The 57,106-nt window shown below is 69.1% G+C and carries 48 protein-coding genes (2 of these 48 running past the window's edge); 30 read left to right on the forward strand and 18 right to left on the reverse strand.

Annotated elements, in window-relative coordinates; translation table 11 throughout:
- Both ade and AC1DVI_RS06610 read right to left on the reverse strand, forming a co-directional pair.
- Positions 1–691 carry the 5' end (the start) of an adenine deaminase gene (gene ade / locus AC1DVI_RS06605; protein ID WP_476957247.1) on the reverse strand. It extends 1,019 nt beyond the left edge of the window, so the window shows 691 of its 1,710 coding nt (coding positions 1–691); its start codon is at positions 689–691; its stop codon lies off the left edge, out of view.
- Positions 692–785: 94 nt separating this feature from the next.
- Complete coding sequence (locus tag AC1DVI_RS06610) at positions 786–1,046, reverse strand: hypothetical protein (protein WP_476957248.1); 261 nt, start codon at positions 1,044–1,046, stop codon at positions 786–788.
- Positions 1,047–1,281: 235 nt separating this feature from the next.
- Between AC1DVI_RS06610 and AC1DVI_RS06615 the strand changes: the two genes are divergently transcribed.
- From AC1DVI_RS06615 to AC1DVI_RS06640, 6 genes are all read left to right on the forward strand, one after another.
- Entirely contained in the window at positions 1,282–2,973 is a 1,692-nt protein-coding gene (locus AC1DVI_RS06615; RefSeq protein ID WP_476957249.1) for a methyl-accepting chemotaxis protein, read from the forward strand.
- A gap of 319 nt (positions 2,974–3,292) precedes the next feature.
- Positions 3,293–4,456 carry a hydrogenase small subunit gene (locus tag AC1DVI_RS06620; RefSeq protein WP_476957250.1) on the forward strand — a complete coding sequence of 388 codons (1,164 nt, stop codon included), beginning with the start codon at positions 3,293–3,295 and terminating at the stop codon, positions 4,454–4,456.
- Between the two features lie 9 nt (positions 4,457–4,465).
- On the forward strand, positions 4,466–5,551 hold the full coding sequence (gene hybA, locus AC1DVI_RS06625) for a hydrogenase 2 operon protein HybA (protein ID WP_476957251.1): 1,086 nt from the start codon (positions 4,466–4,468) through the stop codon (positions 5,549–5,551).
- Between the two features lie 12 nt (positions 5,552–5,563).
- The gene (gene hybB, locus AC1DVI_RS06630; RefSeq protein ID WP_476957252.1) at positions 5,564–6,733 is read left to right on the forward strand and encodes a Ni/Fe-hydrogenase cytochrome b subunit; all 1,170 of its coding nucleotides are present in this window, start codon (positions 5,564–5,566) and stop codon (positions 6,731–6,733) included.
- Between the two features lie 18 nt (positions 6,734–6,751).
- Entirely contained in the window at positions 6,752–8,455 is a 1,704-nt protein-coding gene (locus tag AC1DVI_RS06635) for a nickel-dependent hydrogenase large subunit (protein WP_174442980.1), read from the forward strand.
- A 166-nt stretch (positions 8,456–8,621) separates the two neighbouring features.
- Entirely contained in the window at positions 8,622–9,113 is a 492-nt protein-coding gene (locus AC1DVI_RS06640) for a HyaD/HybD family hydrogenase maturation endopeptidase (protein WP_476957253.1), read from the forward strand.
- Between the two features lie 22 nt (positions 9,114–9,135).
- Here the strand turns inward: AC1DVI_RS06640 and AC1DVI_RS06645 are convergent, their stop codons facing one another.
- Positions 9,136–10,140: an MBL fold metallo-hydrolase gene (locus tag AC1DVI_RS06645; protein WP_476957254.1), complete on the reverse strand. Its 1,005-nt coding sequence runs from the start codon at positions 10,138–10,140 to the stop codon at positions 9,136–9,138.
- A 196-nt stretch (positions 10,141–10,336) separates the two neighbouring features.
- Entirely contained in the window at positions 10,337–10,939 is a 603-nt protein-coding gene (locus AC1DVI_RS06650) for a HupE/UreJ family protein (RefSeq protein ID WP_476957255.1), read from the reverse strand.
- A gap of 236 nt (positions 10,940–11,175) precedes the next feature.
- On the opposite strand from AC1DVI_RS06650, the gene AC1DVI_RS06655 reads away from it, so the two are divergent.
- From AC1DVI_RS06655 to AC1DVI_RS06705, 11 genes are all read left to right on the forward strand, one after another.
- A complete protein-coding gene (locus AC1DVI_RS06655) occupies positions 11,176–11,448 on the forward strand; it encodes a HypC/HybG/HupF family hydrogenase formation chaperone (protein ID WP_237905169.1) in 273 nt (90 codons plus the stop codon).
- Positions 11,445–12,149, forward strand: coding sequence for a [NiFe]-hydrogenase assembly chaperone HybE (hybE, locus tag AC1DVI_RS06660; protein WP_476957256.1), 705 nt, complete (start codon positions 11,445–11,447; stop codon positions 12,147–12,149). Before AC1DVI_RS06655 ends, hybE begins: the two co-directional genes overlap by 4 nt.
- Positions 12,146–13,315, forward strand: coding sequence for a nickel-dependent hydrogenase large subunit (locus AC1DVI_RS06665; RefSeq protein WP_476957257.1), 1,170 nt, complete (start codon positions 12,146–12,148; stop codon positions 13,313–13,315). Before hybE ends, AC1DVI_RS06665 begins: the two co-directional genes overlap by 4 nt.
- A gap of 3 nt (positions 13,316–13,318) precedes the next feature.
- Positions 13,319–13,660 (forward strand): hydrogenase maturation nickel metallochaperone HypA, encoded by a 342-nt coding sequence (gene hypA, locus AC1DVI_RS06670; protein WP_476957258.1) that lies wholly within the window; start codon positions 13,319–13,321, stop codon positions 13,658–13,660.
- A complete protein-coding gene (gene hypB / locus AC1DVI_RS06675; protein WP_476957259.1) occupies positions 13,660–14,607 on the forward strand; it encodes a hydrogenase nickel incorporation protein HypB in 948 nt (315 codons plus the stop codon). The genes hypA and hypB overlap by 1 nt, the downstream gene beginning before the upstream one ends.
- The gene (locus AC1DVI_RS06680) at positions 14,604–15,215 is read left to right on the forward strand and encodes a LysE family translocator (protein WP_476957260.1); all 612 of its coding nucleotides are present in this window, start codon (positions 14,604–14,606) and stop codon (positions 15,213–15,215) included. Before hypB ends, AC1DVI_RS06680 begins: the two co-directional genes overlap by 4 nt.
- A complete protein-coding gene (locus AC1DVI_RS06685; RefSeq protein WP_476957261.1) occupies positions 15,212–17,641 on the forward strand; it encodes a carbamoyltransferase HypF in 2,430 nt (809 codons plus the stop codon). The genes AC1DVI_RS06680 and AC1DVI_RS06685 overlap by 4 nt, the downstream gene beginning before the upstream one ends.
- On the forward strand, positions 17,614–17,865 hold the full coding sequence (locus AC1DVI_RS06690) for a HypC/HybG/HupF family hydrogenase formation chaperone (protein WP_476957262.1): 252 nt from the start codon (positions 17,614–17,616) through the stop codon (positions 17,863–17,865). Before AC1DVI_RS06685 ends, AC1DVI_RS06690 begins: the two co-directional genes overlap by 28 nt.
- 16 nt (positions 17,866–17,881) lie before the next feature.
- Complete coding sequence (hypE, locus tag AC1DVI_RS06695; RefSeq protein WP_476957263.1) at positions 17,882–18,928, forward strand: hydrogenase expression/formation protein HypE; 1,047 nt, start codon at positions 17,882–17,884, stop codon at positions 18,926–18,928.
- A 174-nt stretch (positions 18,929–19,102) separates the two neighbouring features.
- Positions 19,103–19,825: a sugar transferase gene (locus AC1DVI_RS06700; protein WP_476957264.1), complete on the forward strand. Its 723-nt coding sequence runs from the start codon at positions 19,103–19,105 to the stop codon at positions 19,823–19,825.
- Between the two features lie 317 nt (positions 19,826–20,142).
- Positions 20,143–21,591 (forward strand): S41 family peptidase, encoded by a 1,449-nt coding sequence (locus AC1DVI_RS06705; protein WP_476957265.1) that lies wholly within the window; start codon positions 20,143–20,145, stop codon positions 21,589–21,591.
- Between the two features lie 192 nt (positions 21,592–21,783).
- Here AC1DVI_RS06705 and AC1DVI_RS06710 read toward each other — a convergent pair whose 3' ends face one another.
- Positions 21,784–22,380, reverse strand: a complete 597-nt coding sequence (locus tag AC1DVI_RS06710) for a cold-shock protein (RefSeq protein WP_149165203.1) — start codon at positions 22,378–22,380, stop codon at positions 21,784–21,786.
- Positions 22,381–22,622: 242 nt separating this feature from the next.
- Positions 22,623–23,120, reverse strand: a complete 498-nt coding sequence (locus AC1DVI_RS06715; protein WP_149165202.1) for a YchJ family protein — start codon at positions 23,118–23,120, stop codon at positions 22,623–22,625.
- 148 nt (positions 23,121–23,268) lie between these two features.
- Between AC1DVI_RS06715 and AC1DVI_RS06720 the strand changes: the two genes are divergently transcribed.
- The 4 genes from AC1DVI_RS06720 (at position 23,269) to AC1DVI_RS06735 (ending at position 26,409) form a co-directional block, all read left to right on the forward strand.
- Positions 23,269–24,045 (forward strand): cyclic nucleotide-binding domain-containing protein, encoded by a 777-nt coding sequence (locus tag AC1DVI_RS06720; protein ID WP_476957266.1) that lies wholly within the window; start codon positions 23,269–23,271, stop codon positions 24,043–24,045.
- Positions 24,042–24,716, forward strand: coding sequence for a ribonuclease HII (locus tag AC1DVI_RS06725; RefSeq protein WP_476957267.1), 675 nt, complete (start codon positions 24,042–24,044; stop codon positions 24,714–24,716). The genes AC1DVI_RS06720 and AC1DVI_RS06725 overlap by 4 nt, the downstream gene beginning before the upstream one ends.
- A 90-nt stretch (positions 24,717–24,806) precedes the next feature.
- The gene (locus AC1DVI_RS06730) at positions 24,807–25,892 is read left to right on the forward strand and encodes a site-specific DNA-methyltransferase (RefSeq protein ID WP_041812428.1); all 1,086 of its coding nucleotides are present in this window, start codon (positions 24,807–24,809) and stop codon (positions 25,890–25,892) included.
- Between the two features lie 133 nt (positions 25,893–26,025).
- Positions 26,026–26,409, forward strand: coding sequence for a dihydroneopterin aldolase (locus AC1DVI_RS06735; RefSeq protein WP_476957268.1), 384 nt, complete (start codon positions 26,026–26,028; stop codon positions 26,407–26,409).
- Between the two features lie 4 nt (positions 26,410–26,413).
- On the opposite strand, the gene AC1DVI_RS06740 is transcribed toward AC1DVI_RS06735, so the two are convergent.
- The 3 genes from AC1DVI_RS06740 to mutY all read right to left on the reverse strand — a co-directional run bounded on the left by AC1DVI_RS06740 (position 26,414) and on the right by mutY (position 30,944).
- Entirely contained in the window at positions 26,414–28,909 is a 2,496-nt protein-coding gene (locus tag AC1DVI_RS06740) for a sensor histidine kinase (RefSeq protein WP_476957269.1), read from the reverse strand.
- 158 nt (positions 28,910–29,067) lie between these two features.
- Entirely contained in the window at positions 29,068–29,823 is a 756-nt protein-coding gene (locus AC1DVI_RS06745) for a DUF1194 domain-containing protein (RefSeq protein WP_476957270.1), read from the reverse strand.
- A 38-nt stretch (positions 29,824–29,861) separates the two neighbouring features.
- Complete coding sequence (mutY, locus tag AC1DVI_RS06750) at positions 29,862–30,944, reverse strand: A/G-specific adenine glycosylase (RefSeq protein WP_476957271.1); 1,083 nt, start codon at positions 30,942–30,944, stop codon at positions 29,862–29,864.
- Positions 30,945–31,072: 128 nt separating this feature from the next.
- On the opposite strand from mutY, the gene AC1DVI_RS06755 reads away from it, so the two are divergent.
- The 7 genes from AC1DVI_RS06755 to AC1DVI_RS06785 all read left to right on the forward strand — a co-directional run bounded on the left by AC1DVI_RS06755 (position 31,073) and on the right by AC1DVI_RS06785 (position 39,045).
- Complete coding sequence (locus tag AC1DVI_RS06755; protein ID WP_014198352.1) at positions 31,073–31,552, forward strand: DUF721 domain-containing protein; 480 nt, start codon at positions 31,073–31,075, stop codon at positions 31,550–31,552.
- A gap of 110 nt (positions 31,553–31,662) precedes the next feature.
- Complete coding sequence (locus AC1DVI_RS06760; protein ID WP_476957272.1) at positions 31,663–32,343, forward strand: DsbA family protein; 681 nt, start codon at positions 31,663–31,665, stop codon at positions 32,341–32,343.
- A 25-nt stretch (positions 32,344–32,368) separates the two neighbouring features.
- Positions 32,369–35,830 (forward strand): chromosome segregation SMC family protein, encoded by a 3,462-nt coding sequence (locus AC1DVI_RS06765; protein ID WP_476957273.1) that lies wholly within the window; start codon positions 32,369–32,371, stop codon positions 35,828–35,830.
- 110 nt (positions 35,831–35,940) lie between these two features.
- The gene (locus AC1DVI_RS06770) at positions 35,941–37,086 is read left to right on the forward strand and encodes an NAD(P)/FAD-dependent oxidoreductase (protein WP_476957274.1); all 1,146 of its coding nucleotides are present in this window, start codon (positions 35,941–35,943) and stop codon (positions 37,084–37,086) included.
- 14 nt (positions 37,087–37,100) lie between these two features.
- Positions 37,101–37,589, forward strand: coding sequence for a hypothetical protein (locus AC1DVI_RS06775; protein WP_476957275.1), 489 nt, complete (start codon positions 37,101–37,103; stop codon positions 37,587–37,589).
- Positions 37,590–37,749: 160 nt separating this feature from the next.
- A complete protein-coding gene (locus AC1DVI_RS06780; protein ID WP_145627166.1) occupies positions 37,750–38,448 on the forward strand; it encodes an OmpW/AlkL family protein in 699 nt (232 codons plus the stop codon).
- A gap of 162 nt (positions 38,449–38,610) precedes the next feature.
- Complete coding sequence (locus AC1DVI_RS06785; RefSeq protein WP_476957276.1) at positions 38,611–39,045, forward strand: CBS domain-containing protein; 435 nt, start codon at positions 38,611–38,613, stop codon at positions 39,043–39,045.
- Positions 39,046–39,136: 91 nt separating this feature from the next.
- Here AC1DVI_RS06785 and AC1DVI_RS06790 read toward each other — a convergent pair whose 3' ends face one another.
- From AC1DVI_RS06790 to AC1DVI_RS06810, 5 genes are all read right to left on the reverse strand, one after another.
- Positions 39,137–39,781 carry a response regulator gene (locus AC1DVI_RS06790; RefSeq protein ID WP_094304847.1) on the reverse strand — a complete coding sequence of 215 codons (645 nt, stop codon included), beginning with the start codon at positions 39,779–39,781 and terminating at the stop codon, positions 39,137–39,139.
- A 448-nt stretch (positions 39,782–40,229) separates the two neighbouring features.
- Complete coding sequence (locus AC1DVI_RS06795; RefSeq protein WP_476957277.1) at positions 40,230–42,020, reverse strand: acyl-CoA dehydrogenase C-terminal domain-containing protein; 1,791 nt, start codon at positions 42,018–42,020, stop codon at positions 40,230–40,232.
- A 17-nt stretch (positions 42,021–42,037) separates the two neighbouring features.
- A complete protein-coding gene (locus tag AC1DVI_RS06800) occupies positions 42,038–44,371 on the reverse strand; it encodes a 3-hydroxyacyl-CoA dehydrogenase/enoyl-CoA hydratase family protein (RefSeq protein ID WP_476957278.1) in 2,334 nt (777 codons plus the stop codon).
- A gap of 27 nt (positions 44,372–44,398) precedes the next feature.
- Positions 44,399–45,562 (reverse strand): thiolase family protein, encoded by a 1,164-nt coding sequence (locus AC1DVI_RS06805; protein ID WP_476957279.1) that lies wholly within the window; start codon positions 45,560–45,562, stop codon positions 44,399–44,401.
- Complete coding sequence (locus AC1DVI_RS06810; RefSeq protein WP_476957280.1) at positions 45,559–46,044, reverse strand: MerR family transcriptional regulator; 486 nt, start codon at positions 46,042–46,044, stop codon at positions 45,559–45,561. Before AC1DVI_RS06810 ends, AC1DVI_RS06805 begins: the two co-directional genes overlap by 4 nt.
- A gap of 282 nt (positions 46,045–46,326) precedes the next feature.
- On the opposite strand from AC1DVI_RS06810, the gene AC1DVI_RS06815 reads away from it, so the two are divergent.
- Positions 46,327–46,521 carry a hypothetical protein gene (locus AC1DVI_RS06815; RefSeq protein WP_476957281.1) on the forward strand — a complete coding sequence of 65 codons (195 nt, stop codon included), beginning with the start codon at positions 46,327–46,329 and terminating at the stop codon, positions 46,519–46,521.
- Positions 46,522–46,596: 75 nt separating this feature from the next.
- On the opposite strand, the gene AC1DVI_RS06820 is transcribed toward AC1DVI_RS06815, so the two are convergent.
- The 4 genes from AC1DVI_RS06820 to AC1DVI_RS06835 all read right to left on the reverse strand — a co-directional run bounded on the left by AC1DVI_RS06820 (position 46,597) and on the right by AC1DVI_RS06835 (position 55,630).
- Complete coding sequence (locus AC1DVI_RS06820) at positions 46,597–51,447, reverse strand: alpha-2-macroglobulin family protein (RefSeq protein WP_476957282.1); 4,851 nt, start codon at positions 51,445–51,447, stop codon at positions 46,597–46,599.
- Between the two features lie 198 nt (positions 51,448–51,645).
- Positions 51,646–53,274, reverse strand: a complete 1,629-nt coding sequence (locus AC1DVI_RS06825) for a sensor histidine kinase (protein WP_476957283.1) — start codon at positions 53,272–53,274, stop codon at positions 51,646–51,648.
- Positions 53,275–53,421: 147 nt separating this feature from the next.
- On the reverse strand, positions 53,422–54,609 hold the full coding sequence (locus AC1DVI_RS06830; RefSeq protein ID WP_476957284.1) for an aminotransferase: 1,188 nt from the start codon (positions 54,607–54,609) through the stop codon (positions 53,422–53,424).
- A gap of 496 nt (positions 54,610–55,105) precedes the next feature.
- Positions 55,106–55,630 carry a helix-turn-helix domain-containing protein gene (locus AC1DVI_RS06835; RefSeq protein WP_476957285.1) on the reverse strand — a complete coding sequence of 175 codons (525 nt, stop codon included), beginning with the start codon at positions 55,628–55,630 and terminating at the stop codon, positions 55,106–55,108.
- Positions 55,631–56,169: 539 nt separating this feature from the next.
- Here AC1DVI_RS06835 and fliF point away from each other — a divergent pair.
- On the forward strand, positions 56,170–57,106 hold the 5' portion of the coding sequence (fliF, locus tag AC1DVI_RS06840) for a flagellar basal-body MS-ring/collar protein FliF (RefSeq protein WP_476957286.1). 728 nt of this gene lie beyond the right edge of the window; only the first 937 of its 1,665 coding nucleotides appear in the window; it begins with the start codon at positions 56,170–56,172; the stop codon falls past the right edge of the window.

Here is a 57,106-nt window from a genome sequence, read left to right on the forward strand (position 1 = left end):
TCGCCTCCGGGGCGCTGGTCGTCTCGTGGCAGTTGCGGATGCCGCAGGACAGGTAGGCGTTCAGCTCCCGCCCGCTGAGCAGCGGGGCATGGCCGTCGATGTGGCGCCCGTCGAAGGCGGCCAGCTTGTCCAGCACCCCGTCCACCTTGTGGAAGACGCCGGGGAAGTTCATGAATTCCGCCAGCCCCAGCACCTTCGGGTGGTCCTTGTGGCGCAGCAGGTCCGCCGCCTCCAGCCGCGCGCCCGAGGTCTCCAGCTCCGTCGCCGGAACGCAGGAGGAGAGCTGCACCCGCAGATCCAGCACCGTTCCCTCGGCGCAGTCCAGGAAGTAGCGCAAGCCCTTCTCGCCCAGCACGTTGCAGATCTCGTGCGGGTCGCAGATGGCCGTGGTGGTGCCCCGTGGCAGGACGCAGCGGTCGAACTCCATCGGCGTGACGCAGGTGGATTCGCAGTGGACGTGGGTGTCGATGAAGCCCGGCACGACGGTCAGTCCGCGCCCGTCGATCTCCTCCACCCCGTCGTAGGACTCATAGGTGCCGACGATCCGGTCGCCGCAGAGGGCGATGTCGCCCGTGGCGGTCTCGCCGGTGACGACATTGAGGAAACGGGTGTTCTTGATGACCAGATCGGCCTTGGTCTCGCCCAGGGCTTGGCCAATGCGCGTCTTCAGATCGTCCCGGGTGACCGCCATGACTCCGCCTCGTCCTGACCATTCCAAGTCTTCTTTAGGTAAAAGGCCGGGCGAGGCCCTTCAATCGGATTTTCCGTAACAGCGTATCGCGCGGTCAACTCCCTGGTCGACTCGCCAGTTCGATCACCGGTCCAGGGCCACGGTAGTCCGGGTAGTTCCAATAGCTGCGCGGCTCCAGCCGGTAGGCCGGAAGGCCGAGGCCCAGCGTGTAGACCGGCTCGCCGGTTCCGCCATAGCCGACGCCGTAACGCGCCCAACGGGTCCCGCCGTCGTCTCCGCAAGCCGTCATCGCCAGCAGCAGAACGGCAACGAAGGATTGAGCGATCTTTCCGATGATGGAGGCGATGGGTTTCATGATCCACCAGCCCGGTCCAATGCGTTGCCCCCACATGAAGACAAACACGCCGGGACCTTCGCTATTCCCCAAAAAATTAGTTCGCTTCAAAAACAATATGCGTTTCGCCCAGTTCCCGCCCAATGATGACGCGGCAACGTGTCATAGAACGATTTAACGCTTCGGAAACCTATGGGCACCTCATTATCGTCATGCACAGAGGCGGCCCAAGACCGCCGCAATGGGGACGTCCAGCATGTTGAAAGCGCTTAAGAATCTAAAGATTGGACCGAAGGTCTATCTTCTCGTGGGGCTGCAGGCGGCGGTGGCCGCGGTGACCGGCCTGATGGGGCTGGCCGCCATGCAGGATCTGGCCGGCAAGTCCGAGGCGATCGAACGCGCGTCGGACCGGCAAGTGCTGGGCGAGCAGCTCAACGGCCTCGTCCTGGCTGTCGTCATGGATTCGCGCGGGGTCTACATGGCCCGCGACCGGGCCGAGGTGGACAAGTTCGGCAAGCCCCTGCTGGACAGCCTGAACACCCTCGGCGAGCGGCTCGGCACCCTGAAGCGCCTCACCCCGGCGGAAGGACAGGCCGCGCTGGCCCCGGTGGCGGCCAAGGCCGAGGAGTTCATCCGCTTCCGCACGGAGCTGGTGCGCCTCGCCCGTGAGAAGGGGGCTGTGGAAGCCCGGACCTACGGCGACAACGACGCCAACCGCAGCAACCGTCAGGCGCTCAACGCCGCGATCCAGACGCTCAGCGCCAGTCAGGACGGCATGATCGACCGCCTGCACGACGAGCTGGAGTCGGCACGCCGGCATTGGACCACCCTGATGCTCGCCATCGGCGTCGGCGGCGTGCTCTTCGGCATCCTGCTGGCCGTGCTGGTCGCCCGCGACATGATCGCGCGCCCCATCGCCCGCATGACCGCGGCGATGAAGACCATCGCCGCCGGCAACACCACGGCCGAGGTGCCCGGCACCGGCCAGGGCGACGAGGTCGGCGACATGGCCGAGGCCGTGCTGGTCTTCCGCGACGGGCTGCGGCGCGCCACCGATCTGGCCGAGCAGGAGCGCCGCGAGATCGAGGTGCGCCGCCAGCGTCAGGAACGGCTGGAAGCCCTCACCCAGGGCTTCGCCCAGAAGATCGAGGGGCTGTGCCGCACCCTGAACGGGGAGGCCGACAACATCCGCAGCAGCGCCGAATCGCTGACCCACTCCGCCGCCGACGCCTCGCGCCGCAGCTCGACCGTCGCCGCGGCGGCGGAACAGGCCACCGGCAACGTCCAGACCGTGGCGGCGGCCACCGAGGAGCTGTCCACCTCCATCGGCTCGATCAGCCAACGCCTCGGCGAGGCCGCCCGCATCGCCAGCGAGGCGGAGCGGGAGGCCCAGCGCACCAACAGCACCATCCAGGGCCTCGCCCAGGCGGCGGAGAAGATCGGCGCGGTGGTCAACCTCATCACCGAGATCGCCAGCCAGACCAACCTGCTGGCGCTGAACGCGACCATCGAGGCGGCGCGCGCCGGCGAGGCCGGCAAGGGCTTCGCCGTGGTGGCGCAGGAGGTGAAGAGCCTCGCCAACCAGACCGCCCGCGCCACCGAGGAGATCTCGGCGCAGATCGTCGCCATCCAGAGCGAGACCCAGCAGGCGGTCGGCGCGATCAGCGGCATCGTCGGCACCATCGAGCGGATCAGCGACATCAGCACCAACGTCGCCGCCGCGGTGGAGCAGCAGGGCTCCGCCACCCAGGAAATCGCCCGCAACGTTCAGGAGGCCGCGATCGGCACGCAGGAGGTTTCCTCGACCATCTCCGGCGTGTCGCAGTCCGCCGACCACACCGGGGAGGCCGCCGGTGGCCTGCTGAGCGCCGCCAAGGGCCTGTCGGTCCACGCGCGCACCCTGCAGAGCGACGTGGACGACTTCACCCGCCAGATGAAGGCGGTCTGACCCCCTCTCCCCTCCTCTCCGGCTTCCATGCCGGAGAGGAGCATTTCCCGACGCATCCTTTCCGCTGATGCGCCCCCGGCGTTCGAAGCTTACCCGCCTCATACCCCATTTGATGCAGATCAATGCCGCGCCGGCGTCGAAACTGGTGCAATGCCGGCGAGCGTTTCGCGCCAAAATACCCCTATAAATTATAGGGATTAAGCCGCGCCGTGGGTTTCCCGCCTCGGGTTTCCCACGACGCGTCGTGGCGTGCTGCGCATCCGGCGTCCGGCAACCGGGCGGCCAGCAGATCAATGCAAAAGGGTCTTTGGGGGAAATCATGCCCGACGGACATGTGGATCTCGACGCCGAGCACATCGGCGATCTCGACGAGTATGAGGGAGCGCTGGCCGGCCTGTCCCGCCGGGAATTCCTGGCCTACTGCACGGGCGTGGCCGCCACGCTGGGCCTGTCCCCCGCCTTCGGCGTGAAGATCGCCAACGCCGCCGTGGCAGCACCGCGCCCGACGGTGATCTGGCTGTCGGGCCAGGCCTGCACCGGCTGCACCGAATCGCTGCTGCGCACCCACCACCCGTCGCTCGAGACGCTGATCCTCGACACCATCTCGCTCGACTACAACGAGACGCTGATGACTGGCTCCGGCCACCAGGCCGAGAACTGGAAGCAGCAGGCGATGAAGGACAATTGGGGCAAGTACCTGATGGTCACCGACGGCTCCATCCCGACGAAGGACGGGGGCGTCTACTGCAAGGTCGCCGGCAAGACCTACAAGGACGCCGTGCTGGAATGCGCCAAGGGTGCGGCCGCGGTCATTTCCATGGGCTCCTGCTCCTCCTGGGGCGGCTGGCCGTCGACCGGAGTCAACCCGACGGGCGCCGTCGGGCTGAACGAGATCATCAAGGACAAGCCGGTCGTCTCGGTCCCCSGCTGCCCGCCCAACCCCTACAATTTCCTGTCGCTGGTCCTGCATTTCGTCGCCTTCGGCAAGCTGCCGGAGCTGGACGACAAGATGCGCCCGAAGTTCGCCTTCGGCCGGCTGATCCACGAGAACTGCGAGCGCCGTCCGCATTTCGACGCCGGGCGCTTCGCCATGGAGTTCGGCGACTACGGCCACCGCCAGGGCTACTGTCTCTACAAGCTCGGCTGCAAGGGGCCGGAGACCTACGCGAACTGTCCGTCCATCGGCTTCAACGACGTCGGCCAGGGCACCTGGCCGGTGGGCACCGGGCATCCCTGCTTCGGCTGCACCGAGAAGGGCGTCGGCTTCACCAAGAGCATCCATGAGCTGGCCTCGCTGAAGTCGGTGGCTCCGCCCAACACCTATCCGGCGGTCGCCGTCGAGAAGGGCGAGGGCATCTCCGCCGGGGCCGCGGCGGTGGTCGCCGGCATCGCCGGCGCGGCGGTCGGCGCCGGTGCCGTCATCTCCAGCCGGCTCGGCAAGCAGGACGCGAAGACCGAATCCTCCTCCACCGCCGCCGAGTGAGGTGACGCCATGTCCAAAAACATGATGTCGACGAACAAGATGTCGAAAAGCAGGACATCGGTCTCACGGCGCGGCTTCCTGCGGAACGCGGTCAAGGGCAGCGCCGCGGCCGCCGCGGCGGCCTGCACCACCGTGGTCGCGGCCCCGCCGGAGGCCAACGCGCTGGTCCGCCCGCCCAAGCCGCTGCCGCCCGACGCGGTCGGTCTGCTCTACGACAGCACGCTGTGCATCGGCTGCAAGGCCTGCGTGACCGCCTGCAAGGAGGTCAACCACATGCCGCCCGACGTCGGCCCGGCCCAGCAGGGCTGGAACGCCGGCGGCGGCGACAAGCCGATCTACGACAGCCCGGTGGAGCTGTCGGCCAGGACGCTGAACGTCATCAAGGCCTACAGCCACGGCACCGGCGCCACCAAGGACGCGGCGGAGAACGGCTTCGCCTTCATCAAGCGGCAGTGCCTGCACTGCGCCGATCCGTCCTGCGTGTCGGTCTGCCCGGTGTCGGCGATGACCAAGGACGCCAAGACCGGCATCGTCAACCACGACCCGAGCGCCTGCATCGGCTGCCGCTACTGCGTGCTGTCCTGCCCGTTCGGCGTGCCGAAGTACGACTACAACAACGCCTTCGGCGAGATCAAAAAGTGCCAGCTCTGCAAGCAGCAGCTCGCCAAGAACGAGCTTCCGGGCTGCGCCGACGTCTGCCCCACCGGGGCGACGCTGTTCGGCCGCACGGAGGACCTCAAGGCGGAGGCCAAGCGCCGCACCGCGCTGAAGGTCGGCGAGCACACCCACTACCCGCGCGGCGACATCGCCGGCAAGGTCGGCGGCCCGCGCTCCGGCCATGAGAAGTTGGTCGAGGCGGCCTACCAGACGCACATCTACGGCGAGAAGGAACTGGGCGGCACCCAGTGCCTCGCGGTGTCCGCAGTGCCGTTCGACAAGCTGAACCTGCCCACCAACGTGCCGGAGAACGGCTATCCGACCCTGTCGGAAGGCATCCAGCACACGCTCTACGCGGGCATGATCGCCCCCGCCACGGTGTTCGCCGGTCTCGCCTATCTGGCGCACCGCAACACCAAGAACCACACCGACGAGTGAGGGGGCCACGCCATGTCTTCGCAAGCTCATGAGCATCATGGACACGAGCACCAGCCGCTCGGCGGCCGGGTTCTCACCCTTCCCTTCCTGATCTGCGCCACCCTGGTCGCCATCGCCGGCGTCATCCTGTTCCAGCGCTACACCCAGGGGCTGGCCGCCGCGTCGAACCTGAACGACGGCTATCCCTGGGGCATCTGGGTCGCCATCGACGTGGTGATCGGCTCGGCCTTCGGCTGCGCCGGCTACGTCATCGCGCTGCTCTGCTACATCCTGAACCGCGGCGAGTACCACCCGCTGGTCCGGCCGGCGGTGCTGGCCAGCCTGTTCGGCTACGGCCTCGCCGGTCTGGCGGTGCTGGTCGATCTCGGCCGCTACTGGAACTTCTACCACATGATGCTGCCGTGGTACGCGCAGCCCAACTCCGTGATGCTGGAGGTCGGGCTGTGCGTGGCGACCTACACGCTGGTGCTGGTGGTGGAGTTCGCCCCGGCCTTCCTGGAGCGGTTCGGCATCGAGGGGCTGCGCGCCAAGCTGAACAAGGTGCTGTGGGTCTTCATTGCGCTGGGCGTGCTGCTGCCGACGATGCACCAGTCGTCGCTCGGCACCATGATGGTCATCGTCGGGCACAAGCTGTCGCCGCTGTGGCAGTCGCAGATGCTGCCGGTCTTCTTCCTGCTGACCGCCATCCTGATGGGCTTCGCCATCGTGGTCTGGGAATCGGTGATGGCCTCGCTGAACTTCCGCCGCCCGATGGAAACGCCGGTGCTGTCGAAGCTGTCGGGCCTGATGCTGGTCGTCGCCTCGCTGTTCGTCGTGCTGCGCTTCGTCGACCTGATCGTGCGCGGCCAGATCGGCCAGATCTTCGGCGGCCCGCAGTCCGGCTGGTTCGTCGCGGAAATGGCGCTGATGATCTCCGGCCTCGCGCTGCTGATCCCGAAGGCCAACCGCAACCGGTCGCGGGCGCTGTTCCTGTCGGCCTCGCTCCTGCTGGCGGCGGGCATCCTCTACCGCCTGAACGTCTATCTCATCGGCTTCACGCCGGCGGTCGGTCCTTGGCACTACTTCCCCTCGGTCAAGGAAATCATGGTCACCGTCGGCGTCTTCGCGCTGGAGATCGCGCTGTATCTCCTCTTCGTGAAGAAGCTGCCCGTCATGCACGCCGTCCATCCCGAGCACGGCTGAGTTTAGGAGACTTTCGTTATGGCTCAGCGAGTTGTTGTAGATCCGGTCACCCGCATTGAGGGTCACCTGCGGGTCGATTGTGAAGTGGACGGCGGCAAGGTCACCAACGCCTGGGCGTCGGGCCAGATGTGGCGCGGCATCGAGCTGATCCTTCAGGGCAAGGACCCGCGCGACGCCTGGGTCTTCGCCCAGCGCATCTGCGGCGTCTGCACCACGGTGCACGCCATCACCTCCGTCCGCGCGGTGGAGAACGCGCTGAAGCTGGAGGTGCCGCTCAACGCCCAGTACATCCGCAACATGATCCAGGGCGCCCACAACGTCCACGATCACATCGTCCATTTCTATCACCTGTCCGCCCTCGACTTCGTGGACATCGTCTCGGCGCTGAAGGCCGACCCGGCGGCGACCGCCAAGCTGGCCCAGTCGATCTCCGGCTGGCCGAAGAACAGCACGCAGGAGTTCGCCACCGCCCAGAAGAAGCTGCAGGCCTTCATCAATTCCGGCCAGCTCGGCATCTTCGGCTCGGGCTACTGGGGCCATCCGGCGATGAAGCTGACGCCGGAAGCCAACCTGATGGCGGCGTCCCACTACCTCCAGGCGCTCGACTACCAGCGGCGCATGAACAAGGTGGTGGCGATCCTCGGTTCCAAGACCCCGCACATCCAGAACATGGCGGTCGGCGGCGTCACCAACCCGATCAACATGGACAGCCAGTCCACCCTGACTCTCGAAAAGCTGATGTACATCAAGCAGCTGATCGACGAGGTCGGCGACTTCATCACCCAGGTCTACATCCCCGACGTGGCGGCCATCGGCGCCTTCTACGCCGACTGGACGCAGTATGGCCGCGGCGTGGTGAACTACCTGTCCATCCCGGACATGCCGCTGGACACCAAGGGCACCACGTTCGCCCTGCCCGCCGGCTACATCGACGGCGGCGACCTCGCGAAGTTCACTCCGATCAAGGACTTCCACGACCCCTACTTCGAGAAGGGCGTGAAGGAGAGCGTGAAGCATTCCTGGTACCAGGGCGGCAAGGGTCCCCTGCACCCCTACGACGGCGAGACGATCCCGAACTTCACCGACTGGCAGGACGACGGCAAGTACAGCTGGATCAAGTCGCCGACCTTCTACGACAAGCGCGCCCAGGTCGGCCCGCTGGCCAACGTGCTGGGCATGTACGCGTCCGGCCACCAGCGCACGCAGTTCTGGGTCAACGCGGTGCTCGACGCGGTGTCGGGCCATCTCGGCAGCAAGGTGGGCGTCGACGCGCTGCACTCCACCATCGGCCGCCACGCCGCCCGCGCGGTGCGCTGCGTGGTCCTGCACGAGGAGTTGCAGAACCAGTGGAAGCTGCTGATGGAGAACATCGCGAAGGGCGACACCAAGACCTTCAACAAGCCGGTGTTCCCGAAGGGCGAGATCCGCGGCTTCGGCTTCCACGAGGCGCCGCGCGGCATGCTCTCGCACTGGGTCGTCATCGAGAACGGCAAGATCAAGAACTATCAGGCGGTGGTGCCGACCACCTGGAACGCCGGCCCGCGCGACGAGGACGGGAACATCTCGGCCTACGAGGCGGCGCTGATCGACAACCCGGTGGCGGTCGCCGACCAGCCGCTGGAGATCATCCGCACCCTGCACAGCTTCGACCCGTGCCTGGCCTGCGCCGTGCACCTGACCGACACGGAAACGAAGTCGCACTATCAGGTGAAGGTCGTCTGACCACCATCGCCTGACTGGCGCCGCCTGACCGGCCGAAAGCCCCTCTTCCCCAGGGAGGAGGGGCTTTTCGCGTCACCACACCGACCGATTGATCCAGTTCACGGCGCCCGGCGCCGGACCCGTTTCATCCTTCTGTTTCAAAATCCACGAACGGAGCGCGCGTCCCATGCCCATGCCCATGTCCATCCTCGTCCTCGGCCTCGGCAACATCCTCCTGATGGACGAAGGGGTGGGCGTGCGCGCCATGGAGGCCTTCGACGCCGCCTGGAGCGTGCCCGACCATGTCTGCGTGGTGGATGGCGGCACCTGCGGCATGGACATGCTGGACCTGATCGCCAGCCACAAGCACCTGATCGCGGTGGACGCGGTTAAGACCGGCGCCCCGCCGGCCACCCTGACGGTGCTGCGCGGCGACGAGGTTCCGGCCTATTTCAAGGGCAAGCTGTCGCCCCACCAACTCGGCCTCAGCGACCTGCTGGCCTCGCTGCGCCTGCAAGACGAGGCGCCGGAGAGCGTGACGGTGGTCGGCTGCGTGCCGATGGCGCTCGGCACCGGCCTGATGATGTCACCGGAGATCGAGGCGGTGATCCCGCGGATGGTGACGATGATCGTCGAGGAGTTGGCCCGCCTCGGCGTGACCGCCACGCCCCGAAACTGAGCGTGGCGGTCACGATCAATCCTCAGCGGTCGGCGCGGATCGGGCCGAATTCCACCGGGACCCAGGCGTAGCCCTTGCCTTCGGTGCGGACATGGCCGATGCCGGGGAAGGGCAGATGGGCGCCGGCCACCCACAGCTTCTGCGCCGCGGCGTCGGCGAAGATCTTCTTGCGGGAGGCGACGGCCTGCGCCTTGTCGGCGTCGAACTCAATGACGACCTCCGGGCGGGCGAACTGCACGGAGTGGCTGTGCACGATGTCGCCCCACATCAGAATGCTGCGCTCCCCCGACGTGAACAGGTAGCCGCTGTGACCCGGTGTGTGGCCGTAGGCCGCCACCGATTCAACGCCGGGAACCAGGCTGTCGCCGGGCTGGTAGGGCTTCAGCTTGCCCGCCGCCGCGTAGGGCGCCACCGCCGCGCGGGCCATGGCGAAGAAGGGCTGGCTGTCGGCCGGGGCCTTGGCCGCCACCTCCTCGTTCAGCCAGAAGTCGGCGTCGGCCTTGGCGACCTGGACCGTGGCGTTGGGAAACAGCATGGCGCCGTCCGGACGCAGCAGACCGTTGGCATGGTCCGGGTGCAGGTGGGTCAGCAGAACCGTATCGACCTGTTCCGGGTTGTAGCCGGCGGCGCGGATGTTGTCGGCGATGAAGCCCAGCGCCGGGCCGAAGGCCTTGGCCGTCCCGGTGTCCACCAGGACGAGATTTGTGCCGGTGTGCACCAGATAGGCGTTCACCGCCGTCTGGACGCCCGGAGTGTCGGCCAGGAACATCCGGGCGAGCAGGCCCTGGATGTCGTCGGCGCTGGCGCCGCTGAGGATCTTGCGGTCGAGGTCGATGAAGCCGTCATACAGCGCGGTGACCTCGAAGTCGCCGATGGCCATGCGGTAGAAGCCCGGCGCCTGGGTCCGCTGCTGGCCCGGAACCTCCGCGAGGGCCGGCACGGCAGGAGCCAGCACGGCACCGGCAGGAAGTGCGACGGCCAGGGCGAGCAGGGCGTTGCGCAGGGAGGCGAAGGTCGGCGGTGTCATCGGCGTGGTTCCCCTTCAGGACGGTCGGCGCCCAGCATGGCCGTCATGGACGCGCCGGGGAAGAGTGCTGCGCGCACGTCGCCAAACACCTGGATTCCTTACCGGAATCCGCAAAGATCTGGACAAGGAAAAGGCCCGGCGGMGCGCTCCGCCGAGCCTTCGATGCCGAATCGGGCGTCCTGGGAGGCGTCCCGGGTCAGCCCAGCGCGAGCAGCGCCACGCCGGCCAGACCGACCACGGCACCCGTGCCGCGCAGAGCCAGGGCGCCCTTGCGGCCTTCCACCAGACGGCGCAGCGACAGGGCGGCACCGATGCCGGCACCGTGCAGCAGCGCGGTCGACAGGGCGAAGCCCAGGCCGTAGAGCAGCGGCTGCGCCGCCTCCGGCATCTCGGCGCCATGGGCATGGCCGTGGAACACGGCAAACAGGGCGACCACACCGGCGGCGGCCAGCAGCGGCAGGCGGGACTGCAGGGCGATCAGAGCGCCCAGGGCGACCACGGACAGGACGATGCCAAGCTCCACCTGCGGCAGGTCGATGCCGGCCACCCCCAGCAGGCCGCCGCCGATCATCGCGCCGACGAAGGCCACCGGCAGCGCCCACAGGGCCTTGCCGCCGCGCTGCGCGGCCCACAGGCCGACGGCGACCATCGCCAGCAGGTGGTCCCAGCCGCCGACCGGGTGCATGAACCCATGGACGAACCCGGCATCGTGGGCGCCGAAGGTGTGGGCGAGCGCCGCGTTGGGCAGCGCGGCCAGGGCCGCCGCCGCGGTGACCGACGCGAGAGCGAAACGTTTCATCCGTGAAAACCCCTGCTGTATCGTTGAGCGGCGCACGACCGACCCCTACCCCATCGCGCGCGAAGCGGTCGCCACTTTAGCAGAACCGTTCCGATTGGAAATGGCGGAGCGCCATGAAATTACGTCGGACCGCATGTTTGACGCACATCAATGTGCGGATTCAACCCCCGGTCAAGATGCCGCAGTCGAACTGACATCATCCTGACGAGTTGGCTTCCCCGCGTGAGGGCGCGCGCATGTGTCTCGGCATTCCGATGCAGGTCCTGGAGACCGACGGCTTCACCGCGCGCTGCGCCGGCCGGGGCGAGGAACGGCGCGTCAACGTCATGCTGATCGACGAGGTCCCGGAAGGCGGCTGGGTCCTCGTCCATCTCGACCGCGCCGTCCGCCCGCTGGAAGTCGAAGAGGTGGAGCCGCTGAACCGCGCGCTGGACGCCATCCTGCTGGCGGCGAAGGGGGAGAACGTGGACCACCTGTTCGCCGACCTCATGGAAAAGGCAACCGCATGACCCCCGGCGGCCCCGAGGCGGGCTTCGCCGCCGACGCGCGCCCCGCCTGCGCGGCCTGCGGCGCCGTCTACGACCCCGCGGCGGGCGATCCGGGGCGGGAGGTGCCGCCGGGAACGCCCTTCGGCGGTCTGCCCGACTATTGGCGCTGCCCGGGTTGCGGCGGCCCGCAGCATGGCTTCACCGTTTCGGCGCCGCCGGGCGCCGATCCCATGGACTTGCGGGTTGCCGCCCTGACCGCCAGCTACCGCCTGATCGCGGAGCGCGACATGGCCGGCGTTCCCATCTGCAACGCCGCCCTGGCGGTCGAGGCGCTTGGCTTCCGCCCCCATGGGCCGGGCTGGATCGGCTGCGTCATCGCCCCCTGGTTCCTGAACGCCGTGCTGATCCCGCACGATGCCGCCCTGTGGGCGGATCGGCGCGACGGTGACAAGGTGGAGATCGCCCTGCCCTCCGGTGCCTACCGCTTCACCGCGGCACGGGCGGGGGTCCTGGGAACGCTGGCGGTGATCCCGCTCGCCTCGGCCATGAATGTGTTCACCGATCAGGAGGACGCCCGCGCCGCCGCCGTTCTGGCGCTCGACCATCTGATGCGGGAGCCGCAGCAACCGGCGCCACAGACCGAGCCGCCGCCGGCAAGCGATGCGGAGGCGGCGAAGCCCGCCCTGTCCCGCCGGTCCCTGTTCGGAAGAGCGCGCCGATGAGCGTGGCAGGCGCCGGGCTGGAAGGCAGCGTGTCGGTGCGACTGGAGACCGCCGCCGGGCGGGTGCGCACCGTCGCGGTGCAGGTCCGCCGTCCCACCGCCGCCCGCGCCCTGTGCGGACGCACGCCCGACGAGGCGATGCGCCTCGTGCCGCTGCTGTTCAGCCTGTGCGGCACCGCCCAGTCGCTGGCCGCGCTTGAGGCTTTTGAGGATGCGCTCGGTCTCGACGCCCACCCGCACACCACCGCCCGCACCCTGCTGGCCGAGGCGGAAGCCGCGACGAACCACGCTTGGCAAGTTCTGATGGACTGGCCGGCGCGGCTCGGTGAAGCGCTGCAGCCCAAGGAGTTGGCGGGCCTGCGCGCCGCGGCCGCGGCGATCCATCCCGCGCTCTACCCGGCGCGTGATGGTCTGCGTCCCGGCGGCGGCTCCCTGCGGCCCGACCGCGCCGCCCTGACCGCCGCCATCGCGGCCCTGCGCAAGGGGGTGGAGCGCGCCGTCTTCGCCGCCCCGGCTCCCACCGACGTGGCGGGGTTGGAGCGCTGGGCCGAGGCGGGCGGAACCGGTGCGGCTCGGCTGATGCGCCGCGTCCTGGCACCGGGCATGGCGGGCTTCGGCGCCTGCGGCGTGGCGGCGCTGGAGCCGCATCCGGCGGGCTGGTTCGGCGAACGGCTGTCCGTCGACGCGGTGTTCTCCGAGCGTCCCCGGCAGGACGGTGCCCCGGCCCACACCGGGCCGCTGGCCCGCCGGACCGCGCATCCGCTGGTCGCCGCGTTGCTGGCCCGGCACGGCTCCGGTCTCGCCGCTCATGCCGCCGCCCGTCTGGTGGAGCTGGCGGGACTGGCGGAGCGCTTGGCATCGTGGGTGGAGCGCCTGAACGACGCCGAGCCGGTTCCGGACACGGGCACCACGCGGCACGGAACGGGAAGCGGTGTCGTCGAAACGGCCCGCGGGCGCCTCGCCCACTGGCTGCGGCTTGAGGATGGCCGCATCGCCGATTGCCGCATCGTGGCGCCGACCGAATGGAACTTCGCCGCGGACGGACCGCTGGCCCAGGGCTTGGCCGGTATCGCGGCCGACGCGGCTCTGGCCGAGCGCGTGGGCTTTCTGGTGGCCGCACTCGATCCCTGCGTAGCGTCCGCCATCACGATTCAGGACGAGGACTGACCCATGCACGAGCTGGCGCTCAGCCAAGGCATCATCGACGTGATCCGCGATCAGGCCGCGGCCCAGGGCTTCACGACGGTGAAGACGGTGCGGCTGGTCATCGGCACCCTGTCCCACGTCGAACCGCAGGCCATCGCCTTCGGCTTCGACGCTGTCAGCCGCGGCACCATCGCGGAAGGCGCCGTCCTGGACATCGAACGCCCGCCGGGTCAGGCCTTCTGCCTGTCCTGCGAGAAGCCGGTCCCGCTGCCCGAGCGGTCGGCCCCCTGCCCGGAATGCGGCGGCCACCAGCTGATGGTGACCGGCGGCGAGGAAATGCGCGTCAAGGAACTGGAGGTGGAGTGATGTGCACGGTCTGCGGCTGCGCCGAAGGCGAAACCAAAATCGAAGCCGGCCACGCGCACGGCCATCACCACCACCATGGTCACGACCATCATCATGATCACGACCATCATCATGATCACCATGACCACAGCCACGAGCATGTCGGTCCGGACGGCAAGGTCTACCGGCACACGCACGGCGACGACCATGGCCATGGCCATGATCATGGGCACGACCATGGGACCATCGACCTCGGCCGCGGCCCGGCGGGGACGGAGGTGCCGGGCATGTCGCAGACCCGGTTGGTCGCCATCGAACAGGATATCCTCGCCAAGAACGACAGCTTCGCCGCGGTGAACCGCCAGTTGTTCGCGGCGAAGGGCGTGTTCGTGCTGAACCTGATGTCCAGCCCCGGTTCGGGCAAGACGACCCTGCTGACCCGCACGCTGACCGACCTGAAGGGCCGCTTCCCAATGGCGGTGATCGAGGGCGACCAGCAGACCTCCTTCGACGCCGACCGCATCCGCGCCACCGGCACGCCGGCCATCCAGGTCAACACCGGCAAGGGCTGCCATCTCGACGCCCAGATGGTCACCCAGGCGGTGGGGCGCCTGCCGGTGGAGACGGGCAGCGTCCTCTTCATCGAGAACGTCGGCAACCTCGTCTGCCCGGCCGGCTTCGACCTCGGCGAGGCGCACAAGGTCGTCGTGCTCTCGGTGACGGAGGGGGAGGACAAGCCGCTGAAATACCCGGCGATGTTCGCCGGTGCCGACCTGCTGCTGGTCAACAAGGTCGATCTGCTGCCGCATTTGACCTTCGACATGGCGCGCATGATCGCCTACGCCCGCCAGTTGAAGCCGAACCTGCGCGTGATCGAGGTTTCCGCGACCACCGGGAAGGGGCTTGAGGATTGGTACGGCTGGATCGAGGAGGGGCTTGCGACAGCCGTGGCGGGACGCGGCGCATGAGCCCCGCCGATTTCCTCCTGATGGCCGGGGCCTGTCTGTACTTCATGGCTACCCCCGGACCCGGCATCTTCGCCGTGGTCGCCCGCTCCCTCGCCCTGGGATGGCGGCGCAATCTGGGCTTCCTCGCCGGAATGGTGGTGGGCGACCTCGTGCTGCTGGCGCTCGCCCTCGGCGGGCTGGCCGCCGTCGCCCACGCCTTCGAGGAGTTGTTCACCCTGCTGCGCTTCGCCGCCGCCGGTTACCTGATCTGGCTGGGCATCCGAACATGGCGCGCCCCCGTCACCATCGGTGGAGACCCGCCGGAGGCCGATGGCACACAGTTGCGGGGCTTCGCGAGCGGTTTGGCCCTGACCCTCTCCAACCCGAAGACCATCCTGTTCTACATGGCCTTTCTCCCGGCCTTCGTGGATCTGACGCGCGTTTCCGCCACCGACGCTGTGCTGATGGCCAGCATCGTGGTGGGCGTGTTGAGCGCCGTCCTGCTGACCTACGCCATGGCGGCATCGCGCGCCCGTCATCTGTTCCGCAGCGAGCGGGCCATGAAGGCGCTGAACCAGGGCGCCGGCACGTTGATGATCGGCGCGGGCGTGGCGGTCGCCGCACGGTGAGGCGGCTTCGCCTCCGGGTCCGCGGGCAGGTGCAGGGGGTTGGCTTCCGGCCCTTCCTGCATGGGCTGGCGCACCGTTTCGACCTGACCGGCTGGGTCCTCAACGACGGAGACGGGGTGCTGGCGGAGGTGCAGGGCGACGCCCTTCAGCGGCTTCTCACGGCGCTGGTGAAGGAAGCGCCTCCGCTGGCGCGGATCGACGCGGTCGAAACGGCGGAATGTCCCGTCCGTCCCGACGAGGCAGGGTTTGCGATTCTGGCTTCGCACGGCGGAGCGGTCACGACCGGCGTCGCCCCCGACGCCGCCGTCTGCCCGGCCTGTCTGGCCGAGCTGTTCGACCCGGCGGACCGGCGCTACCGCTACCCGTTCCTCAACTGCACCCATTGCGGGCCACGCTTCACCATCACGCGCGCCCTGCCCTACGACCGGCCGCAGACCGCCATGGCGGGCTTTCCCCTCTGCCCGGACTGCGCCGCCGAATACGCCGACCCCGCCGACCGCCGCTTCCACGCCCAACCGACCGCTTGCCCGGCCTGCGGCCCGCGCCTGTCCCATTCCATCGAGGAGGTTCTGGCCGCGCTGCGCGGCGGACGGATCGTCGCCATCAAGGGGCTGGGCGGCTTCCACCTCGCCTGCGACGCGTTCGACGCGGCGGCGGTGGAACGGCTGCGCGCTCGCAAGCAGCGCAACGGCAAGCCCTTCGCCCTGATGGTCGCCAACGCCGTGTCCGCGGAGCGGTTCGTGGCGATCGGAGCGGCGGAGAGGGCGTTGCTGGAGGGGGTGGTGCGGCCGGTGGTGCTGTTGCGGCGGCGTGAGGCCCCCACCCTTCCCGCTTCGCGGGCCCCTTCCCTCCCCCGCTGCGCAGGGGAGGGACTCGAATTCCCTCCCCTGCGCAGCTCACGCGCAAACCAAAGGTTTGCGCTGACGCGGCAGGCGGACCTTTGGTCCGCCGAGAGCGGGGGAGGGTTAGGGAGGGGGCCAGTGCGGCCCCTTCCCGACGCCATCGCCCCCGGTCTCGACTGGCTGGGCGTCATGCTGCCCTACACGCCGATCCATCATCTGCTGTTCCACGAGGACGCCGGCCGTCCCGACGGCACGGCGTGGCTGGAGCGGCCGCAGGACCTCGCCCTGGTCATGACCTCCGCCAACCCCGGCGGCGAGCCGCTCGCCATCGGCAACGACGAGGCCCGGCGGAGGTTGGATGGCATCGCCGACCTGATCGTCGACCATGACCGCGACATCCTGGTCCGCGCCGACGACAGCGTGATGCGGGTGGTGGCGGGGGCGCCGGCTTTCCTGCGGCGGGGGCGCGGCCATGCGCCGGCGCCCATCCGCCTGCCATGCGCCGGGCCGCCGGTGCTGGCGGTCGGCGGGCACCTGAAGGCCACCATCTGCCTGACCCGCGGGAACGAAGCCTTCCTCAGCCAGCACATCGGCGACCTCGACAACGCCGCGACCCTGGAGTTCCTTGAGGAGAGCGCCGCCCATCTGCGCCGCATCCTGGCGGTGGAGCCGGTCGCCGTCGCCCACGACCTGCACCCCGATTTCCAGACCACCCGCTTCGCCGAATCGCTCGGCCTGCCGACGCTGCCGGTGCAGCACCACCATGCCCACATCGCGGCGGTGCTGGCCGAGCACGGCGTGAACGGCCCGGCGCTGGGGCTGGCGCTGGACGGGTTCGGGCTGGGGACGGACGGCGGGTCCTGGGGCGGCGAGATGCTGCTGGTGGAGAGTATCCGCTTCACCCGCCTCAGCCACTTGGCACCACTGGCCCAGCCCGGCGGCGACGTGGCGGCGCGCCAGCCCTGGCGCATGGCGGCGGCGGCGCTGGCCCGCATGGGGCGCGGCGCGGAGATCGCCGAGCGCTTCGCCGCCTGCGGCCCGGCGGACGGCGTGCGGCGGATGATCGAGGCCGGCGTCAACGCGCCGCCCACCAGTTCCTGCGGGCGCTGGTTCGACGCCGCCTGCGGCCTGTTGGGCGTGCGCTCCGTCGCCGGCTTCGAGGGCGAGGCGCCGATGGCCCTGGAATCGCTGGTCCGCAGCCCCACGGTGCTGGAGGGCGGCTGGCGGATCGACGGCGGCGTGCTGGACCTCACCCCCCTTCTGGAGAGTTTGTTGCAGATCAATGCGCAGGAGGGGGCCGACCGGTTCCATGGCACTCTGGCCGCGGCACTGGTCGCTTGGGCCATGCCGGAACTGGCGGCGCGCGGCCTCGACCGCATCGCCCTGTCCGGTGGCTGCCTGATGAACGCCGTGCTGGCGGAGGGGCTGAGCGCCGGCTTCGCGGCGCGCGGCGTCACCGCGCTGCTGCCGCGCCAAGCACCGGCCAACGACGGCGGGCTCAGCCTGGGACAGGCCTGGATCGCCATGCAGAGTTTGCTTGAGGAAGGACCGCCCCCATGTGCCTCGCCGTCCCCGCCCGCGTGATCGAGCTTCTGGAGGACGACCGCGCCACCGTCAGTCTGGGCGGGGTAAAGGTCGCCTGCTCCCTGGCGCTGGTCGAGGGCGTGACGGTGGGCGACTACGTGATCGTCCACGTCGGCTACGCCCTGTCCAAGCTCGACCCGGAGGAGGCGGAGCGCACGCTCGCCCTGCTCGCCGAAACCGGCACCGGCGCCGGCACCCTGCCGCCCGCCTCGGATGCCGCCTGACTTTGTGGACCCCGCCATGATCGACCGCCGCCTCTTCACCCGCAAGCTCGACCTCGCCCGCGGCGCCGTGGACATGAGCCACGGATCGGGCGGCAAAGCCATGGCCCAGCTGGTGCGGGAGCTGTTCGCCGCCGCCTTCGCCAACCCGCTGCTCGACCAGGGCAACGACCAGGCGGCCTTCGATCCGCCCGCCGGACGCATGGTGGTGACGACCGACGGTTTCGTCGTCTCGCCCTTGTTCTTTCCCGGCGGTGACATCGGCTCGCTGGCCGTGCACGGCACGGTGAACGATGTCGCCATGGCCGGGGCGATGCCGCTCTATCTGACCGCCGGCTTCATTCTGGAGGAAGGCTTCCCGCTGGCCGACCTGAAGCGGCTGGTGGACAGCATGGCCCACGCCGCGCGCGAGGCCGGCGTATCCATCGTGACCGGCGACACCAAGGTGGTGGAGCGCGGCAAGGGCGACGGCGTCTTCATCACCACCACCGGCATCGGCGTGGTGCCGCCCGGCGTCGCCCCGTCCGGCGAGCGGGCGCGGCCCGGCGACGCGATTCTGGTCAGCGGCACCATGGGCGACCACGGCGTCGCCATCATGTCCACCCGCGAGAATCTCAGCTTCGAGACGGACATCCGGTCGGACAGCGCGGCGCTGCACGGGCTGGTCGCCGGCATGGTCGCGGCGGTGCCGGACGTGCATGTCCTGCGCGACCCGACTCGCGGCGGTCTGGCGACGACGCTGAACGAGATCGCCCACCAGTCGGGGGTCGGCATGCTGCTGCGCGAGGCCGACATCCCGCTGAAGGCGGAGGTCGCGGCCGCCTGCGAACTGCTCGGGCTCGACCCGCTCTACGTCGCCAACGAAGGCAAGCTGATCGCCATCTGCGCAGCCGAGGACGCCGAGCGCCTTCTGGCGGCCATGCGCGCCCATCCGCTGGGGGTCGATGCGGCCATCATCGGCACGGTGGTCGAGGATTCGCACCGCTTCGTGCAGATGCAAACGCGCTTCGGCGGCAAGCGCATCGTGGATTGGCTGTCCGGCGAGCAGCTTCCCCGCATCTGCTGAGCCTCCGCTTGCGCCGAAAGGGGCACCTCTTCGGCTTCGCTCGCACCGCCCGGCGTACCGCAATGGAACTGCGGCGGATCGGCCCAGCCGGGGGACCCCGGACGCGCCTCACGCGTTGCCTCCCCCGGAAGGCGGTCGTGTTTCCGCCAGCCGAATTGTGAGTACGGGGGATCGATGGGTATTCCGCAGTCCATCCAGTTGGGTGCTGCACCGCTGGAACCGGCGACGCTCGCCGGCACGGCGTCCGCCGCGGAGTTGGTCGCGCGCCTGCCGGCCATGGCACCGCTGCACCGCAACCGGGTGAAACGGGCCTTCGACCTCGTGGGGGCGGTCGGGCTGATCCTGTTCTTCGGACCGCTGATGCTGATCGTCGGGCTTCTCATCACGCTGGACGGCGGCCCCGCGGTGTTCGGCCACCGGCGCATCGGAACGGAGGGCCGGGACTTCACCTGCTGGAAGTTCCGCTCCATGGTCGTCAACGCGCCGGAGGTCTTCGAGAGGCTGATCGAATCCGACGCGGAGGCCCGCGCCGAGTGGGAGGCCACGCGCAAGCTGCGCAACGATCCCCGCATCACCTGGATCGGCCGCTTCCTGCGCCGCACCAGCCTGGACGAGCTGCCGCAACTCTTCAATGTCCTGACCGGCGACATGAGTCTGGTCGGCCCGCGCCCCATCGTGCAGGAGGAGGTGGAGCGCTATCACGTCTGCTTCCCCTTCTACATGCGGTGCCGCCCCGGACTGACCGGGCTGTGGCAGGTCAGCGGCCGCAACGACGTGGATTATGGCCGGCGCGTCCAGCTCGACACCGCCTATCTGCTGGGGTGGAGCCTGTGGGGCGACATCCGCATCCTGCTGCGCACGGTCGGCGTGATGCTCAGCGGAAAAGGTGCCTATTAAGGCGTAGAATCCCCGCGCCAGCGCTCTCCCCCGCCCGGAGAGTGGCGGCGTGAAGGGTGGAGACATATATCCTATCCTGCGCGAGGCGACGGGTCCCGCGGCATCAGGGGGCAGGATTTGAGATTGCCCGGTCAACGTGCTAGGTTGCGGATGGACGACCGGCGGAGCCGGCCGGAAGGCCATGTTCCGCCGTACGAAAGCACATAGGCACCGGCCTCGGGCGTCCGGCAGGCGAAACCCCTGGTACAATAAGGCTTGCAGTCGCGTTGATGGCTTTGATTCCGCCGGCCGGGCCGGTCAGTCAAGAGGGGCGCAGGATGGCGAAACTGCTGGCGGCGCTGTTGCTGCTGATGGTGGCGATGGGACCCGCCTGTGCGGTGGTGCCCGCCTCCCGCGCCGACACCAGCATCGCGCTGGACCATTACCGGCAGGAGTTCGCGAAGGCCAAGGGGACCTCCACCCTCCCCTCCCCGGCGGACCGCAACTACCTCCTCTTCTCCGACGTCCTGCGCCGCGTGCTGGCCGAGCATGTGAAGCCGGGCACGCCGCAGGTTCTGGTCGAGAAGGCCGTCGCCGGCCTCCAGAAGAAGAAGAAGGAGGAGCCGGGGGCGACCGACCGGGTGCTGACCGAGGCGGCGCTGGACGCGATGCTGACCTCCCTCGACCCCTACTCGGCCTTCCTCGATTCGGAGCATTTCCGCTACATGCGGGAGCAGACCCAGGGCGAGTTCGGCGGGCTGGGCATCGAGGTGACGATGGACGAAGACAGCGGCCTGATCCGCGTCGTGTCCCCGATCGACGGCTCCCCCGCCGCCCGCGCCGGGCTGCGCACCGGCGACCTGATCGCCCGGATCGACGAGGCGCAGGTCAAGGGCATGAATCTGCGCGACGCGGTGGCGCGCATGCGCGGACCGGTCGGCACCTCCGTCGCCCTGACCATGCGGCGCAACGGCGCTGGCGGTGGAAACAGCGCTCCCGACGCGCCGTTCCGCGTGTCGCTGACCCGCGCCATCGTGAAGATCCAGCCCGTGCGCTACCGGCTGGAGGGCGACGTCGCCTACATCCGCATCGCCGCCTTCAACCAGCAGACCTCCCACGCGCTCGACGATGCGGTGGAGGAGATGCGCCGGCAGGCCCATGGCCGGCTGGCCGGGGCGGTGCTGGACCTGCGCAACAACCCCGGCGGCCTTCTCGATCAGGCGGTGAACGTCGCCGACCGCTTCCTGGAGGCGGTGGACATCGTGTCGGTGCGCGGTCGCGACCCGGACGAGAACCGCCGTTACACCGGCACGCCGGGCGACCTGCTGGCCGGGCTGCCCATCGTCCTGCTGGTCAACAGCGGGTCGGCCTCGGCGTCCGAGATCGTGGCGGGCGCCCTTCAGGACCACAGCCGGGCGCTGCTGTTCGGCACGCGCAGCTATGGCAAGGGCTCGGTGCAGACCATCTCGTCGCTGTCCGGCGACATCGGCATCCGCCTGACCACCGCGCGCTACTTCCGCCCGTCCGGCGGGTTGGTGGACTGCTTCGGCGTGTCGCCGAACCTGGAAATCAAGCCGGCCAACGACAACAGCGAGGAAACCCACCCCGACCCGGCGACCTGCGACCCGCACGCCACCCCGCCGCCGCCGCCGCGCGCCTGGCGGATCGAGGACCTGTGCCCGGACGTGGCCGCCGCCCCGTCGAAGCCGGACGCCGACCGCCCGCTGGACTGCGCCGTCGCCGCCATCCGCACCCGCCTGATGGGCACGCTGATCGGGCGGCCGTAACAAGCCGCACCCCCAAGAGGTGAAACAAAAAAAACCCGCCGTTCCATTGGAACGGCGGGCTTTTTCTTTGTGCCCCGCGCACCGTCTCGGACCCAATGGGCGGATCGTGACGGTGATGGGAATGGTGCTGCTTCCGCGACCGGGCGCGCGGGGATGGGTCCGCCCCGCCCCCTCACACCCGGCTGTTCGACGTCAGACCACTTCGACGCGCTGCGCTTCCGGACCCTTGACGCCCTGGCGGACGGTCACCCGCACCTGCTCGCCATCGGCGAGCACGTCCAGGCCCGAACGCTCCAGAGCGCGGATGTGAACAAAGATGTCCTTGCCACCGGTGGACGGGGCGATGAAGCCGAAGCCCTTGGACACGTTGAACCACTTCACGGTGCCGTCGACCGTCTCCTCGGCGCCGCCGGCGCCGCCGCCGTAGCTGCCGCCACCGCCATAGCTGCTGCCGCCGCCGTAGCCGCCGCCGTAGCTGTCGCCGCGCGGAGCGCGCGCCGCCGGGCGCGGGGACTCGCTGGCGGTCGAAGTGTCGACGTCATGGATCGTGGCGACCTGCGGGCCCTTCGGGCCGCGGGACAGGTCACAGGTGATGGTGGCACCCTCGGGCAGGCTGTCGTGTCCGCAGAACTGCAGAACCGTGGAATGCAGGAAGGCATCCGGCGAGCCGTCTTCAGGCGTGACAAAGCCGAAGCCCTTGGTCGCGTTGAACCACTTGACGGTGGCGCGGATGTTGCGCTGGGTGATCTCGGGAGCGCGGAAGCTGTTGCGCTGCGGACGGTCGAACATACGTGGTCTCATCTGTCGTGATAGGCCATGCCCCAACCGGCGGAACATGGCCCCCCGAAGATGATCCGTTCCGCCGCGCTTTTCAATTGAGATCGCGCGCGCCGGAAAGAAAGATTCGGCAAAAACACGGCCGAGGGCCGCCCGGCGGTGTCCGGGCGACCAAAAATATCGCAATTGCTGCGAGATTCGGCGGATTGTCGGTCAAGACCGGCCCGTCACGACCGCCCCTCTCGACTGGGCTGTCAGGCGGCTCCGCAGCACTTCTTGTATTTCTTGCCGCTGCCGCAGGGGCAGGGATCGTTCCGCCCGACCTTGGGGCCGCTGCGCGGGCGGGCGCCCAAGGTGCCGTCCACATAGAACCAGCGGCCGTCCCGCTTGGTGAAGCGGCTGGTCTCGTGGTGCTTCTGCTGCTTGCCGTTCATGGTGAAGTGGGCGACGAACTCGACCACGCCGTCCTCGTCCTCCGCCCCGCCAGCTTCGGTGGCGCGAACTTCGAGGCCGGTCCACTGGCTGTTGGCGGCCCAGGTCTCGATCTCCTTGCGGTCGAAGTCCTCGCGGGTCTCCGGCAGCAGCGTCTCCTGCAGATAGTCGATCTTCCCGCAGGCGAACGCCGAGTAACGCGACCGCATCAGCGCTTCGGCGGTCGGCGCCGGCGCACTGCCGTCCAGATAGGGGCCGCAGCAGGCGTCCAGCGGCTTGCCGGAACGGCAGGGGCATTCGGTGGTGGCGGTGGTGGTCATGACTTCCGGCCTCTCGATTTGAGGGCGCCATGCATAGCGCAGCCGGCGGCCTCCGCCAAGCATCACCGGAAATTCGCCTGAACCGGACCGGCATTCGCGCTAACCTGTGCAGAACACGGGCGGCAGGCCCGGACCGATGGAACCGGCGATGACCAGAAGTGCACCCGACCTTCCCACGCGGCGCATCGCCGCGGACACCGTGCTGATCCGCCAGGGTGAGGCCGGGGACTGCGCCTGGCTGATCCAGTCGGGCGAGTTGGAGGTTCTGCTGGACGGTCCGGACGGCCCCCGCCGCCTGGGCACCGTCGGCGCCAACGCCATCGTCGGGGAAATGGCGCTGCTGGACGACGGGCTGCGCAGCGCCACGGTGCGCGCCGTGACCGCCGTCGAGACGGTGGAGTTGTCGCGCGAGACCTTCCGCGCGCTGCGCGGCCGCTGCCCGCCGCTGGCCTCCTACTTGCTGGAAAGCCTCGTCGCCGCTATCCGCCGCAGCTATGGCCTGTCCCAGCCCGAGCGGCAGGAGGGCGGCGCCGCGATCCGCTCCTCCGATTCCTTCGCCACGGTGGCCGACCGCCGCATGTTCCGCCGCGGCCACAGCTTCTTCCGCCAGGGGGACGCTGGAACGGCGGCCTACCTGATCCAGTCCGGCTCGGTCGGCGTGCAGCGCGACGGCACCGACCTCGGCGTGCTGGGTCCGGGGCGCATCTTCGGGGAACTGGCCCTCCTCGCCAACCGCCCCCGCGCCGCGACCGTCGTTGCGCTGGAGGCCACGGTCTGCGAAATCATCCGCAAGGACCAGTTCGCCAAGGCCATCGAGACGATGCCGCCCATCCTGCGCTCGCTGACGCGCATCTACATCGAGCAACTGTCCGGCGGACGGCTCCTGCCCCACCACGCCGAACCCGCAAGAACCGACTCGCCATGACTTCCAAGACCACCGCCAAAGCCGTCCGCGTCAAAGCTCCCCGTCCGCAACCCGACCTGTCCTTCGAAACCGCGCTGGGCCAGGGCCGGCTGGTCTGCGGCATCGACGAGGTGGGGCGCGGCCCGCTCGCCGGCCCCGTGGTCACCGCCGCCGTGGTGCTGCCGGCGGGCGGCCTGCCCGACGCGCTGGCCCGCGCCATCAACGACAGCAAGGCGCTGAGCCTGCGCGCCCGCGAGGCGCTGGAGCCGGAGATCCGCGCCCACGCCCTGGCCGTCGCTCTGGCCGAGGCGTCCGCGGCGGAGATCGATGACCTCAACATCCACAAGGCCACACTGCTGGCCATGAAGCGTGCCTACGAGGCGCTGCCCGGCGAGCCGCCCGCCGTCGCACTGATCGACGGGAAGTTCAAGCCGGACCTGTCCTGCCTGATGGAGGCCATCGTCAAGGGCGACGGGCGCAGCCAGTCGATCGCCGCGGCCTCCATCGTCGCCAAGGTGGCGCGCGACCGCGAGATGATGCGGCTGGCGGAGCTTCACCCGCAATACGGCTGGGACCGCAACGCCGGCTACCCGACGCCGGAGCATCTGGAGGCGCTGCGCCGACACGGCGTGACGCCCCACCACCGAGTCACTTTTGCACCAGTCCGCGCCCAAATCGAACGGGCCGGCTGACCGCCGCGATTCCGGGATAAGAAATCAGTTGACGGCGACTCGGCGGCGAATCATTGTCCCAACGACTGATTCGCTGTTTTGGTTTCGTCAATGCTCCCCCTGAACAAAATTCTCGTGGGCGATTGCATCGCCCTCATGAATGAAATGCCGGCTGAATCGGTGGACCTTGTCTTTGCCGATCCGCCTTATAACCTCCAATTGGGGGGCGAACTCTTGCGCCCGAACCACTCCCGTGTTGACGGAGTGGAGGAGGACTGGGACAAGTTCGAGGATTTCGAGACCTACGACCGCTTCACGCGGGACTGGCTCGCCGCGGCCCGCCGCATCCTGAAACCCGAGGGATCGTTGTGGGTGATCGGCAGCTACCACAACATCTTCCGTGTCGGCGCCACGCTGCAGAATCTGGGCTTCTGGATCCTGAACGACATCGTGTGGCGCAAGACCAACCCGATGCCGAACTTCCGCGGCACGCGCTTCGCCAACGCGCATGAGACCATGATCTGGGCCTCGCGCGAGAAGGACGCCCGCTACCGCTTCAACTACGACGCCATGAAGGCGCTGAACGACGATCTGCAGATGCGCAGCGACTGGCTGCTGCCGATCTGCAACGGCGCGGAGCGCCTGCGCGACGAGGACGGCCGCAAGGCCCACCCGACGCAGAAGCCGGAATCGCTTCTCTACCGCGTCATCCTGTCCTCCTCCCGCCCCGGCGACACGGTGCTCGATCCCTTCTTCGGCACCGGCACCACGGGTGCCGTGGCGAAGCGGCTGGGTCGCAACTGGATCGGGCTGGAGCGCGACCCGACCTACGCCAAGGCGGCCACCGCCCGCATCGAGGCGGTGGAGGAAGCCCCCGACGCCGCCGTTCTCGACACGCCGCCGAAGCGGTCCGCCCCGCGCATCCCCTTCGGCTGGGTGGTGGAGCGCGGCCTGCTGCGCCCGGGCACGTCGCTGTTCGACCTGCGCCGCCGAGTGGTCGCCCGCGTGCGCGCCGACGGCACGCTGATCGGGGCCGGCCCGCGCGGCGAGCATCGCGGCTCCATCCATCAGGTGGGGGCCGCCATGGCCGGTCTGCCGGCCTGCAACGGCTGGACCTTCTGGCACTATGAGGACGGCGGCGACCTGCGCCCCATCGACGTGCTGCGCGAGCGCATCCGCTCCGAAGCCTCCGCCTGATTCCCGGCGCCGGACCTGACGCGGGGCGGCCGCTCACGCCGCCCCGTTCGCGCAAGTTCAGCATTGGAGCCCTTCATCGAGCGCCGCCCGCATGCCTTGGCAGGACGGGGACGGCGTGATAGGCGTGTGCGCCATGAACAAGCTCTTCGCCACCGTCACCGCTCCGGCGCCCCGCTCGGCCCCGGCGGCGCTTTCCACCCGTTGCTTCGTGCGCGATCTGGTCATGGATGCGCTGATCGGCGTCTATGCCCACGAACGGATCAAGCCGCAGCGCATCCGCCTGAGCCTCGACCTGGAGATCGCCGCCCCCGGCGTCACCGGCGAAGACATGGCGGCGGTGGTGAAGGGGCTGGTCAGCCAGGGCCACGTCACCCTGATCGAAACGCTTGCCGAGCGGATCGCCGAACGCTGCCTGTCCGACGAGCGCATCGCCAGCGTCAAGGTGCGGGTGGAGAAGCTGGACGTGTTCCCGGACGCCGCCAGCGTCGGCGTCGAGATCGAGCGCGCCCGGGGCTGACCCGTCAGGCGGGCTCCTTCTGCACCGCCGCGACGCGGCCGGCGGTGACGGCGGGCGGCGCCATGGGCGACGCGGTCAGCGGCAGGTGGATGGTGAAGCGGCAGCCGGCCCCCGGCCGCGACGCCACGGCGACGCGCCCGCCGAGCGTTCCGGTGACGATGTTGTAAACGATGTGCAGGCCGAGCCCGCTGCCGCCTTCGGCGCGGCGCGTGGTGAAGAAGGGCTCGAAAATGCGCTCGATCTGGTCCGGCGGAATGCCGCGACCGTCGTCGACGACGTCCAGCACGACGCTCGCCGCGCCGGCGGAGGACGGACCATCGGCGCGCACGGCGATGGCGATGGTCCCCGGCACGTCGGGCCGGAAGGCGTGCAGCAGCGCGTTGATGACGAGATTCGACACGACCTGCGACAGGGCGCCGGGATAGCTGTCCATGATCAGCCCGTCCGGACAGTCCAGCGTCACCCGATGCCCGGTGCCTTTCAGCTGCGGGGCTAGGCTGCCGAGCACGCCGTCCAGATAGCCGCGCAGTTCGAAGGGCCGCTGCGCCTCCGACGTCTGGTCCACGGCGACCTGCTTGAAGCTCTGCACCAGCGTGCAGGCGCGCTCCAGATTGCCCAGGATGATGGAGGCTCCCTCCTCGATCCGGTCCACGAACTCCTCCAGGTCACGGCGGCGCAGTTGCCCATCCGCCAAGCCGGCCTTGAACTGCCGCGCCTGTTCGGCAAGATGGCTGGCGGCGGTCACGCCGATTCCCATGGGCGTGTTGATCTCGTGCGCCACTCCGGCCACCAGCGCCCCCAGCGACGCCAGCTTCTCCGCCTGGACGAGGCTCCTTTGGGCCCGCCGGAGGTCATGCAGCGCGCGCTCCGCCTCCTCCTTTGCGGCGACCAGCGCCTTTTCGGCGTACTTGCGCGCGGAGATGTCATGAAGAGCCACGAACAGCGATTCCACACCGTCGTGATCCATCGCCATCGCCGACAACACGCCCCAGAAGGGACGGCCCTCCGCGGTTCGCAGCCGCGTCTCGACGTCCGGCCGCCGGCCACGGAGGAACATGCCGTCGGCGATTCCCTTCCAATCGGCCGAAGCCTCCAGGAAATCCGGCACCGCAAGCTCCAGCAGGGCGGAGCCGGTGGTTTCCAGAAGCTCCGCAGCGGGAGCATTGGCGAACAGGATGCGCCCGTCGCTGCGCCGCGCGATGACGATGGGAAAGGGTGAGGATTGCAGGATGGCACTCAACCGCCCTTCACTCGCCTGCAAAGCCTCGGTTTGCCGGTGCAGCGCGGTCATCATTTCGGCGAACCGCTCCACCGCCGCATCGATGCGGTCGAACTCCTCCAGCGGGGTCGGCGGCGGAGCAATCACCTGCGGGTTTCGTTGCAAAGCGTGCAACGTATCGCTGAGGCGCAGTACCGGCGTTATCACATGGCGGCGCAGCAGCGCCGTCACGAGGCCCAGCAGCAGGATCGCTGCAGCGATCCCGGCCACCCCGGTCCACAAGCCGCGCCAGCCGTCGGCGACGATGCGGTCCGTCATCAGCAAGGTGGTCACGGCGGCGTCGCTGGACAGACTGTCGGCCAGCGTCTTCAGTTGGCGATAGGCGAGATCGCCGTCCTGCCGAACCTGGGCCAGCACGGAGAGACGCCCGCGTTGCAGGTCGATCACCGCGTGCGCCGCCGTGAACCGGTCCAGAAGGATGGCGAGCCGGTTGGGCTGAGCCGCCGGCCCCGTCCTCATGCTGGAGAGGTTGTCCAGCAGGGCTTGCTGGTTGCGCAGCAGCCCGATGATCTCGCTGTCCAGCAGCGCCAGTTGCTCCGCCGTTTCGCTGGCCGCCGCCTGCCCGTAGAGCCGGCGCAGATGGTACAGGTTGCTGAGGAAGGCATAGTCCTGGACCGCCTTGTCCGGCTCGGCCAGCAGCGCGGTGGCACTGGCCAGCGCGTCGTCCGCCCCGGCCATCTGCTCGCGGATGCTGGCGGACAGCGCGTCGATCAGGTCGGCGCGATGGCTGCTGCGCCGCACGGCGTCCAGAGCGCGGTCGAGCTTGTCCCGGACCTCCTCGTCGACCACCAGGGCGAACCGGCCGGCCAGCGCCTCCACCTCGTCCAGGGCGGCAGCGCGGCGGGCGCGGTCGCGGCTGTTCAGGATCACCTCGGCCAGCCGGCTCAGCTCGGCGGCGGTCAGAGCGTCGCGGTGCTGTGCGCCGGCGCGCGGCATGGTGACGTCGCGCGCCTCCTCCGCAATACCGACGATGCCGATGAAGGCCGAACCGACCACCGCCGTCAGCACCCCCAGCACCAGGACGACGACGGCGGCGAGCATCATCGCCACAGCCTGCAGACGGAGCTTTCCCCTGGAGCGATTGGCCGCCGCAGCCGTCTGGGCGTCGGGAAGGGGAGCCGCATCATGGGCGATGGCTTTCCCGGTGACAGCCGTGCCGGCCGCCGCCACGATGTCCGCTACCGCAATGTCACCCGAATCCGCCGGCCTATGATCGTCCATATCACCGTTCCAGAGCACCATTCCGGACGCGACGCACGCCAAAAAAACATCCCAGGGGAGTTTTTTGCCGACGCTGTGCACGCAGCGGTAAACTTGCCTGACCCGGCGTTATTCCTCCAGACGATTTTCCAAAATTCGGGCCTATCGCGCGGCGGCGCTTAGAAATTAGCTGCGGTGATAACCGAGCGCGGTGCAGGAAGATCGGCGATTTCCTGGATGAGTTTTTGCCGGAGCGCCTCGACGAAACTGCTGCGGTCCATCGCTGTCTTCACAAACCCATTCACGCCGCCGACGACATTCTCCTGATAGTACTCTTCGAGCCACGGAAACTCGTCGAGGATGGCCAGGGCGTTGATGGTGACCCCCTGCCGCTCGACCCGGTCACGGACTCCCGCAGGGTCCGGGCCGCTGTTGGAAAAGCCGTTCGACACGATGTCGATGACCTTGCGCGCGGCGTCGAATCCGTTGCCGGCGAACAGCTTCGCCGATTCTTCGATGGCGCTGCCCAGCGCCGTGGAATCCCCTTGGAATCCGCGCGGCGCCTTGTCGATCCGGTCCGCGAAGGCGGCGACCTCCTCCGCGCTGGTCAGCGGAGTCCAGGGCACCAGCACGCGCAGGCTGTGCGGGCCGGAGAAGACCACCAGGGTCGCCGCGGCTCCACCCACGGTCACCGCGTCGCTGACATCCGGATCGCGGAAGGCCGCGGCATGCCCCTGCAACTGGAACTCCAGGTCCCCATCGGTGATGGAGGCCGACCCGTCCACCGCCAGAACCAGTTCCAGGGCGACGCGACGCCCGGCGGGGGCCTTCTTCGCCTTGGACTCGGCCCGCAGGGGCGGCTCCGCCCGCAGGGGTCCGGCAAGCCACGCGCCGGCCAGGAAGGCCGGCAGGGCCAGGATCGTGCGCCGCCTCATCTCGCTCTGTCCGCCTTCCGTTTACGCGTGCGCCCCGTTTACGCGTGAGCCAGGGCGTGACGCACCACCTTCATCATGACGGAGGGAAGAGCCTGCCCGCCCAGCCGGTCCACCGGAACCCACAGCCCCTCGGCCATCCGCCAGCCGTCGCCGGCCTTGGCCGCGACGACTTCAAGTTCGAGGTGAAAATGGCTGAAAGTATGGCGGACCGCGCCCGGCAGGCGGCGCCAGGACCGATTCAGCGGGGCCGTCGCCGCGATTTCCGCCTCGCTCGGCGCGTGGCCGGCCCAAGGGGTGGAGGGCACTTCGGTCATGCCGCCCAGCAATCCCTCCTCCGCCCGGCGGCGCAGCAGCACGGCCCCCTCCGGGTTGATCAGCCAGAAGGCGACGCCGCGCCGGGTCGGCTTGTCCGCCTTGGCGGCCTTGCGGGGAAGCTGCTCCTGGATGCCGGCGGCGCGGGCGGCGCACCAGTCCGACCAGGGACAGAGCATGCATTTCGGCTTGCGCGGCGTGCAGACCGTGGCGCCAAGATCCATCATCGCCTGGGCGTAGTCGCCGGGCCGCTCGTCCGGCGTCAGGAGGGCAGCCAGCGCGCGCAGCTTGGGCTTCACGCCGGGAAGCGGTTCCTCGACAGCGAACACGCGGGAGACCACCCGCTCCACGTTGCCGTCCACCACCGTCGCCTTGTGGCCGAAGGCAATGGCGGTGATCGCCGCCGCGGTGTAGGCGCCGATGCCCGGCAATTCCAGCAGAGCCACCTCCTTGTCGGGAAAGCGCCCTGCCCGCTCCGCCACCACCACCTGCGCGCATTTGTGCAGGTTGCGCGCCCGCGCGTAGTAGCCGAGCCCCGCCCAGGCCACCAGCACGTCGTCCAGCGGGGCCGCCGCCAGATCGCGCACCGTCGGCCAGCGTTCGGTGAAGGCACGGAAATAGGGCGCCGCGGCGGGCACCGTGGTCTGCTGCAGCATGATCTCCGACAGCCAGACCCGGTAGGGGTCGGCGACCTCCCCCGGCTTGGCGCGCCAGGGCAGCTCGCGGCGGTTGTGATCGTACCAGGAGAGCAGCCGCGGGGCGGCGTCGCTGGGGGCGCTCTTTGGGGCGGTGTAGGGAGGCGTCGTCATGGCGGCAAGACATAGGGCGAACATGACTGCCGATAAAGGGGCACCTGCGGGGGCGCTGGCGCAGTCCCGCCCGCTTGCGCTAGGGTGCGCGGACGATCACCAGGAAGCCCCGACCAGGAAGCCTTGACATGAACGGACCGCGGCGAATCGGCCAGACCGTCCCCGAGGTGGCCGGAAAGGCGCTGGGCAAGCGCGGGCTGGCCTTCGGCTCGCTCATCAACGACTGGCCGTCCATCGTCGGCCACCAGCTGAGCCTGCGCACCGCCCCCGACAAGCTGAGCTTCCCGCGTGGCAAGCGGGAGGACGCCGTCCTGCACATCCGGGCCATGGGCGCCATCGCGCTGGAGCTTCAGCATCTGGAACCGCAGATCGTGGAGCGGATCAACAGCTTCTTCGGATACCGCGCGGTGGCGAAGATCAAGCTGATCCACGCCGCCCCGCTGACCATCCAGAAGCCGACGGTGCGCCCGCGCGACCTGACCATGGACGAGGAACTGTCGGTGATGACCACCACCGCCACGGTGGAGGACGAGGAGTTGCGGGCCACGCTGGAGCGCTTCGGGCGGTCGCTGCTGGCCCGTCCGCGTCCAGCGCCGCGCCGTCGCTAGCCATCAAGCGATCCCCTTGTGGGCGGGAGCCGGCTCGGGCTGGGCCATACTCTTGCCGCAAAAGGGGAGTTTCGATTATACCATCAACATCTGGTAGGGATGAGGCCAAAGTGAACCGCAACCTTTTGGGCATCGTTGCTCTGATCGCGGTCGGCATGACGCTGATCGTCGGGCTCGCCGTCGTCGGTTCCCGGCCGTCGAACGGACAAACTCTGCCGGCGCAGCCGCCCATGCAGACCGCGCAGGCTCCCGCCGCGTCGACCGCCGACCTGCTGGCCGACCGGGTGCTCGGCAACCCCAACGCGCCGGTGACGATCCTCGACTATTCGTCGATGACCTGCCCGCACTGCGCCGCCTTCCACACCGAGACGCTGCCGAAGATCAAGGAAGCCTACATCGACACCGGCAAGGCGAAGCTGATCTTCCGCGACTTCCCCTTCGATCAGGCGGCGCTGCGCGCCTCCATGCTGGCCCGCTGCGCCCCGGCGGAACGCTACTACCCGCTGCTCGACGTTCTGTTCAAGAGCCAGGGCCAGTGGAGCCGCGCCGCCGATCCGGTCAAGGCGCTGGCCCAGTACGGCAAGCTCGCCGGCATGAGCGAGCAGGTCATCAACGCCTGCATGGCCAACCAGGCGCTGGCCGACGGCATCCTGCAGAGCCGGCTGGTCGGCCAGGACAAGTACAAGGTGGAGGCCACCCCGACCTTCGTCCTCAACGAGGGCGCGGCCACCATCAGCGGCGCGCAGTCCTTCGAGACCTTCGCCGCCGCCATCGACAAGCTGGTGAAGTAAGGACCGGGCAGAAGGCTTCGATCCCGTGCACTTCACGCGCCTCCGCCTGTCCGGCTTCAAGTCGTTCGTCGACGCCACCGATCTGGTGATCGAGCCGGGCATGACCGGCATCGTCGGCCCCAACGGCTGCGGCAAGTCGAATCTGGTGGAGGCGCTGCGCTGGGTGATGGGGGAAACCTCCGCCAAGCGGATGCGCGGCGACGATATGGACGACGTCATCTTCGGCGGCACGGCCAATCGTCCGGCGCGCAATCTGGGCGAGGTCGCCCTCCTCATCGACAACCGCACGCGCACCGCCCCCGCCGGCTTCAACGAGCACGACGAGCTGGAGGTGACGCGGCGGATCGAGCGGGGCAACGGCTCCGACTACCGCATCAACGGCAAGCTGGTTCGCGCCCGCGACGTCCAGCTCCTCTTCGCCGACAACGCCTCGGGCGCTGGTTCCCCGGCGCTGGTCAGCCAGGGCAAGGTCGGCCAGATCATCAACGCCAAGCCGCAGGACCGCCGCATGCTGCTGGAGGAGGCGGCGGGCATCACCGGCCTGCACTCCCGCCGGCACGAGGCGGAGCTGCGGCTGCGGGCGGCCGAAGCCAACCTCATGCGCCTCGACGACGTGATCGGGGCCATGGACACCCAGCTTCAGAGCTTGAAGAAGCAGGCGCGGCAGGCCGCCCGCTACCGCAACCTGTCGGAACAGATCCGCAAGGCGGAGGCCGTGCTCTGGCACCTGCGCTGGATCGCCCACGAAGGCGAGCTGGCGCGCGCCCGCGGCGCCTTCGCCAAGGCAGAAGGTGCCGTGCGGGAGCTGATGCTGGCGGTCACCCAGCTGACCACCCGCCGCATCGATGACGCCGCCGGGCTGCCGGAAAAGCGTCAGGCCGAAGCCGCCTCCGCCGCCGCCCTGCAACGGCTGGTCATCGCCAAGGAACAGCTCGACGCCGAGGAGAAGCGCGTCGTCGAGCAGCAGCGCGCCCTGCTCTCCCGCCTTCAGCAGATCGCCGGCGACCTCGGCCGCGAAGAGGCTCTGGCCGCCGACGCCGGCGATGCCCTGGCCCGGCTGGAGGCCGAGCGCGACCGTCTGCTCGAAGCCCAGGCCGACGAGGAGATGCTGGAGGAGGCCGCGCGGGAGGCGCTGGCCGAGGCACGGGAGGCGGTGGACGCGCTCGACCGCGAGCTGACCCGCCTGACCGAGCAGAGCGCCGCCGACGAGGCCCGCCGCGCCGCCACCCAGCGGCAGGTCGCTGATTTTGAAACACGGACCTCCGGGCTCGCCAGGCGCCTCGCCGAGCAGCAGGCGCAGCGCGACGCGCTGGAGCGCGAGATCGCCGCCCGCGCCGACGTGGCCGAGTCCGAGCTGGCCGTCGAGCTGGCCGAACAGCGGCTGGAGGACGCCCGCGAGGCCGCCGAGCGGGCCGAACGCGCCAAGTCCGACGCCGAGCCCGCCCAGGCCCGCGCTCGCGAGGTCCTGCAAACCGCCGAGTCCGCCCGCGCCAAGCTGAAGGCGGAAGAGAAGGCGCTGGCCGAGCTTCTCTCCGCCGGAGCGGGCGATCTGTTCCCGCCGCTGGTCGACGCGGTGACCGTCGCCCCCGGCTATGAGGGTGCCCTGGCCGCGGCGCTGGGCGACGCGCTGACCGCCCCGCTGGACGAGGCTGCCCCGGTCCACTGGCGTCCTCTGCCGCCCTACCCCGCCGCCGCTCCCCTGCCCGCCGGAGCCGAACCGCTGGCCACCCGCGTCCAGGGACCGGAGGCCGCCGCCCGCGCCCTGTCACACATCGGCGTGGTGGCCGACGACGCGGCGGGTGCGGCCCTGGCCGCCGGTCTTGCCCCTGGCCAGACCCTGGTCAGCCGCGACGGCGGGGCGTGGCGCTGGGACGGGCTGACCGTGCAGGCCGGCGCGCCAACCGCCGCCGCCGTCCGCCTGAAGCAGCGCAACCGCCTGAACGAGCTGCGCGGCGAGCTGGACCTCGCCGACGAGCGGCTGGAGGTCGCCCGCGACGCCCTGGACGAGGCAAAACGCGCCGTCGAGGAGGCCGCCCAGGCCGATCGTCGCGCCCGCGACGCGGTGCGCGAGGCCTTCGCCGGGGTGACCGCCGCCCGCGACCGCCACGCCAAGCTGGCCCGCGAGGCCGACGCCGCCGCATCGAAGCTCGCGGCGGTGGTCGATGGCATCGCTCGGCTGGACACCGACCGGCAGGAGGCCGAGGCCGCTCTGGAGGAGGCGCGGGAGCTGCTGGACGCCCTGCCCGACCCGCGCGAGGGCCGCGACGCCGTCAACGACCGCCGCGCCACGCTCGCCGAGCACCGCGCCGTCCTGGCCGAGAAACAGAACGCGCTGGACCGCCTGACCCGTGAGGCGCAGTCCCGCCGCCAGCGCTTGTCCGCCATCCAGCAGGACGTCGCCTCCTGGGGCACCCGCTCCGCCGGGGCGGGCGGGCGCGTGGCCGAGCTGAAGCAGCGCGCCGCCGCCGCCGAAGCCGACCTCGCCCAATTGCAAAGCCGCCCGGCGGCGATCGAGGCCGACCGGCAGGCCCTGCTCGGCCGGATCAGCGAGGCCGAGCGCGCCCGCAAGCGCGCGGCGGACGCCCTGGCCGAAGCCGAGAACCGGCTGGCCGAGACCGAGAAGCTGCTGAAGCAGGCCGAGTCCGGTCTGGCCGACGCCCGAGAGGCCCGCGCCCACGCCGAGGCCGCCGTCTCCGCCGCGCTGCAGAACGGCCAGACCCTGACCGAGCGCATCGCCGAGCGGCTGAACTGCCGCCCCGAGCAGACCCGCGCCGCCGCCGACCTTCCCGCCGACGAGGCGATGCCCGACGTGGCGGTCGTGGAATCGCGCCTCGACAAGCTGACCCGCGAGCGGGAGAACATGGGGCCGGTCAATCTGCGCGCCGAGATCGAGGCGGCGGAGCTGGAAACGCAGATCGGCACGCTGCAGACCGAGCGCGAGGATCTGGTCAGCGCCATCGCCCGCCTGCGCCAAGGCATCGCCAGCCTGAACCGCGAGGCGCGGGAGCGTCTGGTCGCCTCCTTCGACACGGTGAACCGCAATTTCCAGGAGCTGTTCATCCGCCTGTTCGGCGGCGGCAAGGCGCATCTGGAGCTGGTCAGCGCCGAGGACCCGCTGCAGGCCGGGCTGGAGATCTACGCCAGCCCGCCGGGCAAGAAGCTGCAGGTGCTGTCGCTGTTGTCCGGCGGCGAACAGGCGTTGACGGCGCTGTCGCTGCTGTTTGCCGTCTTCCGCTCCAACCCCGCCCCGATCTGCGTGCTGGACGAGGTCGACGCGCCGCTGGACGAAGCGAATGTCGGCCGCTTCTGCGATCTGGTGGAAGACATCGCGCGGGAGGGCAACACCCGATTCCTCATCATCACCCACCACCGCCTGACCATGGCCCGCGTGGACCGGCTGTTCGGCGTGACCATGGTCGAACGGGGCGTGTCGCAACTGGTCAGCGTGGACCTGCAAAAGGCCGAGGAACTGCGCGGGGCGGCGTAACCGGCCCCAATCCCCCATCCGCAGGCTTTCACGGCTTCATTCCGCTCTCCCGGACGCCTAAGATAAGGCGGATGAATGACCGGCGCGGGCGCCGGAAAGGGAGAGTGGACGTGGAACGGGTGGATTTCCTGATCGTCGGCGGCGGCATGGCCGGTGCCTCGGCGGCCTATGAGCTGGCGGCGCACGGCAGCGTCATCGTGCTGGAACGGGAGAGCCAGCCCGGCTACCACTCCACTGGCCGGTCGGCGGCGCTCTACACCCAGACCTACGGGCACCCGGTGGTCCGCGCGCTGACGGTGGCGAGCTGGGATTTCTACATCAACCCACCGGAGGGCTTTTCGGAGCACCCGCTTCTGACCCCGCGCGGCGTCCTGCTGATCGGACGGGCCGACCAGACCGCCGCGCTGGACCGCGACTTCGCCGAGGGGCGGCGGCTGACTCCAACCGTCGAGCGCCTCGACCGCGCCGAGGCGCTCGCCCGCGCCCCCTTCCTCAAGAGGGATTACGTGGATGGCGCGGTGTGGGAGCCGACGGCCATGGACATGGACGTTCACGCCATCCACGGCGGTTATCTGCGTGGGCTGAAGGCGCGCGGCGGCCGGCTGGTGACCGACGCCGGAGTGACGGCGCTGGAGCGGCGCGACGGGATGTGGATCGCCTCCACCCCGGCGGGCGACTTCGCCGCCCCGGTGCTGGTCAACGCGGCAGGCGCCTGGGCCGACGGTCTGGCGGGAATGGCCGGCGCACGCCCCGTCGGGCTGGTGCCGAAGCGGCGCACCGCCATCACCTTCGATCCGGTGTTCGCCGACCCGGCGGACGTGGCGGGCCTCGCCGGCTGGCCAATGACCATCGACGTGGACGAGCAGTTCTACATGAAGCCGGAATCGGGCCGGCTGCTGCTCTCCCCCGCCGACGAGACGCCCGTGGAGCCCTGCGACGTGCAACCGGAGGAGTTGGACATCGCCGTCGCCGTCGACCGTATGGAACAGGCGGTGCGCTTCTCCGTTCGACGTATCACGCACAAATGGGCGGGCCTGCGCAGCTTCGTCGCCGACAAGGTGATGGTGGTGGGCTACGACGAGTCCGCGGACGGTTTCTTCTGGCTGGCGGGCCAGGGCGGCTACGGCATCCAGACGGCACCGGCCATGGGCCGCACCGCAGCGGCCCTGGCCACCGGACGCGGCCTGCCGGCGGAGGTCGCGGCGCTCGGCGTGCGTGCGGAGGATCTGGCGCCGGCCCGGCTGCGGCGCCCCTGACGGGAGACACGGCGATGCGCGGAACGATGGCAGGAAACGGTTTCGGTGCGATTCTTCTGGCCGGCGGACTTCTGGTTGGCGGTCTTCTGGGCGGCTGCGCCAACCCGGCCGCCGATCAGGCGATGATCGCGCAGAACGCGCTGGTCGGCATGCCGAAGCAGACCCTGCTGTCCTGCGCCGGAGTTCCCGAACGGCAGGCCACCACCGGAGACCTGGAATTCTTCACCTACCGCAGCAACCGTCTGATCTCCTACCCGGCCTGGGGCGGTTACGGCGGCTACTGGGGCTATCCCTACGGTGGATGGGGCGGCTACGGCTACGACGTGACCAGCGTCGACTGCGAGGCGACCTTCACCCTGCGCAATGGCGTGGTGGAGCGCATCGTGTATGGCGGGTCGTCCAGCGGCGGAAGCCGACTCGGCCAATGCTACGCGATCGTACAGAACTGCCTGGCGCAAGTCCCCTCCCAGTCCCCACAACCCTCCATGGCCCCAGCGCGGTAAGAGTTCCAGTCCATGCGACAACTCGTCGCTGTTGCAAAGCCGCCTCACTATGACGCTTTGGTTGAGGCGGCATAGCAACCCTAGAAAAACTCTGGTAATACATCTCCAGGCTTTAAGCCAAAAAAACGACATCAGCTAATTCTGCCCTGGAGCGAATCCCATGACTTTCCTGAAGCGCGCCGCTGCCGCCCTGCTGGCGACCACGGCTCTCGCCGCCGTTTCCTCCCCGTCGCTGGCCCAGGATTTCAAGGGCAAGTCCGCCGGTGACATCCTGGTGCGCGCGCGCGCCCTGGCCGTGATCCCGCAGGAAAATGGTGACCTGATCGGCGGCGGTCCGTTCGGCGGCAGCAACATCGGCAGCGTGGACATCGAGAACGATTACATCCCCGAACTCGACGTCTCCTACTTCATCACCGACAACATCGCTCTGGAACTGATCGCCGGCACCACCCGTCACAAGGTTTCCGGTTCGCTGATCACCGGCAACGACATCGACGTGGGCAAGGTGTCGCTGCTGCCGCCGACCCTGACGGCCCAGTACCACTTCTTCACGAAGGAGCGCGTCAGCCCGTACGTCGGCGCCGGCATCAACTACACCTGGTTCTACGATGAGACCGCCGCCCGCAGCACCAACGCGGACGGCTTCACGACCAACACCGTCGACTACAAGAACCGCTTCGGCTGGGCGCTTCAGGCTGGTGTCGACGTTGCCCTGACCGGCAACTGGTCGCTGAACCTCGACGTCAAGAAGATCTTCCTGAAGACCGACGTGACCGCCAACGTCAGCGGCGTTCCGGTCACTTCGGACGTCAAGATCGATCCGTGGCTGATCGGCATCGGCGTCGGCTACCGCTTCTAATCGGTAATTCCGGAGCGTCTCACGAGAGGCTTCGCGAAACCGCTGGATTCAGGCCGGTTACTCCGAAAGGAGTAGCCGGCCTGTTCCTTTTTGCGACTTCCTACAGCGGCAACTGTGGGTGAGCATACCCTTTCGTGAATCCGCGCGGGAGGAAGCGCAACCATGCACATTGCCGCCGTCTTGAAAAGGAAGGGCACGGGGATTATCACCGCCAGTCCGGAGGACCGGATCGACGCGGTCGCCCGCAAGCTCGCCCATCACAAAATCGGCGCCGTCCTGGTGATGAGGGATGACGGCCGGCCCGCTGGAATCCTGTCCGAACGCGACATTGTCCGCGCTGTGGCCGCCGATGGGGCCGCCGCCCTGGAGCGGCCCGCCGGCGACCTGATGACCCGTGACCTCGTGACCGGGAGCCCGTCCGACACGGTGTCCCAGATCATGGGCGTCATGACGCAACGCCGCATCCGCCATCTGCCGATCCTGCAGGACGGCGAACTCGTCGGATTGGTCAGCATCGGCGACATCGTGAAGGCGCGGCTGGACGACGCGGAACTGGAGGTCGAGTCCCTGCGCGGCTACGTCGCCGGAATGGGCTGAGCCCCATTCACCATTCCATAAACGAAAACGCCCGCGGACCATCCCGCGGGCGTTTTCAAAGGCAGGACAACCGGACGTTCAGTCTGGCGTTTCAGGCGGAATGCGACTGTGGGAAAGCCATGGCGGCTTGGGTGCGGTTGCGCACACCCAGCGACTTGAAGATCGCGGTCATGTGGATCTTCACCGTGCCCTCCGACAGGCCCAGCTCATGGGCGATCTGCTTGTTGGACTTGCCTTCGCGCAGGCGGTCCAGAACTTCGCGCTGACGCTGGGTCAGCAGATGGTCGAGCTGCGGGTCGCTGGGCGGGATGGCGCCGACGCGCACCTCCGACTCCCCAGACTCGCGCAGCACGGTCGGCGGCACATAGACGCCGCCGGAGAAGATGAGATCCAGCGCGCTGAGCATGATCTTCACGCTGGAGGATTTCGGGATGTAGCCTGCGGCACCGTGCTCCAACGCGTCGCGCACGTCGTGATGCGCCTCGGACGCAGACACGACCACGACCTTGGAGTCGGGCTGCTTTCCCCGCAGGTCTTGGATGCCGGAGAAGCCGGGCCAACCGGGCATGCGCAGATCGGTCAGGACGAGATCGTAGGTCTCACCCTTGCCAGCCTTTTCCAGAAGCTCATCAAAGTTGCTGGCTTCCTCAAAGCTGGCTCCCTCCTTCAGCTGCTCCAGCAGCCTGCGCAATCCCTCCCGGAAAAGCACATGGTCGTCTCCGATCAGGATTTTCATCTGGTGGTGCCCCCGTACTCAGTGCTTTCAATGGTCCGAACGTACAGCCCTGACACAAGGCCAGTGTTCCAACCCTCAGTTTCGGAAAAAATGCAGGTCATTTTCAAGCATCATATGACCCAATTCCAAAAGGTATAGAAAGTCCTTATGCAGGGTAATGTCACATCAGATGTACCACGTTCCGGTGGGGGTGGACAACCCGAATTCAACCTTTGTCACATGGCAGGCTCTGAGCAATGGCATTGCTGCGTGACAGCAATATCCATTTTACGCGACGTCCACCCATGACGAAAGTGAGCACGAATGTATCAAGCCATAGGCTTGCTCATGACAAAGAACCATCGTTTTCGTACTTTCTATCTTTCGCATCTCTCGAAGCGAAAAGGCCGGAATGGGTGAAGCATACACCGATCCCGGCCCAAAGACATAGACCCCGTAAGGCTGATCCTCAGAAGGCGGCCTCGTCCATCTCCATCAGGGGACTGGACCCCGCCATGATGATGACGAACAGGGCGTTGGTCTGCGGCAGCAGTTTCGTCATGTAGAATCGGGCCGTCCTGATCTTGGCTTCGAGGAAGGCCGCGTCGCCTTCCCCCGCCGCCAGTTTCGCCTGCGCGGCCTTGACCATCCTCAGCCACATCCAGCCGAGCGCCACCAGACCGAACAGCCGCAGGTAGTCGGTGGCGGCCGCCCCCGCCTCCTCCGGGTCCTTCATCCCCTTCTGCGCGATGATGGCGGTCGCCTGTTGGAGCTTGGCGAAGGCCTTGGCGAGCGGCAGGACGAATTCGGCCAAGTCCTCCGTCTCCATGTCGGCCTCGATCTCGGCGCCGACGGGATGGAAGAAGCGGCGCAGCAGCCGGCCCATGTCCTGCGGCAGCTTGCGCCCCACGAGGTCCAGCGCCTGAATGCCGTTGGTGCCCTCGTAGATCTGGCAGATCCGGGCGTCGCGGACATACTGCTCCACGCCGGTTTCCCAGATGAAACCATGCCCGCCATGCACCTGCACGGCAATGTTGGCCGACTCGAAGCCGATGTCGGTGAACAGCGCCTTGACGATCGGCGTCATCAGCTGGACGAACTCGTCCGCCTCCTTGCGCGTCTTTTCGTCCGCGTGCTTCTCCGCCACATCCAGTTTGTAGCCGACCAGGGCGCCGAGCGCCCGGGCACCCTCGGTGTAGGCGCGGGCGGTCAGCAGGTTCCGCCGCACGTCGGGATGCACGATGATCGGGTCGGCCGGTTTGTCGGGATGCGCGGTGCCCTTCAGGGAGCGGCCCTGGAGCCGTTCCCTGGCGTAGGCCACCGCGTTCTGATAGCTGACCTCGGCCACCCCCAGCCCCTGGATGCCGACGGCGAGGCGGGCCGCGTTCATCATCACGAACATCGCCCGCATGCCCTTGTGCGGCTCGCCGACCAGCCAGCCGGTGGCGTCCTCGAAGTTCATGACGCAGGTCGCCGACGCCTTGATGCCCATCTTGTGCTCGATGGAGCCGCAAGCGACGCCGTTGCGCGGACCGACGCCGCCGTCCTCGTTGGGCAGGAACTTCGGCACCAGGAACAGGCTGATGCCGCGCGTTCCGGCCGGCGCGTCGGGCAGGCGCGCCAGCACCAGATGCAGGATGTTCTCGGTCAGGTCATGCTCGCCGGCGGAGATGAAGATCTTCGTGCCGGTGATTGTGTGGCTGCCGTCCTCCTGCGGGACGGCCTTGGTGCGGATCAGCCCCAGGTCGGTGCCGCAATGCGGCTCGGTCAGGCACATGGTGCCCGCCCAGGTGCCGTCGACCAGCCGGCCGAGGAAGCGCTGCTTCAACTCCTCCGACCCATAGGTCGCCAGTGCGTTGTAGGCGCCCAGCGACAGGCCGGGATACATGCCGAAACTGAGGTTGGCGGAGCAGATGAACTCCTCCAGCATGGTGTTGACCAGCTTGGGCAGCCCCTGCCCGCCATAGGCGGGGTCGCAGGCCAGGCCCTGCCAGCCCGCCTCGATGTAGGTGGCGTAGGCCTCCTTGAAGCCCTTGGGCGTGCGCACCACGCCGTTCTCGAAGGTGCAGCCCTCGCCGTCGCCCGACTGATTCAGCGGGAACAGCACCTCCTCGCACAGCTTGGCGCCCTCCTCGAGGACCTGGGCGATCAGGTCGGGGGTGGCGTCCTCGTAACCCGGCAGTTCGGCCAGCTTGCCCGAGCCGACGATCTCGTCGAGGACGAAGCGGACATCCTCCAGCGGAGCCTTGTAGATCGGCATTGCTCAGTCCCCCCCCATCAGTTCCGCAGCGGCTTGCCGGTGGTCAGCATGTGCTCCACCCGGTCGATGGTGCCCTCGGTGCGCACCAGTTCCATGAAGGCCTTGCGCTCCAGCGCCAGCATCTGGTCCTCGGTCACCGGCTGGGTGACGTCGGCCTTCGGTCCGCCGGTCAGGATTCCGGCCAGCTTGCCGCAGACCACCATGTCGTGCGGCGTCGCCTTGCCCTGAAGCGCGAAGCCTTCGAGGAACAGCTCCAGCGCGGCCCGACCGTTGGGGCCGGGGAGCGTGTAGGTGACCGTCTCCGGCGGGGTGTAGTCCGCCGCCAGCTCCAGCGCCTTGGCCTTGGCGTCGGCCAGCAGGCGGTCGCGGTTCATGGTGATGCCGTCGCCGGTACGCAGGTACAGCAGGTCCTTGGCCTCCGCCGCCGACTTGGCGACCTTGGCGAGGCTGATGGTTTCGAAGGCCCCGGCGATGGGCGGCATCGGCCCCTTCGGCGTGCGCGGGTTGGCGGCGTGGCGGGCCAGCATCTCCGTGCAGCCGCCCCAGCCGGGGATCAGCCCGACACCGACCTCGACCAGCCCCATGTAGGTCTCGGCATGGGCCTGCACATGGTCGGAATGCAGCAGGATCTCGCAGCCGCCGCCGAGCGCCATGCCGCTGGGCGCCGCCACCACCGGGAAGGGGGCGTATTTCAGGGCGCGGTAGGCGCGCTGCCCGCCCTCCACCAGCTCCTCGATCTGCGGCCACAGCCCGACGTTCAGGGCGAACAGGGCAAGGCCGAGATTGGCGCCGACCGAGAAGTTGTCGGACTCGTTGTGGATGACCAACGCCTTCCAATCGCCTTTCCCATCCCCGATCAGCTTCATCGCCTTGCCGTAGGCGGCCATGACGTCACCGTCCAGCGCGTTCATCTTGCTGGTGAACTCGACGCACAGCACGCCGTCGCCGATATCCCAGAGGCTGGCCGAGCCGTTCTTCCACACCGGCTTCGACGCCCGCTTGATGTCGGACAGCAGCAGAACGCCGTCGGGACGCACCACCGTGTCGTAGAAGCCGGCGGTGGTCAGGTGCTGGAGCTTGCCGTCCTCCACCCGGTAGAAGGGCCGCCCGGCGGCCTGCTCGACCAGCGGCGGGACGGGAATGCCCTCGCTGCGGCAGAGGTCGGCGAACCAGGCGGTGCCCAGCCGGTCGATCAGCTCGAACGGACCCTGCTTCCAGTTGTAGCCGAGCCGCATCCCCTCATCGACCGCGACGATGCTGTCGGCGATCTCCGGCACCAGCGACGCGGCGTAGGCCAGCGTGTGGGCGAGCACCCGGCGGGCGTATTGGCCGGTCTTGTCGGGGAAGTCGGCCAGCGCCCGCAGGTCGCGCCCGGCGGTGGACACGCTCTCCAGCCGCGGCTTGTCGGAGCGGCGGTAGGCGCCGGTGGACAGGTCGATGGCCTCCTTGACCTTCGCCCCGCCATCCCGGTTCAGGCGGTAGAATCCGCCCTTGCCCTTGCGGCCCGTATAGCCCTCCGCGATCATCCGGGTGATGACCGGGTGCTCGCGGAAGGCGGCGCGGTAGGGGTCGTTGTCCGGCAGGGTCGCCAAAAGGCTCTTGGCGATGTGCGGCATCAGGTCGAGCCCGACGAGATCGACCAGGCCGAACACGCCGGTTTTCGGGATGCCCATGGGGCGGCCGATGATGGCGTCGGCCTCCTCCACTGTCAGGCCGAGATCGACGGCGGCGTTGATCGCCGTCTGGATCCAGTAGACGCCGATGCGGTTGGCGATGAAGCCCGGCGTGTCCTTGCAGCGGACCACGCCCTTGCCCAGCGCGCGGTCGCAGACGTCGGCGACGGCGGCCAGCGCATCGGGCCGGGTGGCCTCGCCCCCCACGATCTCCAGCAGCCGCATGTAGCGCGGCGGGTTGAAGAAGTGGGTGATCAGGAAGTCGCGCCTGAAGGCGTCCGACTGTCCCTCGACCAGCACGCCCAGCGGGATGGTCGAGGTGTTGGACGACACCACGGAACCGTCCTTGCGCACCGGGTCGATGCGCCGGTAAAGGTCGGCCTTGACCGACGGATTCTCCACGATGGCCTCGACGATCCAGTCGACGTCGGCCAGCAGGGCCAGATCGTCCTCCAGATTGCCCGGAGTCACCAGCTTGGCGTTCTTCGGGTGCATGAAGGGCGCGGGGTCGGTCTTCAGGAGCCTCTCGACGGCCCCCTTGGCGATGGCGCTGCGGTCGTCACCCTCCTTGGCGGGGATGTCGAGCAGGACGACGGGGATGCCGGCGTTCGCGAAATGGGCGGCGATGCCGCTGCCCATCACGCCGGAGCCGATCACGGCGGCGCGTTTGATTTCCATGGTCGTTGCCTCCCTGTCCCGCCGCCGTCAGACCGCTTCCAGGATGGTGGCGATGCCCTGGCCGCCGCCGATGCACTGGGTGGCGAGAGCGAATTGCTTGCCCTCACGCTTCAGAAGGGCCGCGGCCTTGCCGGTGATGCGGGCGCCGGTGGCGCCGAGCGGGTGGCCGAGCGCGATGGCGCCGCCATCCAGGTTCACCTTGGCCGGGTCGATGTCGAGGTCGCGCATGCAGGCGATGGCCTGGGCGGCGAAGGCCTCGTTCAGCTCGATCACGTCGATGTCGCGGATCGACAGGCCGGCGCGCGCCAGCGCCTTCTGCGCCGCCGGGACCGGGCCGAGCCCCATCACCTCCGGCGCGCAGCCGGCCACCGCGACGGAGCGGATGCGGGCGAGGATCGGCAGGCCGTTGGCCTTGGCGTAGGCCTCCGTCGTCACCAGCACCGCCGAGGCGCCGTCCGTCAGGGGGGAGGAGGTGCCGGCGGTGACCGAGCCGTCGGCCAGGAAGGCGGGCTTCAGGCCGCTCAGCGTCTCCCCGCTGGTGCCGGGGCGGATGCAGCCGTCGCGCTCCACGAGGCCGGCGGCGGTCTGGATGGCGACGATCTCCTCGGCGAGGCGCCCGGCCTGCTGGGCCGCGGCGGCCTTGGCGTGGGATTCGGCGGCCATCGCCTCCTGATCGGCGCGGGAAATCTCGTAGCGGCGGGCGACATTCTCCGCCGTAACGCCCATCGAGCAGTAGGCTTCAGGGTAATGGTCCTTCAGGCCCGGATGCGGCAGCGGGTTGTAGCCCATCATCGGGACGCGGCTCATCGACTCGATGCCGCCGCACAGGAAGACCTCGCCCGCCCCCATCTGGATGGCGCCCGCCGCCTGATGGATCGCCTGCATGGAGGAGCCGCAGTAGCGGTTGATCGTTGTGGCCCCGGCGGTCAGCGGCAGCTTCGCCAGGAAGGACACGGTGCGGGCGATGTTCATGCCCTGCTCGCCCTCGGGGAAGGCGCAGCCGACGACCACATCCTCGATGTCCTGCGGGTTGACGCCCGTGCGCTCGACCAGCGCCGCGACGACGTGGGCCAGCAGGTCGTCGGGACGGACCTTCGCCAGTTCGCCCTTGTTGGCGAAAGCGAAGGGGGAGCGGGCGTAGCCAGCGATGACGACCGGATTTGCGGGCGTGGTCAAAGGCGCCGAAGTCATGGTTGCGTGTCCTCCGTGGTCTGCGTCTCCGTGATTCCGTTCTTGCGGAAATGGTCGGAGATCTGGGTGTCGATGATGCGCAGCTCGCCCAGCGTCTGCTGGACGTCCTGGAGTTGCCGTTCCAGGTCGGCGATGCGGCGGCGGGCGATGCGCTGCATGAAGCGCATCTGCTCCTTCTGGATCTCGTCCGCGTCGTAGAGGGTGAGGAATTCCTTGATCTCGGCGAGGCTGAAGCCCAGCCGCTTGCCCCGGCAGATCAGCGCGAGTCGCGCGCGATCGCGGTGGCCGTAGACGCGGGCGGTGCCGTCGCGCTCCGGCGCCAGCAGCCCTTCGTCCTCGTAATGGCGGATGGTGCGGTGGGTCAGCCCGAATTCGTCGGCCAGTTCACCGATGGCGAAGAAGCGTCCGGCACCGTCCGCCCCGGGCTCCACCCCGGCGTCGGCGCGCGTGCCAAGCCCCATCAACCTTGCGGGTTGCGACATTCCCCACCCTCCCTCGATCGTCATTAGTTGACGTTTACGTAAAGGTAAGGCCCTTGCCATTTGCTGTCAAGCGGGCAGCCCGCTCCCCTTCGGGCGCCCTCCCGATGGCTTTTCGGGGTGCGGCGCGGGCGCGCTGTGACAGCATGCCACGGGCGATGAGCCTCCCCAGCTATGGCAGGCTCGGGGCATTCAAAAACATGCCGCCGGCAGACCCGGGCCAGGAATGGCCGGGCGCAACGGACGGTTACAGGGCAGGACAAACCGGAGTCACGGCAAACAGGGTTGGGACAGCCGATGTCGTCGCGCGCCATCGTATCGCTGGGCGTCTGGATACTCGCCATGGTGCTGATCGGCACCCTGACGGTCGGGGTCGCGTTGCTGTTCTACGTAGCGCTGACCGCCTTCTTCGCGGTCGTTGTGGCCATCCTGATGCTTCTCACCCGGCAGCGCGACGACGAGCACAAAAAGATCGTCTAAAAAAGTCAGTTCAGGAAAAGCAAAAGCCCCACCGCCCGCGCGCGGCGGACGATGGGGCTTTCTTGTTGGGTCCGCCTACTCCGGCAGGACGCGCAGGCGCGACGCGGCGGTGCGGGCCGACTGGTGCGGGCGATAGAGGTCTTCCACCGTCGCACCGGGCTGGGCGTAGTCGCCGGGCGTCACCGCACGAACCAGATAGACCAGCCGGAAGCGCGGCGCCTGCTTGGTCATGTCCAGCGCGGCGACGAACCGGTCGTCGCGGTAATCGACGGCGCGCGGCGCGGTCAGTTCGCCCAGCCAGGACAGGTCGCCCAGCGGCGCCCCGCCCCCGGCGAAGCGGGCGGCCTCGATCTCGAAGCCGGCGGGCAGCGGATCGGACACCAGTACCTGCCGGTCCACCGGATCGGCGGCGCTGCCCTCCAGGATCACCACCAGCCGGTCGTTCGGGCGGACGGCGCCCGGATCGGCGGGGCGGCCGGTCATGTCGAACAGGCTGCGGGTCACGGTCATGCCCTGCTCCTCCGCCCCCGGCGCCGCATCGGCGATGCCGGAGACCGAGAGGATCTGGCGCAGCGGCTCGCCCCCGGCGTTGCGGATGGCCGGCGGGGCGGCCGGATCGATGCGCTGGAACAGCGGCTTGACGCCCTCGGCGACCTGATCGGCCCCTTGCGCGTCCTTCTGGGCGATCTTCATCGACGGCGCCCGGTCGATCAGCGTCTTTGCCGCTTGGAGAAGCCACGCCTGCTCCTGCACGCCGGTGGTGCGGACGGCGGCGTAGGTCTTGGACAGGCGCTCGGTCGCCTGGGTCAGGCGCTCCCGCTCGACCACGCCGCTCTCGCCCATCAGCGCCACCACGCCGGCCTCGTCGCGCAGCGACGAGCCGTAGTCGCGCAGGCTGGCCGACACGACGCGGGCGCCGGACAGCCGCCCGAAGGCTTCCGCCGCGCGGTCCTTGTCGCCCAGTGCGGCGATGGCCGTGGCGACCTGGGCGCGGGCAAAGTCGGTCTGCAGCTTGTCCCAGAAGGTTTCCTGGAAGTAGCGGACCGCACCGGCGTCGATCATCTTGGCGCGGGCCAGCACATAGAGCGCGTAGGCGCGGGCCGGCTGCTCGTCGGCCTCCACCCAGGCGTTGTCGAGCGCGCCGCGCAGCCCGTCCAGCCCCTTGCGGTAGGGGCCTTCCGGCACGCGGTAGCCGGCGGCCTTGGCGCGGCCCAGGAAGTCCAGCGCATAGGCGGTCAGCCAGGAATCGGCCTCCCCCTTCGGCGACCAGGCGGCGAAGGCGCCGTCCATCCGCTGGAAGGTCAGCACGCGGTCGACCGACCGCTGCACCCGCGCCTTCACCCGCTCGTCCGAGGCGACGCCCAGCGCCACCGCCACGTCGCCCAGCGACAGCAGGGGCAGCGCGCGGCTGGCCGTCATCTCCAGCCCGCCGGGGCCGCCGCGCTCCAGCGCGGTCAGCAGGCCGGGCACATCGAGGTCCGGCAGGTTGCCGAGCGACAGCGCCGCCGTCGCGGTCTCCGGCCGCAGGCCGTTCAGCAGGTCGGCGGGCAGTTCGACGCTGCGCTCCGGGGCGAGCATGGAGGCGGTGCGGCGGGTGACCAGCAGCGAGGCCGGGCGCACCGGGATTTCCCACTGGCGCGTGATGCGCAGGCCGTCCGGCCCGGTCACGTCCAGCGCGATGTGGCCCGTGCCGACGCCGTTGGCGGTCAGGACCCGCCCGGCGGTGGCCCGCTTGCCCTTGCCCAGTTCGGGCACGGCGATGGTCCCCTCGCCGAGCGACACGGCGCCGCTGGCGATCAGGGAGATGGTGTAGGCGCCCGCCGGTCCCCCGACATTGTCGAGCGTCACCGGGACCACCGCCCGGTCCCCCGGCGCCAGGAAGCGCGGCAGGCCCAGGTCGGCAAGCACCGGATCGGCGACCAGCATGGAGGATTCGGAACGGCCCAGCTTGTCCCCGCTCCAGGCCACGGCCATCAGGCGCAGCCGGCCCTGGAAGTCGGGGACGTCCAGCGGCACCGCCACCTTGCCCTCCGGCCCCACGGTCAGCACGCCGGAGAACAGGGAGACGACGCGCTCCGACTTCTGCGGAACGGTGACGCCGACCTGACGCAGCCGCGGAGCGGCGCCGGGGCGCGGGCGGGCGGCGTCGAGGACCGCCGGATCGATCAGCCGCCCGAAGGAATCGCGCAGCTCCACACCCAGGCGGCGCTTGCCCAGATAATGGTCGATGGGATTCGGCGAATGCTGGTCGGTGAGCTGGAGCACGGCGTCATCCACCGCGGCGACCGTCACATAGGCGGGCTGGCCCTCCGGCGCGCCCTCCACAACCACCTCGGCGGTGACGGAGCGGCGGGGCTCGGTCTGCGCCGGAGCGGCGACGCGCACGTCCAGCGCCCGCTCGTTCCCGTCCACCGCCAGCCAGGACAGGCCGACGGCGCGGCGCGCCACGCCCTTCGACGGGCCGCCCGCGGCGTCCGGCGCGCCGAAGGCGGTCGCCAGCACATAGACGCCGCCGGTCCAGGTCGGATCGACGGGGATTTCGAGGAAGGCCCCCTCCGGCCCGATGCGGCGGGTGGAGGCGTGGCGGATCTTGCGGTCGGCGACGGTGATCAGCACCTCGCTGTCGTAGGGCGGCTTGACGTAGACCCAGGCGGTCTCGCCGCCCTTGTAGGCGGGCAGCATCACGGTCACGTCCACCTGATCGGGACGCTCGCCGGCGGTCGGGGTCATCCACCAGCCGGCGGCGAAGCGCAGGCTGCTCGCCACGCCGGTCTTGGAGTCGAACACCTCCAGCCGGTAGCGCCCGGCGCCCACCGGGGCCTCCAAGGAAGCCGGCTTGGCCGCCTGGACGGCGAGCGTGCCGCCGGTCACCCGCTGGTCGCGCACCGTGACCTTGTAGTCCCAGCGCCCGTTCGCCTCGAACCACGCGTAGTCGTACTCCTCCTCGAACAGCTCGTAGGAGAGGTCCTCCTTGTCCATCGGCTGGCCGTCCGGCCCGACCGCCACCACGTCGAATCCGGCGGTGGCGCCTTCCGGCACGCCGTCGCCCTCGAAGCGCGGGCGGATGCCGACGGCGAAGGGCTGGTGGCGCACCGGCAGGACCAGATCGCGGCTGACCGAGCGGCCCCCGATGTCCAGCAGGGTGGCGCGGACCACCGCCTCCAGCGGCTTGGTGCTCTCCGGCGCCTTGGGCAGCGCGAGATCGGCCTTGGCCTGCCCGTTGCGGTTGGTCGTGAAGCCCGGCATGTCGCTGCGCAGCGGCTTCACCTCCTCCTGCGTGAGGCCGAAGCGGTAGCCGGGCAGGTTCGGGTAGGGGTTCGCCGCGGCGCGCAGCGTCACCGCCAGTTCGCCCGGCAGGCCCGCCGCCGGGGCGCCGTAGAGGAAATGCCCGTCGATGGTCAGGGTCGTCTTGCCGTCCGCCGGAAGCTCCGCCGCCTCGGCGGCCAGGGCGACCTCAAGCCGCGGCGGCACGAAGTCCTCGACCAGGAACTCGGCGCGGCCCAGCACCGGACCCATGGTGTTCGGCTGGCTCCCGGCCTCCGGCTCGCCGTGGACGGTGACGGCCCAGGTGCCGGTCATGGCGTTGGCCGGGATCTCGACGCGGGCGGCGAAGCTGCCGCCGCCGGATTCGGCGAGCGGGCGGCGGTCCACCTCGAAGCCGTCCGGGCGCTGGATCTTCAGCGTGACGGGACGGCCGGTGACCGGCTTGGCGTCTGCGTCGCGCAACAGCATCGCCAGATGCACCGTCTCGCCGGGGCGGTAGATGCCGCGCTCGGTGTAGAGGAAGGCGTCGGGCTGGCCGGGGACCGGACGCGCCGGGACCACCGCCGCGACCCCGCCCGGCGCCGCGTTCGGCGCCCCGGCCGCCGGAGGCGCGTTGGCCAGCGTCGGCGTCACGAGGTCGAGGAAGCCGAAGTCCCCCGCCCCGCGGTAGGCGAACAGCGCCTGCACCGGCTCACGCCCGGCGGCGCGCAGGGCGGTGAGGTCGAAGCGCGCCAGCCCGTCCGCACCGGTCAGCGCCTTGCCAAGCTCCTCGTTGTTGCGGGCGAGCAGGCGCAGCTCAACGCCGGCCTCCGGGGTCGCGCCCTTGACGGAGCGGGCGAAGACGACCAGCGCGTCCTCGCCGGTGATGGCGTTCAGACCGAGGTCGGAGACGACGAACCACTGGGTCGCCTTGTGGTCCCAGCCGCCGGGCTTGATGTCCTCGGTGCTGGCCACGGCGATGTAGACGCCGGGCTCCAGCCGGCCCAGGACGGCGTCGATCGGAAAGGGCGTCAACACCGCCTGGTTGCGGCTGTTGCTGATCGCCATTTCCCCGCGCCACACTTCCTGACCGGAGCGGTCGAGGATCTCCCCCACCTCGTGGTCGGACATCTGCTGGCCGATGCGGCCGAAATAGATCTTCTCCACCAGACTGCGGTCGTTGATCCGCAGCACCTGGAGCTTCGCCCGGTCGAGGTTGATGGAGCGCAGCGGCAGCCCGTCGGCGCCGATGCGCGGCAGGATGTAGCCGGCCCCGCGGAAGGCCAAGGCCGGCTTACGGTTCGGCACGTCGATGTCGCGCGCGTCGGGATTGGGCAGGCGCTTCCCGTCGCTGCCCGGCAGCCCGTCGCGCAGGGTGATGCGGTAGCTCTGCCCGTGCTTCAGCCCCTCGACGCAGAGCGTGCGGTCGCGGGCGACGGCGGTCCCGTCGAAGGCCGCCCCACCGCCTGCCGCGACGACCTCCACATAATCGCGGTAGTTCACCGCGCGCGACTTCTCCAGCCGGTCGGTGAAGGTGAAGCAGGCCTGCGGCACGTCGCGCTCCGCCACCACCTCGGCGGAGGAGACGCCGAAGGGCACCGGCTCGGGCGGCGCGTCGGCGGCGATGACGGGGGTTGAGGACGCGACGAGGACGGCACAGACACGCGCCACTGCACGCAACATTCGATCTTCCCTGGACCAGCCGCCCGGCGCGGCGCGCGCGGGCCTATGCGAAAACGTCGGGCCTGCGAAAGCACCGCTATCGGCAAACCGGCGCGGAGTATGCCGAAGCGCCCCTGGTTTCGCCACGGCTTTGCGGCGCCGCCCGGAAAATCCCGCAGGGTGGATGGGATGTGGATCGGGCTTGGGATGGAACGGGGATCAGCCGGCGAATTCCAGCGTGAACTGGCTGCCCTCGCCGGGTCGGCTGTCGATGCGCAGGCGCCCGCCATGGGCCTCCATCAGCGACTTGACGATGGACAGCCCCAACCCGCTGCCCTGCCCCGGAAGCGCCACATGCACCGCGGGTTGCCCGAAGGGCTCCGCCGCCTGATGCAGTTGTTCCGGCGTCATGCCGATGCCGTTGTCCGTCACCCGGACGCGGCACCCGCCGTCCGCTCCGCCGCCGACCGTCACCAGGATGCGCCCGCCGTCCGGCGTGAAGGTGATGGCGTTGGCCAGCAGATTCAGGAGCATCTGCCTCAGGGCCCGCTCGTCCGCCGTAACGCCGTGATGGCCCGGCTCGACGTTCATGTCCAGCCGGATGCTCTTGGCGTCGGCCTGCGGCGCCACCATGCGGAACGCCCACTCGACGACCGGAGCGACGTCGAGATCCTCCGGATGCAGGGGCAGCGTCCCCGCCTGGAGCCGCGACAGATCCATGATGTCGTTGATCAGCCCCAGCAGATGCCGCCCCGATTCGTGAATGTCGCGGGCGTAGTCGGCGTAGCGTCCCCCGGACTGCGGACCCAGCATCTGATCGCGGATGATCTCCGAGAAGCCGAGGATGGCGTTCAGCGGGGTGCGCAGTTCATGGCTGACGCGGGCGAGGAAATTGCGGTTCAGCGCCAGCGCGGCGCGCAACCGCTCCGCGGTGCGGTGCTGCACCAGAAGGAACAGCATCACCAGCAGGATGGACACGGTCAGGATCGCCGCCAGCAGGAACAGCGTGTTGCGCAGGTCGGCCACTCCCGCCTCGATGTCTTCCCGCGCGACGCCCACCGTCGCGACCAGCGGATAGCTCTCCACCATGCGGTAGGCGAAAGCGCGCAGGACGCCGTCGGTCTGCGACTCCTGCCAATAGACGCCAGCGAGCGACCGGCCCAACGCCTCCCACAGGCGGGACTGGGGGATGGCGAAGCCGACCGCCTCGACGCCCCGCGAGGCGCCGCGGGCACGGATCATCTTGTCCATCCCGATCAGGGTCACCGCCCCCTGAGGCCCCAAATTCGCCTGCTGGTAGAACTCCGCCAGGATGTCGGGGTCGATGTTGGCGATCACGATGCCTGCGAAGCCGCCATCCCCATCGGTCAACCGCCGGCTGAGGCGCAGCAGGGGGCCGCCGCCGGTCGTTCCGGGAAAGGGCGTTCCGATGTGCATCAGGTCGCGGCCGGTGCCCTGGTGGAAGGCGAAGGCCGTCTCGTCCCGCTCGTTCATCCGCCCGCCCGGCCCTTCGCTGCGCAACAGCACGGTTCCGTCGGCGTCGAGCACGGTGAAGTGATGGATCAGCGTCGGATCGTAGAGCGTCTGGTCGAGGAAGTTGCGGATGCCGGGCAGGCCGTTCTCCCCGAATTCCAGCGCCAGGGAGCGCAGCGTGATGTCCACCTCGTGCACCGCGCGGTGGGTGCTCTTGGCGAAGGCCCGGACCATGACCTCGGCCTTCGCCACCGCTTCCCGCGTCTGGCCGTCCAGCAATTCGCGCGTCACCTGCGCGTAGGCCCCCCAGACCACCGTGATCGCAACGGCGGCAATGGCGAACACGCACCAGCGGAACGAGATCGGCAGACGCATCCCGGTCTTTCCACAGGCGGTCCACCGGGGCGGATCCGGACGATGATCCGTTCCGGCCCGGTATCGACCCTAGAGGACTAGGGGTATCACGCCACCGAAGTCTCCGGCAAGCCCCTCCATCCAGCGTTGACGGCGGAGGCCTTCATATCATTTCCGCGAGAAGTGTGCCCTCAACCGTTCAACCGCGCCGTCGAGGATTTCGTCCCTCTTGGAGAAGCAGAAGCGTACGAAGCTTCGCGGCGCGTCCTGGACGAAGAAGGCACCGACGGGGATGGCCGTCACCCCGGCCTCGGCGGTCAGACGGCGGCAGAAGGCCTCGTCGTTCCCGTCGAAACCGAAGGGCGACACGTCGGCGACCACGAAATAGGTGCCGGCGGACGGCAGCACCTCGAACCCCACGGCGCGCAGCCCGTCGGCCAGCCGGTCGCGCTTGGCCTGGAGCCCGCCGGCCAACCCGGCGAAATAGGCGTCGTCCTTGCCCAGCCCATAGGCGACCGCCGTCTGAAGGTTGGGCGGCGTGGTGAAGGTGATGTACTGGTGCGCCTTGGCGACGGGCTGGAGCAGGTGGGGTGCGCCGGTGACGTAGCCGACCTTCCAGCCGGTCAGCGAGAAGGTTTTGCCGGCGGAACCGATCTTCAGGCAGCGGTCGCGCATGCCGGGCAGCGTCATCAGCGGAATGTGCTGACGCCCGTCGAAGACGATGTGCTCGTACACCTCGTCGCAGACGGCGAAGGCGTCGAAGCGCTGGACGAATTCCGCCAGCAGTTCCAGTTCCGCGCGGGTGAAGACCTTGGCGGCGGGGTTCAGCGGGTCGTTGATGAGGACGAGCTTGGTCTTGGGCGAGAAGGCCGCCTCCAGATCCGCCCGCGTGAAGCTCCAGTCCGGGGCCTTCAGGCTGACGAAGCGCGGCACGCCGCCGGCCAGCCGGACGATCGGCAGGTAGCTGTCGTACATGGGCTGGAACAGCACCACCTCGTCGCCCGGTTCGATGAGGCCGAGCAGGCTGGCGGTGAGCGCCTCGGTGGCGCCGGAGGTCACCAGCACCTCGGTCTTCCAATCGATGTCCAGCCCGTAGAACCGCTTGCCGTGGGCGGCCAGCGCCTGCCGCAGGTCCGGCGTGCCCATCATCGGCGGGTATTGGTTCCACCCTTCGAGGATGGCCTTGGCCGCCACGTCCAGCACGTCGGCGGGACCGCGCTCATCGGGAAAGCCCTGGCCAAGGTTGATCGCCTTGTGCTCGTCCGACAGGCGGGACATCACCTCGAAGATCGTGACCGGGAGGTCGAGTTCCCGCCGACCAAGGAAGCCTGTCTTCGGTTCTCCGGAATTTTGCATCGAACACCGTCGGTGTGGTTGGGTGAGTTCCGTGGTGGCTGATCGGTGACCGGCCGGATCGGGAGGGCGCCGCCCGTCTCGGATCGCGGATCGAACGGGCGGATTCCGGCGGTCGTCGCAACAGCCTTGTTCCGGCTTGCCTTATCGACGGATTGCAGCCGTTCGTCCAGCGCCTCGGCGGGGTTTTCCCAGCCGAGGCGCTTGCGTGGCTTCCTGCTTCCGGATCATGCGACGGGCACCGGGGAGGTGGCAGGGCCAGCCGGACGCGGCGAGCGTCAACAGAATCCCTGCCCGCCCGTGTTGGGTCCGTCATCAACGGTCGACACGAACCCAAACGAATCAACAGCGCGCACGCCCGACCGCCTCACGGGGGGCCGAGGCGGCAGGGCGGCGCGCACCGACGCGGCCCAGCGGTGAAGCCGGGGCCGGGCCTACCCACGAAACCGGGCGGGTGAACCGTACGGGGCCGGGCCCCCACGGCTACGCCGCCCGCTCCTCACGCCTGCCCGACGCTGTGGCCGGCGTTGCGCCCGCGGCGTCCACGAACGGCGGTCGGGTCGATCGCCTCCGCATCCTCGTCGAGCGCCTGACCGCCGGCTCCGTCGGTCTGGTCGGCGCAGCGTTCGGCCAATTCCCGGATCGCTCCGCGGATCTGCGGGTCGCGGATGTTCTGGAAGTAACGGGCGAGCATCAGCGCCTCGCGGGACCGCAGGGTGCCCTCCGATTCCTCCGTCTGCGGGCTGGCGACCCCCGCCTCCTGGGCGGCGTGGCGCTCCTCCAGCCCCTCGAAGAAGACGGAGACCGGCACCCGGAAGAACTGGGCCAGCTTGAACAGCCGGCTGGCCGAGACCCGGTTGAAGCCGCGCTCGTACTTCTGAAGCTGCTGGAACGTCAGCCCCAAAGCCGCCGCGACATCGCTCTGGCTCAGACCGGCGAGCATGCGCAGTTCGCGCAGGCGCTGCCCAACAAACACATCGACCTCGTTGAGGCCTTCCTTCTTCTCACGTCCACGTTTTTTCACAACATTCCCCCATCAGGAAAAGTGGCAAAGCCCCATGTCACGCGAAGCAACATTCGGTTCTGCGTTGGAAAGATTCCGACGCGCTTGTGCCACGATCTTTTTGGTATCGGACAAGCGACCATTGCAACTCAGCTATGACGTCGGCGGTGTAAAGTCAACCACCGTTGCGGCATTTACTACCTACGTCCCAACAAACCACAGAAAGAGAATGGTTACTCACACACGCATTATTCCTTCTTTCGGAGTAATTTTAAATTGCTTAGAACAGAAACAATCTGCCGAACACTCTTTTTTGGCGAATCGGCGCATCAACCCTCGCCCACAGGTGGGCAGAAGAGCGTTGCCGGCGCGCATCGATAGGCACATTTTGCCGGGCACTGGGCAATTTCTGCCCACGAATTAACGCTCTCTTCATCAAGACAGCCCAGCATGCGCGCTGAAGACAAGGACCGGCGCGGTTTTTGCAAATTCCTTTTTTGCGTCTGCGAAATCAAGAACTTCCCGGAGATCCACCGGGGCATCCGATCGGGGACTAGCGCGTGAACAATCTTCTGCAGACCTTGCGCAACCTGGGTCCCGCGCGCCTGGCCGCCATCGGTGGCGTCGGCCTGCTCCTGATCGGATTCTTCGTTTACTTGATGACCCGCCTCTCCACCCCGGAGATGGAGCTTCTCTACGCCGAACTCCAGCCCACCGAAGCCTCGGCCATCGCCAAGAAGCTGGAGGAGGCGAAGGTCCCCTTCACGGTGGACAAGACCGGCACGAAGATCATGGTCGCCGCCGAGCAGGTGGGGCCGACCCGCATGCGGATGGCCGCCGCCGGCCTGCCCTCGGGCGGCTCGATCGGCTACGAGCTGTTCGACAAGGGCGAAGGCTTCGGCGCCACCAGCTTCATGCAGAACATCAATCATCTGCGCGCCCTGGAAGGCGAGATGGCGCGCACGGTGCAGACGCTGAACGGGGTGCAGAGCGCCCGGGTCCATCTGGTGCTGCCCAAGCGCGAGCTGTTCGCACGCCAGCAGAACCCGGCAACGGCCAGCATCTTCATAAAGCTGCGCCCCGGCGCCCAGCTGTCGCGCGAGAACATCCAGGCGATCCAGCACCTGATCGCCGCCTCGGTGCCGAACCTCGACCCCAGCCGCATCTCCATCGTCGACGACAAGGGCACCCTGCTCGCCCGCGGCACCGGCAACGACAGCGCGGACGCCATGCTGGCCTCGGCGGAGGAGAAGAAGGTCGCCTATGAGAGCCGCATCGCCCGCATCATCGAGGATCTGCTGGGCCGCACCGTCGGCTACGGCAAGGTGCGGGCGGAGGTGTCGGCCGATCTCGACTTCGACCGCATCACCACCCAATCGGAAATCTTCGATCCGGAAAGCCAGGTCGTCCGCTCCACCCAGACGGTGACGGAGGCGAACGAGAGCCACGACCGCGACCCGCTGTCGCCGGTCACCGTGGACCAGAACCTGCCGACCG

It is taken from the genome of Azospirillum sp. P4_B5 (assembly GCF_056402275.1).

What these genes read in the sequence shown, in the direction of transcription:
- AC1DVI_RS06610 (WP_476957248.1), bottom strand. Translation starts at nt 1,046, where the DNA reads ATGAAACCCATCGCCTCCATCATCGGAAAGATCGCTCAATCCTTCGTT.
- AC1DVI_RS06615 (WP_476957249.1), top strand. Translation starts at nt 1,282, where the DNA reads ATGTTGAAAGCGCTTAAGAATCTAAAGATTGGACCGAAGGTCTATCTT.
- hybA (WP_476957251.1), top strand. Translation starts at nt 4,466, where the DNA reads ATGTCCAAAAACATGATGTCGACGAACAAGATGTCGAAAAGCAGGACA.
- hybB (WP_476957252.1), top strand. Translation starts at nt 5,564, where the DNA reads ATGTCTTCGCAAGCTCATGAGCATCATGGACACGAGCACCAGCCGCTC.
- AC1DVI_RS06635 (WP_174442980.1), top strand. Translation starts at nt 6,752, where the DNA reads ATGGCTCAGCGAGTTGTTGTAGATCCGGTCACCCGCATTGAGGGTCAC.
- AC1DVI_RS06640 (WP_476957253.1), top strand. Translation starts at nt 8,622, where the DNA reads ATGCCCATGCCCATGTCCATCCTCGTCCTCGGCCTCGGCAACATCCTC.
- AC1DVI_RS06645 (WP_476957254.1), bottom strand. Translation starts at nt 10,140, where the DNA reads ATGACACCGCCGACCTTCGCCTCCCTGCGCAACGCCCTGCTCGCCCTG.
- AC1DVI_RS06650 (WP_476957255.1), bottom strand. Translation starts at nt 10,939, where the DNA reads ATGAAACGTTTCGCTCTCGCGTCGGTCACCGCGGCGGCGGCCCTGGCC.
- AC1DVI_RS06655 (WP_237905169.1), top strand. Translation starts at nt 11,176, where the DNA reads ATGTGTCTCGGCATTCCGATGCAGGTCCTGGAGACCGACGGCTTCACC.
- hybE (WP_476957256.1), top strand. Translation starts at nt 11,445, where the DNA reads ATGACCCCCGGCGGCCCCGAGGCGGGCTTCGCCGCCGACGCGCGCCCC.
- AC1DVI_RS06665 (WP_476957257.1), top strand. Translation starts at nt 12,146, where the DNA reads ATGAGCGTGGCAGGCGCCGGGCTGGAAGGCAGCGTGTCGGTGCGACTG.
- hypA (WP_476957258.1), top strand. Translation starts at nt 13,319, where the DNA reads ATGCACGAGCTGGCGCTCAGCCAAGGCATCATCGACGTGATCCGCGAT.
- hypB (WP_476957259.1), top strand. Translation starts at nt 13,660, where the DNA reads ATGTGCACGGTCTGCGGCTGCGCCGAAGGCGAAACCAAAATCGAAGCC.
- AC1DVI_RS06680 (WP_476957260.1), top strand. Translation starts at nt 14,604, where the DNA reads ATGAGCCCCGCCGATTTCCTCCTGATGGCCGGGGCCTGTCTGTACTTC.
- AC1DVI_RS06690 (WP_476957262.1), top strand. Translation starts at nt 17,614, where the DNA reads ATGTGCCTCGCCGTCCCCGCCCGCGTGATCGAGCTTCTGGAGGACGAC.
- hypE (WP_476957263.1), top strand. Translation starts at nt 17,882, where the DNA reads ATGATCGACCGCCGCCTCTTCACCCGCAAGCTCGACCTCGCCCGCGGC.
- AC1DVI_RS06700 (WP_476957264.1), top strand. Translation starts at nt 19,103, where the DNA reads ATGGGTATTCCGCAGTCCATCCAGTTGGGTGCTGCACCGCTGGAACCG.
- AC1DVI_RS06705 (WP_476957265.1), top strand. Translation starts at nt 20,143, where the DNA reads ATGGCGAAACTGCTGGCGGCGCTGTTGCTGCTGATGGTGGCGATGGGA.
- AC1DVI_RS06710 (WP_149165203.1), bottom strand. Translation starts at nt 22,380, where the DNA reads ATGTTCGACCGTCCGCAGCGCAACAGCTTCCGCGCTCCCGAGATCACC.
- AC1DVI_RS06715 (WP_149165202.1), bottom strand. Translation starts at nt 23,120, where the DNA reads ATGACCACCACCGCCACCACCGAATGCCCCTGCCGTTCCGGCAAGCCG.
- AC1DVI_RS06720 (WP_476957266.1), top strand. Translation starts at nt 23,269, where the DNA reads ATGACCAGAAGTGCACCCGACCTTCCCACGCGGCGCATCGCCGCGGAC.
- AC1DVI_RS06725 (WP_476957267.1), top strand. Translation starts at nt 24,042, where the DNA reads ATGACTTCCAAGACCACCGCCAAAGCCGTCCGCGTCAAAGCTCCCCGT.
- AC1DVI_RS06730 (WP_041812428.1), top strand. Translation starts at nt 24,807, where the DNA reads ATGCTCCCCCTGAACAAAATTCTCGTGGGCGATTGCATCGCCCTCATG.
- AC1DVI_RS06735 (WP_476957268.1), top strand. Translation starts at nt 26,026, where the DNA reads ATGAACAAGCTCTTCGCCACCGTCACCGCTCCGGCGCCCCGCTCGGCC.
- AC1DVI_RS06740 (WP_476957269.1), bottom strand. Translation starts at nt 28,909, where the DNA reads ATGGACGATCATAGGCCGGCGGATTCGGGTGACATTGCGGTAGCGGAC.
- AC1DVI_RS06745 (WP_476957270.1), bottom strand. Translation starts at nt 29,823, where the DNA reads ATGAGGCGGCGCACGATCCTGGCCCTGCCGGCCTTCCTGGCCGGCGCG.
- mutY (WP_476957271.1), bottom strand. Translation starts at nt 30,944, where the DNA reads ATGACGACGCCTCCCTACACCGCCCCAAAGAGCGCCCCCAGCGACGCC.
- AC1DVI_RS06755 (WP_014198352.1), top strand. Translation starts at nt 31,073, where the DNA reads ATGAACGGACCGCGGCGAATCGGCCAGACCGTCCCCGAGGTGGCCGGA.
- AC1DVI_RS06775 (WP_476957275.1), top strand. Translation starts at nt 37,101, where the DNA reads ATGCGCGGAACGATGGCAGGAAACGGTTTCGGTGCGATTCTTCTGGCC.
- AC1DVI_RS06780 (WP_145627166.1), top strand. Translation starts at nt 37,750, where the DNA reads ATGACTTTCCTGAAGCGCGCCGCTGCCGCCCTGCTGGCGACCACGGCT.
- AC1DVI_RS06785 (WP_476957276.1), top strand. Translation starts at nt 38,611, where the DNA reads ATGCACATTGCCGCCGTCTTGAAAAGGAAGGGCACGGGGATTATCACC.
- AC1DVI_RS06790 (WP_094304847.1), bottom strand. Translation starts at nt 39,781, where the DNA reads ATGAAAATCCTGATCGGAGACGACCATGTGCTTTTCCGGGAGGGATTG.
- AC1DVI_RS06795 (WP_476957277.1), bottom strand. Translation starts at nt 42,020, where the DNA reads ATGCCGATCTACAAGGCTCCGCTGGAGGATGTCCGCTTCGTCCTCGAC.
- AC1DVI_RS06800 (WP_476957278.1), bottom strand. Translation starts at nt 44,371, where the DNA reads ATGGAAATCAAACGCGCCGCCGTGATCGGCTCCGGCGTGATGGGCAGC.
- AC1DVI_RS06805 (WP_476957279.1), bottom strand. Translation starts at nt 45,562, where the DNA reads ATGACTTCGGCGCCTTTGACCACGCCCGCAAATCCGGTCGTCATCGCT.
- AC1DVI_RS06810 (WP_476957280.1), bottom strand. Translation starts at nt 46,044, where the DNA reads ATGTCGCAACCCGCAAGGTTGATGGGGCTTGGCACGCGCGCCGACGCC.
- AC1DVI_RS06820 (WP_476957282.1), bottom strand. Translation starts at nt 51,447, where the DNA reads ATGTTGCGTGCAGTGGCGCGTGTCTGTGCCGTCCTCGTCGCGTCCTCA.
- AC1DVI_RS06825 (WP_476957283.1), bottom strand. Translation starts at nt 53,274, where the DNA reads ATGCGTCTGCCGATCTCGTTCCGCTGGTGCGTGTTCGCCATTGCCGCC.
- AC1DVI_RS06830 (WP_476957284.1), bottom strand. Translation starts at nt 54,609, where the DNA reads ATGCAAAATTCCGGAGAACCGAAGACAGGCTTCCTTGGTCGGCGGGAA.